Consider the following 47,954-nt stretch of genomic DNA (forward strand, 5'->3'; position numbering starts at 1 on the left):
ACACCGCCACCGTGATCCGCGCCCCCTCGCTGGTGGGCAAGATCCTGCAATCGGCCGGCCTGCTGCAAGACGGCAACCTGGCGCTGCGCGTCTATGTCGGCGACCCGGAGCGGGCGGCCAACCTGGTGTTCAGCCATGGCGAGCTGCCGCAACCGCACGGCGCCAGCCATCCGCTGGCGCGCTGGTTCGCCTTCCACCAGCATGCGCTGTACCGCCAGACCTACACCGTGCTGGGCCAGCCGTGGGAAGTGCGCGTGACCGCCCTGCCCCAGCCCTTCATCGACAGCCACCTCGGCTCCCTGTGCACGCTGCTGGGCGGGGTGCTGTTCAGCGCGCTGATGGCGGCGCTGGTGCAAAGCCTGGTGCTGCGCTCGCGCCGCGTGCAGATGCTGGTGGACGCCCGCACCGCCGAGCTGCGCCAGTCCAACGAGCGCCTGGCCGACGACGTGGCCATGCGCAAGCACACCGAGCGCGCCCTGCTCGACAGCGAACAGCGCTTCCGGCGCCTGCTGGCGCTGTCCTCGGACTGGTACTGGGAACAGGATGCCTTCTACCGATTCACCAGCATCACCGACGGCTTCTTTGAAAAAGGACACATCGACCCGGGCCGCTTCATCGGCCGCACCCGCTGGGACAGCACGCCGGAGATGCTGACCGCGCGCTGGGGCCGCGACCACATCGCCCGGCTGGAGGCGCGCCTGCCCTTCTCCAACCTGGAATACGCCATCACCGGCGACGACGGCATCGTGCGCTGGTTTAACACCAGCGGCGAGCCGGTGTACGATGCGCGCGGCGAGTTCAAGGGCTATCGCGGCACCGGCAGCGAAATCACCGAGCGCAAACTGTCCGAGCAGCGCATCCACCATATCGCCCACCACGACGTGCTGACCGGCTTGCCGAACCGCGTGCTGCTGCAGGACCGCCTGAGCCAGGCCATCGCCTACGCCAACCGCAGCGGCCATCCGATGTGGGTGCTGCTGATCGACCTGGACCGTTTCAAATTCGTCAACGACAGCCTGGGCCACAAGGCCGGCGACCTGCTGCTGAAAACCGTGGCCGAGCGATTGCAGGCGGCCGTGCGCGGCAGCGACACCGTGGCGCGCCTGTCGGGCGACGAGTTCGTTGCCATCCTGGGCGAGTCGAACGAGGCGACGCTGTCGCCGGACATCGTGCAGCGCGTGATGAACGCCGTGGCGCAGCCGGTGGTCCTGGAAGGCAAGGAGTTCTTTGTCACCTGCAGCATCGGCGTGGCCTCGTATGACGGCGGCGGCAACGCCCAGCACCTGATCGAGCATGCCGACATTGCCATGTACGCGGCCAAGAAACTGGGCCGCAACAGCTTCCAGTTCTACGAACCGGCCATGAACGACGAGGCGCAGGAACGCCTGCGCATCGAAAACGCGCTGCGCAGCGCGCTCGAGCGCGGCGAGTTCGCGCTGCACTACCAGGCGCAGGTGGACCTGGACAGCGGCCGCATCATCGGCGCCGAAGCGCTGCTGCGCTGGCAGCATCCGGAACTGGGACTGGTGTCGCCGGCGCGCTTCATCGGCCTGGCCGAAGAAACCGGCCTGATCGTGCCGATCGGCGCCTGGGTGCTGCGCACCGCGTGCGCGCAAGCCAGGGAATGGCTGGAGCACAGCCACGGCCACGCGCCGATGAAGATGGCGGTCAACCTGTCGGCGCGCCAGTTCAGCCAGCCGGACCTGGTGCAGATGATAGCGGGCGTGCTGGCCGACACCGGGCTGCCGCCGGCCTGCCTGGAACTGGAACTGACCGAAAGCCTGTTCATGAATGATGTGGCGCAGGCGGTGAGCCTGCTGCACCAGCTAAAGGCGCTGGGCGTGACGCTGTCGATCGACGATTTCGGCACCGGCTATTCCAGCCTGTCCTACCTGCGCGACTTCCCGATCGACGTGCTGAAGATAGACCGCTCCTTCGTCAACGACATCATCACCGATCCGGACGACGCGGCCATCGTGGTGTCGGTAATCGCGCTGGCCCACAACCTGCAGCTGCGCGTGGTGGCTGAAGGCGTGGAAAGCCGCGCGCAGCTGGACTTCCTGCAGCGGCATGGCTGCGACACCATGCAAGGCTACTACTTCAGCCGCCCCGTGGCGCCGGAGCTGTTCGAGCAGATGGCGCGCCAGGGCCGCCATCTCGATTCGGTCAGCGCAACCCTGGCCGCCTGAGCTTCAATCCTCATTGCTCGCGGCGCGCGAACTCAAATATTTGCTGCAGCGATTGCGCCTCCTGCAGCGCATCGCTCCAGGCTGCCAATTGCGCTTCACTGGCCTTGCCCAGCTTGCTCCGCGCGGTTTGCGGCAACGGCCCGAAGCGTCGCGTGAGCAGCCGTTCCAGCAGCGCCGCAGCACCTTCCCGGCGGCCGCGTTCCAGGCCTTGCTCGAGCCCCTTCCTCAGCCCCTTGTCGATGAACATTTGCTCCAATGGCATAACCCACTCCATAGGGTGCTTCATGTCGAGTTCCATGTTGTGCTCGTTTCCCAACCGGAGAACACCCCGCCAATAGCGCTCATGCTGTAACGGCGGCAAGTTCATCATCCAGTTAATCACTTTGAACAGCACAATTATCCGCCGTTTGCTCCAGCCATGTTCGTACAGTAGCTTGGTCAGCTGCCACCTGGCCGCGTAGAGGCGGTCAGGGTCGTGACCGGCCTGCTGCGTGCGCAGGTGAGCCAGCGTGACCAAGGCAAACGGATTATGGGAAGCCATCAAGGCATCGGCCTGCGCAGCGAAATCGAGCAGCTTGGCTGTGGCGAAGGAGATGCCCATCACCGTCCCCAGCAACTGGTTGTGGAACGCGTGCGACGCCAGCGAGGTGTCGCGTTGCGCCTGCACTTCAATGTGGATCAGGACCCACTGTACGCTGCCGTTGCGCAGACACACTTCGACCAGCTTGTCGGCCACCATGCCATCCGGCGCGCCGCCAAAGCCGATTCCGGCCAGCTCCTTGTCCAGGAAGCGCGGCCGCGCCGACCAGTCGACTTGGGCGCCAAGCTCAGAGAAAAAGAAGGCCATGAAGGCCCGGAAAGCATGCGTCAAGGCGGCTTTCCATGGCACATCATAGCGGGCTGGCGGTCCATGCTCTGCCCTGTCGTATTGACCAAATGCAAAGCCTGGCCGGATTGCAGGACCGCCAGCTTGCCTACTTGCGCTTGGCCGTCACCTGCTGGCGCGCCGCCTTGCGCAGCTTGGCCTGTTCGAAGCGGGCTTTCTGCTCCTCCGTCTCGGGTACCAGCGGCGGCACGGCGACCGGTTTGCGGTCCTTGTCCACCGCCACCATGGTGAAGTAGCAGCTGTTCGCGTGGCGCACCAGGCGCTGCTGGATATTCTCCGTCACCACCCGGATACCCACTTCCATCGATGTGGTGCCGGTGTAGTTGATCGAGGCCAGGAAGGTCACCAGTTCGCCCACGTGGATCGGCTGCAGGAACATCACCTGGTCCACCGACAAGGTCACCACATAGCTGGCCGAATAGCGGCTGGCGCAGGCATAGGCCACGCTGTCGAGGTATTTCAGAATGGTACCGCCATGCACGTTGCCGGAAAAGTTGGCCATGTCGGGCGTCATCAGAACAGTCATCGTCAGCTCGTGGGCCGACCAGTGCATTGCGCTATCCATTGCAAAAACCTTCAGAGTGGGGAGTATGGAATCTTAGATGCCTTGGGCTTCGATGTCGGCCAGCGATTCGCGGCCCTTGTCGGTGATGTCGTAGCCGCCTTCGCGCGCCACGATGTGGCCTTTCTTGCCGAGGAAGGTGGCAACATCGTTGTCCAGCTTGACGTCGCCGCCGGCCGCGACCGCGCGCAGGCCGAGCACGCAGCGCCGCAGGAACAGTGCCTGCTGGCCTTTATCGGTCAGGGTGATGTGGCCGTTGCGGGCGATGCTGAACATCTTCAGCCCGGAGAGGCGCTTGGTGTTGCGGCCGATGCATGCACTGATGCGCTCGCCCAGCTTGAGGCCGCGTGCGACCTCTTTCAGAGCGTCGTATTCATCGGCGGAGAGTTTTTCGTTTTTCATTGCCTAAATTCCAAAAGAGACTTGCGGCCCTCATGGTACGCGCCCTGTAGCGTCAGGGCAAGGCAATGCGGCCGCGAGCATGCACCCGGCGGGCCTTTTCAGCAGCGTATGCGGCAGCCGGCAATCTTATTTCAGCGCCTGGATGGTAAACCAGGCCAGCGCCGCGCCGGCGACGGCGGTGAACAGCAGCAGCGCCTGCACCCGCTTGGTGCTCAGGGCGTTCAGCGCAGCATGGCGGCGGCCAAGATAGATTTTATTGTGTAAGGAATTGCCCATGATGGCCTCCGAGATCAACAATCCAATGACGATGATTCATTATATGAATAGAATTCTGACGGCATTGTGACGGCCAGCACAAACACATAAATATGTAGCTAGTGAGCAACGGCGTTTCACGCCGATTAACATTGTCCGCACAGCTACGGCGCGCCGCCGGCACCGCCTCCCTGCTAGGCTTTTTCCGACATCGACCAGCAAGCGGAGGACAGCATGGCAACCCAACCCCAGCACGACACCAAGGATGCGGAACAGCGCGACGGCCACATGACGGAAGAAGCCGACATCGGCAGCGGCGGCAAGACCCCTGCCGAACGGGAGACCGACGAGGAGATGAAAAAGATCAAGCCCCATCCGCCTTCATCGGCGGCTGCGGCGGCTCCGGCTCCTCGATAGGCGGCGTTTCCGGCAAGGGCGTGTTGTCCGGCGGCGGATCCTTTTCCGGCTCGGGCGGCGGAATATCCGGCTCGGGCGTGCTGTGCGCCCTTATGAAGGCACTGACGATACGGTTCATGGCGTTCTCCTGTCTCTGCCCGGACGGAAGGTCCGCCTCAAGCTGAAGCGAAGCCCCCCTTCCGAAATGGCGAATTGTGGGGTGGCCCGGCGCGGCCTACACTGGCTCATCGCTTCAATCTTGACGAGCCCACCATGAAATCCGACACCGACGACATTACCTTGCTGCAGCAGTGGACCGGCAAGACGGAAACCCTGCACGACGTGGTGCGGCCCGAGGCGGTAGCCGCGCTGGCTGCCACACTAGACTATCCGAGCCCGCCGCAGCACGGCGCACCCTTGCCGCCTTTGTGGCACTGGATCAATTTCTGGACCACCGCGCCGCAGTCCGGCCTGGGCCCGGACGGCCATGCGCGCCGCGGCGGCTTCCTGCCGCCGGTGCCGCAACCGCGCCGCATGTGGGCCGGCGGCCGCCTCACTTTCCCCGCCGGCGTGCCGGTGGGCGCGGCCATCCGCCGCACGTCCACCATCCTGGATATCGCGCAGAAGAGCGGCGCCGGCGGCCTGCTCACCTTCGTCACGGTGCGCCACGAGATCCACCACGACGGCCAGCTGGCCATCACGGAAGAACACGACATCGTCTACCGCGACATGCCCGCTCCCGGCAGCGCCGGCCCGGCCCCCAAAATGCCGCCTGGCGAAGCGCAGTGGACGCGCACGATCTCGCCCGACCCGGTGCTGCTGTTCCGCTATTCCGCGCTTACCTTCAACGGCCACCGCATCCATTACGACCGCAGCTACGTCACGGAAGTGGAAGGCTATCCCGGCCTGATCGTACACGGCCCGCTGATCGCCACGCTGCTCATGGAACTGCTGCGCGCCGAACTGCCGCAGGCGAACGTGGCCGAATTCAGCTTCCGCGCCGTCTCGCCGCTGTTCGACACTGCGTCCTTTACCGTGAACGCCCGCCAGAACGCCGACGGCACGGTCACGCTGTGGGCCGCCAACAGCAAGGGCGAACTGGCCATGCAGGCCGAAGCCAAATTGAACTGAACAAACAGGGGACAACGCCATGCATACGCCAACCCAGGACCACCAGGACATCCGCGACGCGGTGCGCGCACTGTGCGCCGAGTTCCCGTCCTCCTACTTCCGCGACATCGACGAACAGCGCGGCTATCCGGAAGCCTTCGTGGACGCGCTGACCAAGGCCGGCTGGCTGGCCGCACTGATCCCGCAGGAGTACGGCGGCTCCGGGCTGGGGCTGACGGAAGCGTCCGTCATCATGGAGGAAATCAACCGCTCCGGCGGCAATTCGGGGGCCTGCCACGGCCAGATGTACAACATGGGCACCCTGCTGCGGCACGGCTCCCAGGCGCAGAAGCAGCTTTACCTGCCGAAGATCGCCAGCGGCGAACTGCGCCTGCAGTCGATGGCCGTGACCGAACCGAGCACCGGCACCGACACCACCAGGATCAAGACCACCGCCGTTAAAAAGGGCGACCGCTACGTGGTGAACGGCCAAAAGGTATGGATCTCGCGGGTGCAGCATTCGGACCTGATGATACTGCTGGCGCGCACCACGCCGCTGGCCGAGGTGACCAAGAAGTCCGAAGGCATGTCGATCTTCCTGGTCAACATCAAGGACGCCATGGCCCAGGGCATGTCGGTGGTGCCAATCCTGAACATGGTGAACCACGAGACCAACGAACTGTTTTTCGAAAACCTGGAGATCCCGGCCGAGAACCTGATCGGGGAGGAAGGCAAGGGCTTCAAGTACATCCTCGACGGCCTGAACGCCGAGCGCACCCTGATCGCAGCCGAATGCATCGGCGACGGCTACTGGTTCATCGACAAGGTGACCAAATACGTCAACGAGCGCGTGGTGTTCGGCCGCCCCATCGGCCAGAACCAGGGCGTGCAGTTCCCGATCGCCAAAGCCTATATAAACCTGGAAGCGGCCAACCTGATGCGCTACAAGGCCTGCGAACTGTTCGACGCGCACCAGCCCTGCGGCACGCAGGCGAACATGGCGAAGATGCTGGCGGCCGACGCCTCATGGGAAGCGGCCAACGCCTGCCTGCAGTTCCACGGCGGCTTCGGCTTCGCCCACGAGTACGACGTGGAGCGCAAATTCCGCGAAACGCGCTTGTACCAGGTGGCGCCCATCTCCACGAACCTGATCCTGTCCTTCGTGGCCGAGCACGTGCTCGGCATGCCCCGCTCGTTCTGAGGAGAGCACCATGCGTCCGCTCGATGGTATCACCGTCATCACGCTGGAACACGCGATCGCCGCGCCGTTCTGCACCCGCCAGCTGGCCGACCTGGGCGCGCGCGTCATCAAGGTGGAGCGTCCCGGCGTGGGCGACTTCGCGCGCGCCTACGACGCCCGCGCGCGCGGCCTGGCCTCGCATTTCGTCTGGACCAACCGCTCCAAGGAGAGCCTGACGCTGGACGTCAAGCACGGCGAAGCCCCCGTAATCCTCGGCAAACTGCTGGCCGGCGCGGACGTGCTGGTGCAAAACCTGGCGCCCGGCGCCGCCGCGCGCCTGGGCCTGTCCTATGAAGCGCTGAAGGAACAGTATCCGCGCCTGATCGTGTGCGACATCTCGGGCTACGGCGCGGACGGACCGTACCGCGACAAGAAGGCCTACGACCTGCTGATCCAGAGCGAATCCGGCTTCCTGTCAATCACCGGTTCGCCGGACGAACCGGCCAAGGCCGGCTGCTCGATCGCCGACATCGCAGCCGGCATGTACGCTTACACCAACATCCTGGCGGCGCTGATCCAGCGCGGCAAGACCGGGCAAGGCTGCAACATCGACGTGTCCATGCTGGAGAGCATGGCCGAGTGGATGAGCTATCCGCTGTACTACGCGATGGACGGCGCGGCGCCGCCGCCCCGCGCTGGCGCCGCGCACGCCACCATCTATCCCTACGGCCCTTTCCCCGCCGGCGACGGCAAGACCGTGATGCTGGGCTTGCAGAATGAACGCGAGTGGGAGCTGTTCTGCACCAGGGTGCTGCTGCAGCCGGAGCTGGCGAAGGACCCGCGCTATGCATCCAATGCGCTGCGCACGGCGGCGCGGCAGGAGCTGCGCGAGATGATCGTGCACGTGTTCTCCACGCTGACGGCGGAACAGGTGATCGAACGGCTGGACAGCGCGCAGATCGCCAACGCGCACATGAACAGCATGCACGACCTGTGGCAGCACGCCCAGCTCAAGGCGCGCCAGCGCTGGGTGGAGGTGGCCACGCCGGCCGGCCCCATGCCGGCGCTGCTGCCGCCCGGCGTGCCGAACGCGTACGAGGCGCGCATGGATGGCGTGCCGGCGCTGGGGCAACACACGGACGCGATCCTGGCGGGCCTGGGCTACGGAACCGAGGCCATCGCGTCGCTGCGCGCGGCCAGCGCTGTCTGACGCCCACCGCATCGCTACGCCCGGAGACACCATGAACGCCATCAACCACCCCAGCCTGGCCCTGGCCACTTTCGCCGCCACGCTGCAATTCGAGACCATCCCGCACGACGTGCTGCGCCGCGCCGAGGATTTGCTGCTGGACTGGGCCGGCTCCGCGCTGGCCGGCAAGGGCGCGCGCCCGGTGGAAACCATTGCCGGCTATGCCGAACAGATGGGCGGCCCCGGTCCCTGCGAAATCCTGATCTCGCGCAAGCACGCCACGCCCATGTTCGCCGCCATGGTGAACGCCGCCGCGTCCCATTACGCCGAGCAGGACGACGTCCACAACGGCTCGGTGTTTCACCCCGCCGCCGTGGTGTTCCCGGCCGCGCTGGCGGTGGCGCAAGCGCTGGGCCGCTCCGGACGCGAACTGCTCACGGCCGTGGTGGCGGGCTACGAGGTGGGCATCCGCGTCGGCGAATTCCTGGGCCGCCCGCATTACAAGATCTTCCACACCACCGGCACCGCCGGCACCATCGCCGCCGCTGCGGCGGCGGGCCGCCTGCTCAACCTCACGCCGGAGCAGATGCTGCACGCCTTCGGCTCGGCCGGCACGCAAGCCGCCGGCCTGTGGGAATTCCTGCGCGACGCGGCCGACTCCAAGCAGCTGCACACCGCCAAAGCCGCCAGCGACGGCCTGATGTCGGCCTACCTGGCCCAGGCCGGCTTCACCGGCGCGCGGCGCATCCTGGAAGGCGCGCAAGGCATGGGCGCCGGCATGACGCGCGACGCCGACCCGGCCAAGCTGATCGACCGCCTCGGTTTCCGCTGGACGCTGGCCGAAACCTCGTTCAAGTTCCATGCCAGCTGCCGCCACACCCATCCGGCCGCCGACGCGCTGCAGCAGGTGATGCGCGGCCATGGCCTGGCGCCGGACCAGATCGCCCGCGTTGACTGTCACGTGCACCAGGGCGCCATCGACGTGCTCGGCCCCGTGGTCGACCCGCAAACCGTGCACCAGGCCAAGTTCTCCATGGGCACCGTGCTGGGCCTGATCGCCGAATTCGGCAGCGCCGGCTTGACCGAATTCGACGCCAGCTTCAATACCCAGCGCGTTGCCGAATTCCGTGGCAAAGTACACATGATGCTCGACAAAGAGGTGGACCAGGCCTACCCGGCGCGCTGGATAGGCAAGGTCACCGTGAGCACCACGGATGGCCGCACGCTGCACGGCCGCGTCGACGAACCCAAAGGAGACCCCGGCAATACCCTGAGCCGCACCGAACTGGAAGACAAAGCCGCGCGTCTGGCCGCCTTCAGCGGGGCCGCCACGCCGGCCGACATGGCCGCCCTGGCCGACAAAATCTGGACTATAAGCCGCATCAATATTATGGGAGACCTCTTATGAGCACTGCCGTACATGCTGCCCCACCCGACGCCAGGCTGGCCCTGGCCCATTCCTTCCTGTTCGTGCCCGGCGACCGGCCGGACCGCTACGCCAAGGCCTGCGCCTCGGGGGCGGACGCGGTCATCATCGATCTCGAGGACGCAGTCGCGCCCAGCGCCAAGGGCGCGGCGCGCGACGCGCTGGAAAACTGGCTGTCCAGCCCTGAAGGCCGCGCCCCGCACGTGCCGGTGCTGGTGCGCGTGAACTGCGTGAACTCGGGCTGCTTCGGGGACGATCTGATCCTGTGCCACCGCCCCGGCATTGCCGGTATCGTGCTGCCCAAGGCCGAACGGGTGGCCGACGTGGCCAGCGCCTCGTCCAGCGCGCCGCTGTTCCCGCTGATCGAAACTGCGCAGGGCTTCGCCAATATGAACCAGATCGTCTCCGCGCCGCGCGTGCAGCGCCTGATGTTCGGGTCCATCGACTTCAAGCTGGACATGGGCATCCACGGCGAGCGCGACGAGCTGCTCTATTTCCGCTCGCAGATTGTGCTGGCGTCGCGCCTGGCCGGCCTGCGCCCGCCGGTAGACGGCATCACCGCCGCCATTGACGGCGCCGCCACCGAGGATGACGCGCGTTATGCGCACCGGCTGGGCTTTGGCGGCAAGCTGTGCATCCACCCGGACCAGCTGGAGGCGGTCAACCGCGCCTTCCTGCCCTCCGGCGAGGAAGTGGCCTGGGCGCAGCGCGTGCTGTCCGCCGCCGAGGGCGCGCGCGGCGCCGCCGTGGCCGTCGACGGCAAGATGATAGACAAGCCAGTGCTGCTGCTGGCGCAGCGCATCGCCTCCGAGGCGGCGCGAAAGAATCTGCATTAACCGTATCAAAACCCGCAAGGGGCCGGCAAGAGCCCCTCACCGCCTGGAGACACCATGAAACTGCAATCCCTGCTGTTCGCCGCCGTGACTGTATTTGCGGCCAGCGCTTACGCGCAAAACCCCATCGTCATCAAATTCAGCCACGTGGTGGCCGCCGACACGCCGAAAGGCAAAGGCGCACAAAAGTTCAAGGAGCTGGCCGAGGCTGCCACCAAGGGACGGGTGAAAGTCGAGCTGTATCCGAACAGCCAGCTGTACAAGGACAAGGAAGAACTGGAGGCATTGCAGCTGGGATCGGTGCAGATGCTGGCGCCGTCGCTGTCCAAGTTCGGGCCGCTGGGCGTGAAGGAGTTCGAGGTCTACGACCTGCCTTACATCCTGCCCAGCAAAGCGGCGCTGGCGCGCGTGAATGACGGCCCGGTCGGCAAATCGCTGCTGAAAAAGCTGGAGTCCAAGGGTATCGTCGGGCTGGCGTTCTGGGACAATGGCTTCAAGGAAATGACGGCCAACAAGCCGCTGCGCACGCCGGCCGACTTCAAGGGCACCAAGATGCGCATCCAGTCGTCCAAGGTGCTCGACGCGCAGATGCGGGCGCTGGGCGCCAACCCGCAGGTGCTGGCCTTCTCCGAGGTGTACCAGGCCATGCAGACCGGCGTGGTGGATGGCAGCGAGAACACGCCATCCAACATCTACACGCAGAAGGTGCACGAGGTGCAGAAGCACCTGACCGTCTCCGACCATGGCTACATCGGCTACGCCGTCATCGTGAACAAGAAGTTCTGGGATGCGCTGCCGGCCGACATCCGCAGCACGCTGGACAGCGCCATGAAGGAAGCGACCAAATACGCCAACGACATCGCGCAGAAGGAAAACGATGCCGCCATGGACGCCATCCGCAAGTCAGGCAAGACCGAAGTCTACACGCTCACGCCGCAGGAAAAGGCAGCCTGGCGCGCCGCCCTGCTGCCGGTGCAGAAAACCATGGAAGAGCGCATCGGCAAGGATTTGATCGCCACCTTCAACCGGGAAGCGGCAGCTGTCGAAGGCAAGTAAGGCGCGCGCGGGACGGCGGGCGGCCTACGCCGCCTCCATGCTGCAAATGAAATCCACCAGCTCGCGCGCGTACAGCGGCAGTGCGTCGAGCTTCTGGACCACCACGCTGCGCTCGCGCACCGCCCACGGTTCCGTCAACTCCACCAGCGCCAGCTTCATGCCCCGGCTCAAGCGCAGCGCCGAGGAATGCGGCAGGATGGCGATCCCCACGTTGTTCTCCACCATGCGGCACATGGCCTCGAAGCCGCGCACCTGGATGCGCAGTTGCAGCCGCTGCCCGGCTTCGCTGGCCGCGCGCGCCAGGAAGTGCTGCAAGGTGCTGCCTTCGTGCAGGCCGATGTGCTGGTAGTCCAGCGTTTCGGCAAAGCCGATCTGGGCGCGCGCCGCCAGCGGATGGTCCGGCGCCGTTGCCAGCACCAGGCGGTCGGTTGAAAAAGGGATGATCTCCAGCCCCGCCCCCTGCACCGGCCCGGCCGCGATGCCGATATCGGCCGTGCCCTCCTGTACGCCGCGTATGATGTCCTGGTTGAGACGCTCCTCCAGCGCCACATTCACCTGCGGATGCACGCCGAGGAAGCGGCCCAGCACCTCCGGCATGAATTCGGTGACGGCGGTGGTGTTGGCGAAGATGCGGATATGGCCCTTGATGCCATTGTTGTATTGCTGCATCTCGCTTTTCAGGCGTTCCACCAGCTGCATGAACTGCTGCGCGTGCGCCAGCAGCGTTTCGCCGGCCGGCGACAGCTGCACACCCTTGTTTTCGCGGTACAGCAGCCGCGTGCCGAAGCGCGCCTCCAGTTCCTTGACCCGGTTGCTGGCCGCCGCCAGCGACATGTGCATGCGCTCGGCACTGCGGGTGAGGCTTTTCAGTTCGGCGATGTGGATGAACAGGCGTAGGTCGGTCAAATCGAACAGCATGGCGCTCCTCTGGGCTAAGCGCCGATTCTACGCCGAATCGCCGCTTGCCGCTGTGCCGCAAGCCTAGGGTTGGGGCCGCCAGACGTAGGTGGCCAGGCTGGCCGGCGGCAGGCTGGCGGAGTAGCTTTGCGCGGCGGCGCGCACCGTGACGGTGCGCGCTTCGGCGCCGGAGTTGACGGCCACCAGCACCAGGGTGCCGTCGCGGTTTTCAAAGGCGGCGCTGTCGATGCCGTCCTGGCCGAGATTGCCGCCACCGCTGTCCAGGCGCCACGCGCCGGGACGCACGAAACGGCTGGCGTGGGCCAGCGCATAGTACTCGGGATTGCGGGTGACATTGCCGCCCTCGTCCACCGTGACCACGCCGCGGCAGCCACGGCAGCCGCCGATGCGCGGGCCGCCCTGCTCGTCGAGCGCCAGGTTGCCGAACAGGATGCCGTTGGCCGCGCCGCGCGTGGCCGCTTGCACCAGCGTGCGGCCGAAATGGGTCAGGTTGTCGCGCCAGGCGGGCGCCCAGGCGCCGCCGGAGCATTCGGTGAGGTAGCTGGACTTGCCGGGATGGGCGGCGGCCACCGCGCCCTGCGCATCGGCGCTGCCGGCATAGCAGTGCCAGGCCACGCCAGCCACGTACGGGCCTGCGACCTTGTCCTGCAATACCTTGAGCGGGGCTTGCGGCGTGTCCCGGTTGCCGTCCCATTCCAGTAGCAGCGGGCCTTCGTCCTCCAGCAGCGGACCGAGGTGCTTGCCGATCAATTGCGCGCGGGCGGCGTCGTCCAGGCGCATCGCGGGTGCATCGGCCGGCCCGCCGGCGGGGTCGCTCTGCAGCGTGATGGCGTGGATGGCGATACCCTCTTCCAGATACACGTCGACATAGCGTTTCAGGTAGCGCGCGTAGGCATCGAAGGCGTCGGGTTTCAAGGCGCCTTGCAGCAGGCTGCCGCTGGTTTTCATCCATCCCGGCGCGCTGTAGGGGCTGGCGATCAGTTCCAGCGCCGGATTGTGCGCCAGCGCGTCCTGCGCCAGCGGCACCAGATAGGCACGGTCGGGTTCGATCGAGAATTGGGCCAGGCCGTCGTCGCTCTGGCCGGCAGGCAGGTCGTTGTAGCTGTACTGGCTGCGGGCGAATTCGCCGGCGCCCAGCGGCAGGCGCGCCACGCTGAGCGCGATGCCGGGGGCGGGGCCGAACAGCTCGGTCAGCAGGGCCCGGCGCTGCGTGGCGTCAAGCCGTTCCGCCAGCAGCCAGGCCGAGGAAGCACTGAGCGCCGCGCCAAAACCGGCCATCTGCTGGCGGCGCGCGGCGGCGCCGGTGGCGATCTCGATGGCGCGCGGCGGGGCCGGCAACCGGCCGGCCGTTACCACCCCGGGCGACCAGGGCGTGAGCGCGCGCGGCAGCGCAGCCAGCGGCGCGTCCGGCTGGCGTTGCAGCAGGCGGGACTGGTCGCCGCTGGTGATCCAGCTGGCCACCATGCCGGCTGCGGGTAGATCAGGCTGGCGGCCCGCCGCGCCGGACGCCGCCGCCAGGCCCGGCAAGACGGCCGGCGGCGGCGCGTCCAGCGCCCCGCCGGGGACACGCTGCCCCCAATTGGCGCCTTGGCCACCCAGGCCGCGCAAGAGCGCCATGCCGCCCGAACAGCCGGACAGGCAGAACGCCAGCGCCAGCCCGAGCAGCGCGGCGCCGCCCTGCCGCAGCCCTACCGGATTACTTGAAGCGGAACAGGACATCGACCGACTGCGACATCTTCAGCGCACTCACCATCAGCAAATCCGCCGGGTCCTGCTCGTTGCGCTTGGTGTTGGCGCTGCTGCTGTTGCGCGGCCAGTCGGCCGGCGCCAGGCCGATCGAGCGCGTCAGGTTCTTGATCTCGTCCGACGACACGCCGGCCACCGGGCCCACGCGCTTGCCGAAGCCCTTGGCCATGGCGTCCGCCTTGGCGGTCGCTTCGCGCACCGCATGCCCCATCAGTTCGGCCTCCACCGTGGCGCGCTCCTTCAGGCTGAAAGTGGCGGCGAAGGAGTCCAGGTTCTGCTTTTTCAGCAGCGGCATCATGATGTCGCGCCATTTGCCCAGGTCGCGCACCACGATGTGGAGCGAGCACTTGATATCGTATTCCGGGTCCGATGCGGTGACGCTGGCCTTGCGGATCTGGCGCCGCATGTCGCGCACGTCCACGTCGGCGTCGGGCACGCCCTGCTCGGCCAGCAGCGCGCGGATTTCCAGCACGCGCTGCTGGACCACGGCCACCGCCGCCTCCGCGTTCGCGTCAAAGGCCGAGACGTCGAAATCGATTTCGCCCTGGTCGGGCGCCACGTACATGAAACCGGTGCCGCGCGCGTGAATGAAGGGGTATGAAGGCAGTTCGGCGGCGGCGGCGCCTTGCAGGGAAAGCAGCGTCAGCAAGGCGGCACACAGGGATTTTGTCAGCATGGGCGGGTTGAGGGTCGAAGTTGTGAAAATACCAAAACGCCAGTATTGATGAATTAACAAACTTTAGCAACCGCATTTTTCGCCGTCCAGGATCGCCAGGATTTGCTCGAAACCCACCGGCTTCACCAGGTGGCTCTGGAACCCGGCCTCGAACGCCAGTTGCCTGTCCTTCTGCTGGCCCCAGCCGGTGACGGCCACCAGCGTGGTGGCGCGCATGCCCGGCAGGCGCCGCAGCGCACGCGCCAGGTCGTAGCCGTTGAGCTGCGGCAGGCCGATGTCGAGGAAGGCGAAGTCCGGCGCGAACAGGTCGGCCACCTCCAGCGCCTGCATGCCGTCGTGGCAGACCCGCACCGTGTGCCCGGCGGCCCGCAACAGGCCGCCGATGCTGTCGATGAAGTCGGTATTGTCATCCACCAGCAAGATGCGGTACGCCGGGCGTTCGCCGCCGGCGCGCGGCGCCGCCGTGGCGCTGTCCGGCGGCGCCGCCAGCAGCGGCAGCGTGACGGTAAATTCGCTGCCCTGCCCGAGCCCGGCGCTGGCGGCCACGATGCTGCCGCCATGCAGCTCGGCCAGCTTGCGCGCCAGCGACAGGCCCACGCCCAGCCCGGCCGTGCTGCGCTCCAGCGAGGTGTCGGCCTGCACGAACATGTCGAAGATCTCGCCCAGCATGTGCGGCGCGATGCCGATGCCGTTGTCGCGCACGCGGATGCGCAGCACGCCGTCCTCCAGTGCCGCCCGCAGCGACAGCCGGCCGCCCCGGTCGGTGTACTTGGCGGCGTTGTTCAGCAAATTGGACAGGACCTGCGCCAGCCGCGTGGCGTCGCCATCGATGTAGACTGGCGGCGGCGGCAACTCCACCTCCAGCTGGTGGCCGAGGGAGGCCAGGTAGGGCCGCACCAGCTCCAGCGCGTCGTTCACCACCGCATGCAGCGGCAGCGGCGCGCGCTGTATCGCCAGCTTGCCGGTGTTGATGCGCGATACGTCCAGTAAATCGTCCACCAGCCGCACCATCTGTTTCAGCTGGCGTTCCATGATGACGCGCGCCCGGCTGCCCGCCGCCAGGTCGTCCGGGTTCACGCGCAGGATGTCCAGCCCGGTGCGGATGGGCGCCAGCGGATTGCGCAGCTCGTGCGCCAAGGTGGCCAGGAATTCGTCCTTGCGCCGGTCCGCCAGCAGCAGCGCGCGTTCGGCGCCCTGGCGCACCGCCATCTCGCGCTCCAGCGTCTGGTTTGCCTCCTGCAGCGCGTAGGCGCGCCGCCCCACTTCAGCCAGCATGTTGTTGAAGGCGGCCACCAGGGTGCCGATCTCGCCGCTGCCGGAGAGCGGCACGCGCAGGCTGAAATCGCGCTTTTGCATCACTTCCCGCGCCACCCCGGTTACCGCCGCCAGCGGCTGCGTGATGCCGCGCTGCAGCCGGCTCGCCACCAGCGCCGCCAGCAGCAGGCTGAGCACCATCACGCCGCCGAGGATGGCGGCGTAGCTGCGCACCCGCTCGATCAGCCGGTAGCGCGCGCTCAGGTAGACCGTGCCTATCATCTCGCCGTTTTCCACGATGGGGTGGTTTACCACCAGGCGGCCGCTTTCTATGGCATAGCCCAGCCGGCCCGGCTGGCCCGGGAATACCGGCGTGTCCTCCAGCGACTGGGCATAGGCCGCGAACAGCTTGCCGTTGGCGTCGTAGATGGCGCCGGCCTGGATTTGCGGCCGCACCCGCAGCAGCGACAGGTTCTGCCGCGCGGCCGTCTGGTCGTTGAAGCTGAGTGCGCTGGTGCTGACCGCCGCCACGATCTCGGCCTGGGTGGTCATGTCGTCCACCCAGTACTGCTGGAAGGAATCCAGGTCGTACAGCAGCATGGCCGCCGACGAGGCCATCAGCGCCACGAAGGTGGTGGCCAGGGCCATCAGGATCAGCTTGCCGCGCACCGTGCCTGGCTTCAGGCGCGCTAGCATCATGAACCGCCTTTTTTCACATGGTAGGCCACCGACAGCAGGCGCGAGCTGAGCTTGAGATGGCTCTTCTCCGCGGCCGGCATCGACACTTCGAAGCGCACCCGGTCTTCCACCAGGCGGAAATTGATGACGCTGCCCTGCTGCAGGCCGTCCTCGGCATCGGTCACGGTCAGCACGCCGGCCTGCTGGGCGGCGCGCAGCAGCGCCAGCGGGCGCTCCACATCGCTGTCGATGAACACCATGTGCAAGCCGGTCAGCGGCTCGCCTTCGCGCACCTGGCGCACCGTCACCGCGCGCGCGCCCACCATGCGGCCGGCAGTGATGCGCGCCAGCTCGGCGGCGATATCCTCCGCTCCCACCACCCCCACTGTCAGCGGGCCGGCGGCGTCCTGCCCATTGCCGAACTCGACGTAACCCAGGAATTTATACAGGAAGGCGGCCTTCACGTTGCGCTCGACGTTGCCCGGGGCCGCCAGCGGCGCGTCGGCGCCCCCGGCCAGGCAGCTCAGCGCCAGGCACAGGTGGCACGCCAGCACCAGCCAGCGCGCATACGCGAATTCGGCCCAGGGGCGGCGCGGCGCCAGCGCCAGGGGACCGGCGGCGCCGACGGAGATCAGAATCGCCATGTCACTTTCAGCAATGCGCTACGTTCGTAAACGCTGCGCGTCGGCGCGGCGGCCCATTCCGGGTGTCTGGCGTGCAGCAGGTTCTGGCCGATCAGCGCCACCTCCAGCTCCGGCCGCACACGCCACAGCCACTGCGCGTCCATTTCATAATAGGAGGGCACCACCGGGTGCGGCAACTTGCCATTGTAGCGCAGCGTCAGGTCCAGCTGCTGCGCGTCCGACACATCCCAGGATGAGCGCACCTGCCAGTTCAGGCGCGGATCGTTGGCGAGGAACAGGCTGTTCGACACGCTGTCGCGGCTGCCCGGCCGCAGGCCCAGCTTGACCTTTTGCGCGGTCAGCCCGGCGCTCACGCGCCAGGCCGGCATGGCTTGCCAGCGGCCCCACAGTTCCAGGCCGCGCGTGGTGGCCTTGCCCAGGTTGTAGAACTCGAAACCCAGCACCGGCTGCGGCTCGGCCGTACGCAGCTTGTCATAGTCGCCGTAAAACAGCGTGCCGGAATAGCTCCAGCGCGCCCCCGGCTGCGCCCGGTAACCCAGCTCGGCCACGTTGGCCACCTCGGACTCGAAGGTCTTGCCGCCGCCCACCAGGAAGCGTGGCTGGCCGGCGATCATCAGCGGCGTGGCGGGCGCATACCAGTCCCGGTCCACGCGCGACGGCGCGCGCACAGTGCGCGCCAGGCTGGCCCACAGCAGCTGGCGCGCATCCGGCGTCCACGCCATGCGCACGCTGGGCAGCACCTCGGCGCCGGTGTAATTGTTGTGTTCCACTTTGATGCCGGCAGTCAGCTTCAGCCGCGGCGTCACGGCGATTTCGTCCTGCGCGAACACATTCCCCCAGTGCATGGCCAGCTTGTCCGGGCGGAAAGCGAAGCCGATCGGCGTCACATCGTCCCAGCTGTGGCGGTAGCCCCCGCCCCAAACCAGGCTGTGCACACCGCCGAAACGCACGCCGTGCTGGGCCTCCAGTTCCACCGTGTCCAGCCGCTCGATGAAGTTACCTGGCTGGTTGCGCTCGGTGTGGTCCAGCACCAGCTGCAAGCGCAGGTCCGAATCGTCAGCCAGCTTGCGGGTGTAGCGATTCACCAGGTTGGCGCCGGAAATACGGATGTCGCGCGTGCCGGCCTGGCCAAGCGCGCCCTGGTAGGCGTTGCCCGCCATCATAAGACCGCCCTGTAGCAGATCCATGTCGGCGCGGAAGCCGGCCTGGCGGCGGCGCATGCCGGTGCGCGTATTGACGCCGGCCTCCGATACGGTGTCGTCCACATCCATATAGCGCGCGTAAAGGCGATAGTGGCTGCCGTTGTCCGTGCGTGCGCCGTAGCGCGCCGTGCCGTCATGCTCGCGCGCGCCGGCCGCCGCGCTCACCAGGCCGCCCTGGGTGTCCTTGGCCGAGCGCGTGATGATGTTGATCACACCGTTGACCGCGTTGACGCCCCAGATGGTGGCGCCGGCGCCGCTGATGACCTCGATGCGCTCGACATCCTCCATCACCACGTCCTGCGCGTCCCAGAACACGCCGGAAAACAGCGGCGTGTAGATGCTGCGCCCGTCGATCAGCACCAGCAGCTTATTGGCGAAGGCGCCGTTGAAGCCGCGCGCGGTGACCGCATAGTTACGCGCATCGACCCGCGCCACCTGCAGGTTAGGCGCCAGGCGCAGTGCCTCCGGCAGCGTGCGCACGCCACTGCGGCGCAGCTCGCTACCGGTGAGGATGAAAACCGAGGCAGCCGCATTGCTCAGGCGTTCATCCTGGCGCGATACGGAGTTGATGACGATATTGCTTAGCTGTTCTATTGACAGGTCGGCCAGGTCGTCTTCCGGCAGGGCTTCGGCGCTGGCCGTTGCCGCGGCGGCAAGTACGAGGGGCAGGAGGATGCTGCGGCGGGCACGGGTCGGCATGGCCTGTCTCTGTCGGTGGCTATTCTGAAAAGATTATAAACATTTCCTTGCAGACCGCAGGTTCCGTTCTGCAATTATGCGCTTGTTCAGGACACCGATTGGGCAGAACGCAACAGTGCGCCCCGTCGGCGCTGCCTTAGAATGGCCTTAGGGCAGCGCTGACCGTATTGACCAGGCGCAAGTTGCCAAATACACTGCCGCTCATTCGCATTTTATGGAGTCCCCTCATGGGCACTTGTTCGAGTGGCAGTTGTAGCCAGGCATGCCCTGGCCCCGCCCCGGCAAGATAACGCAGGCTTTCCCTGCCGTCATCTGCCACCGGCGGATGATGGTGTCTATCCCGCCCGGAAGCCTTCCGGTGCAGGACATTCCCCACGCACAAATTGATTGCATGCAGCCCTTGCGGCGCGCACGGCCCGTCCTGCGCGCTGCGGCGCCCGCATCGCCGTGGCCGGCGCGCGCCTGGGGCGCACGCGGCTGGAACCCGGCTGCCTCGCGCAGCCAGTACCGGGAATGCCGATGTACACCCTGTTCAACCCTCGCCGCGCCGCGCCGGCCCTGGCCTTGGCCGGCCCCAACCGCTGGGACTGGCTGCTGCTGCCGCTGGTGCTGGCCGTGCTGGCCGCCGCCGGTTTCGGCGCCATGCGCATGGCGCGCCCCTTCGCCCTCGGGCATGCCGGCGCCATGTCGCTGGACGGCGCCCGTCTGCCCTACTACCTGCTGCGCACCATGCTGCGCATGTTCATCGCGCTCGGCTGCTCGCTGCTGTTCGCCTTCGTGTACGCCCCGGTGGCGGCCAAGTACCGCGCCGCCGGCAGGGTGCTGCTGCCGCTGCTCGACGTGCTGCAGTCGGTGCCCATCCTGGGCTTCCAGGCGATCGCCGTCGCGCCCTTCATCGCCCTGTTTCCCGGCAACCTGCTGGGCGTGGAATGCGCGGCCATTTTCGCCATCTTCACCTCGCAGGCCTGGAACATGGCCTTCAGCCTGTACCAGTCCATCCGCAGCGTGCCGCCCGAACTGGACGAAGCCGCGCGCGTGTTCGGCCTGTCCGGCTGGCAGCGCTTCTGGCGCCTGGAACTGCCGCACGCCACCCCCGCCCTGCTGTGGAACATGATGATGTCCGTGTCCGGCGGCTGGTTCTTCCTGGTGGCGGCGGAAGCCATCTCGGTGGCGGGCCGGGATATCAAGCTGCCTGGCGTCGGGGCCTATATCGCGCAAGCCATCGAAACCGGCAACGGCCGCGCCATCGCGCTGGCCATCGCCGCCATGCTGGCCGGGATCGTGCTGGCCGACCAGTTGGTCTTCCGGCCCCTGCTGGCCTGGGCGGACAAGTTCCGCTTCGAGGGCACGCAGGGCGACACCGCGCAACATTCCTGGCTGCTGGACTGGGTCCGACGCAGCCGCTGGCTGCGCCGGCTGGCGGACCATGGCAGGCGCCGCATGCAAGGCGCGCCGGGCTGGTTTGCCGGCAGGCCGGCCACCGGCGCGCACGGCGTGCCCCCACCCGGCCCCTGGAGCGGCAGCGCGGCCGCACCGGCGGGCGATGGCGGCGTCGCAGCCCCGCGGCAGGCCCGCCCCGGCCGTCCGGGCCGGCTGTCCCGCTACCGCCGCCATGCGCTGCGCATCCTCGACGCGGCCATGCTGCTGGCGGCCTGGCGGCTGGCCCTGTCCGTCAGCGCCGGGGCGGGATGGCCGGAGGTGGCGCACGTCGGCTGGCTCGGCCTGATCACGCTGTTGCGGGTGATGGTGCTGATCGCGCTGGCGTCGCTGCTGTGGGTGCCGGCGGCGGTGTGGATAGGCCTGCGGCCGCGCTGGGCGCAACGCATGCAGGTGGCGGCCCAGTTCCTGGCCGCCTTCCCGGTCAACCTGCTGTTCCCGGTGGCGGTCTGCGTGATGCTGGCCTACAGGCTGAATCCCAATATCTGGCTCAGCCCTTTGATGGTATTCGGCACGCAATGGTACATCCTGTTCAACGTGGTGGCGGCCGCCTCCACCATGCCGGACGAGCTGCGGCTGGCGGCCGGCAACCTGGGCTTGAAGGGCTGGCTGAAATGGAAGCGCTTCTATCTGCCGGCCGTATTTCCCGCCTACCTGACAGGCGCCATCACCGCCTGCGGCGGCTGCTGGAACGCCAGCATCGTGGCGGAGTACGTCAGCTGGGGCCGCACCACGCTGGCGGCCGATGGCCTGGGCAGCTACATCAAGCAGATGACCGACGCGGGCGACTTCCATCGCACCGCGCTGGGCATCGGCGTGATGTGCGCGTATGTGATGTTGTTGAACCGATTCTTCTGGAACCGCCTGTACCGGCTGGCCGAAGAGCGTGCACTGGGTTGATCGAACGAGGAACTGGCATGGCTGAAAATATCCTGATGGAGCTGACCGGCGTCGGCAAGACTTTCAAGCAAGCGGACGGCGCGCCGCGCGTCATCCTGGACAGCGTCAACTTTGCGCTGCGCGACGGCGAAATCGTGACGCTGCTGGGCAAGTCCGGCTGCGGCAAGTCCACGCTGCTGCGCATCATGGCGGGGCTGGCGGCGGCCGACCAGGGCAGCGCGGTCTATCGCGGGACGCGCATTAGCGGTCCGGCCAGCGGCGTGGCGATGGTGTTCCAGTCCTTCGCCCTGTTCCCCTGGCTGACGGTGCAACAGAACGTGGAACTGGGCCTGGAGGCGCAGGGCGTGCCGCCTGCCGAGCGCGCACACCGCGCCGGCGCGATGCTCGAACGAATCGGCCTGGCCGGCTGCGGCGGCACGCTGCCGCGCGAACTGTCGGGAGGCATGCGCCAGCGCGTGGGCATCGCGCGCGCGCTGGTCACCAATCCGGATCTGCTGCTGATGGACGAGGCCTTTTCCGCGCTGGACGTGCTCACCGCCGAGACCCTGCGCAACGACATCCTGGAGCTGTGGGACAGCGGCCGCATCCCCACGCGCGGCATGCTGGTGGTGTCGCACAACATCGCCGAAGCGGTGATGATGGCGGACCGCATCGTCATCCTGTCCAGCGATCCGGGCCGGATAAGCCACGACATCGCGGTCCGGCTGCCGCGCCCGCGCAACCCCGATTCGCAGGAAGTGCGCGCCCTGGCCGATCAGGTCTACCGCCTGATGACGCTGCGCTGAGGCAGCATTGGGCGCCGGGCCGGCCGGGCCGGCGCAATTCGCATTGCAGTTTTTATTGCAATTGAGTTGCGTTAACGGCCGCGCCGCAATATTATTGCAATCCTGTTGCATTTGCAGCATAGATGCAAACCGGCTACCAATAACCTATTCGCGACTCCACCCATGCCCATCTCAAGAAGCCCACTGGCCACCTCCATCTCGCTCGGCCTGGCCTGCTGCCTGCCGGCCCACGCGGAGGAAGCCGACGGCCCGCCAGCCGGCACAGCCGGCGCGGCCGCCATGCAAAGCATCGTCATCAGCGCAGGCAGCACGCCGCCCGCCGCCGGCCTGCCTGCCTATGCCATCGGCAAGACCCAGGAAGAGCTGCGCCAGCAGCAAAACATCTTCAATCCTGAGGACGCGCTGCGCAACCTGCCCAGCCTGACCATCCGCAAGCGCTACAGCGGCGACCGCAACGCGCTGGTTGGCGGGCGCAGCTTCTCCACGTCGCAGGCGCCGCGCGCGCTGGTGCTGATGGACGGCTACCTGCTGTCGAACTTCCTCGGCCGTTTCGACGCCCCGCGCTGGAACATGGTCGCGCCGGAAGAGATGGCACGCATCGATGTGCTCCAGGGGCCCTTCTCCGCCGTCTATCCCGGCAATTCGATCGGCACCACCATCGCCATCACAACCAGCAAGCCCACCGCCTTCAGCGGCTCGGCGCGCGTCGCCACCCAGGTGCAGGAATACGACAATTACGGCCTGAAGGACCGCTACCACAACTACCAGGCCTCGGCCCTGATCGGCGACCGCCTGGCCTCCGGCCTCTGGTACAAGCTGATGGTGAACCACCAGGATTCCACCAGCCAGCCGATGCAGTACTACGCCGTCAACGCCAACGCCGCCGGCGCTTTCCCGGCAGCCGGCAGCGGCCCCGCCACGCCGGTGAGCGGCGTGGTGTACGACACCGCACCCGCCGGTCTGCGGCGCGCCGTGTTCGGCGCCAACGCCGGGGCCATCGACCACACGCGCCAGGACACGGTGAAGACCAGCCTGGGCTACGACTTCGGCGCCAGCCTGAGCGCGGAAGCTTTCCTCGCCTGGTGGCGCAACGATTCGGAAAACAGCAATGCCAGCCTGCTGCGGGATGCAGCCGGCAATACTGTCTGGTCCGGACGCGTGAGCGACGGCGCCAACGTCTTCAACATCCCGGCCGGCGCCTTCGCCCCCTTCCTGCGCGAGGAACGCCACCTGCAGGGCGGCTTCACGCTGAAAACCGGACGCAAGACCGGCTGGAACGGCTCGGCAGTGCTGAGCCGCTACAAAATCCTCGACGACACCCAGCGCAACGCGGGCGTGGCCGATCCGTTCGCGCCTGCCGGCGGCGCCGGAACGGCCGTGCAGCGCGGCGGCACGGGTTTCCGCTCGCTGGAGCTGCAGGCGCGCTATACGCCGGTGCCGGGAGACTGGACCGGAGGCGGTCACGCGCTGACCTTCGGCCTGCACGCCAGCGACTATGCGCTGCGCCAGGCTTCGCGCAGCCTGCCTGACTGGCGCAGCGTGGCCGGTGCCGAGACCCAGTTCGTGGGGGGCGCCACGCAGTTGCTGGGGGCCTACGCGCAGGACGCGTGGCGCTTCCTCCCCGGCTGGGCCGCGACCTTCGGCCTGCGCGCGGAAAAATGGGAAGCCTCGGACGGCGTTCAGCGCTTCACGCCGGGCCCGGCAGAAAACTACGCGCCGCGCCGCGAGCACGCCTGGTCGCCCAAGCTGTCGCTGGCCTGGAGCGCGGCGAACGGCCTGGACCTGCGCTTGTCGGCCGGACGGGGCACACGCTTCGCGACGGTGGCCGAACTATTCCAGGGCACGCAGTCCGGACCTGCCATCGTCGTCAGCGACCCCACGCTGAAGCCGGAACGCTCAACAGCGCTGGAACTGCGCGCCGAACAACGCTTCGCGGACGGCAGCCTGCGCGCCAGCGCCTTCCAGGACGACGTGCGCCACACCATCTGGACCCAGCTGGACCTGACTGTGTTCCCCAACGTGGCCAGCACGCAGAACGTGGGCCGGGTGCGCACGCGGGGACTGGAACTGGCCGGCACGGCCGACCGGCTGGGCATCCGTGGACTGAGCCTGGACGCCAACATCGGCTTCAGCAAGTCGGTCATCCTGGAGAACGCAGCCTATCAGCCGTCGCTGGGCAAACGCTGGGTGCGCGTGCCGCACGTGCGCTCCGCCACCACGCTGCTGTACGCGCCGCTGCAGTCGTGGAGCCTGGCGGCCACCTGGCGCTACTCCGGCCGCCAGTTCAACGAGATCAACAACACGGACATCAACCCGGACGTGTACGGCGGCCTGTCGCGCCAGAAGCAGCTGGATGTGCGGCTGCTGCTGCGTCCCGCGCCCGGCGCCGAGCTGTCCGTGGGCGTGGACAACCTGAACGACTACCGCGCCTACCAGTCGCATCCCTTCCCCGGCCGCACGCTCTTCGCCGAAGCGCGCTACGCCTTTTAGCAAGCATATCAACAAGGACTTTCCGATGATACGCATCGAACAACTGACCAAGCGCTATGCAGGCCGTACGGTCGTGGACCATCTCAACCTCCATGTCGCCGCCGGCGAGATTTACGCCCTGCTGGGGCCGAACGGCGCCGGCAAGTCGACCACCATAGGCTGCCTGCTCGGCTTCGTACGGCCCGACGGCGGCAGCATCGCGCTGGCCGGCTCGCCGCTGCCTGCGGCCGAAGCCGCGGTGCGCCACGCCGCCTACATTGCCGAGAACGTGGCGCTGTACGACAAGCTGACCGGCGCCGAGAACGTGGAATTCTTCATGCGGCTGCTGGGACAGGTGCCGTCGCGCGCCCGCGTCGAGCAGTTGCTGGAACGTGCCGGCCTGCCGGCGCACGCGTGGCACCGCCAGGCGCACGGCTACTCGAAGGGCATGCGGCAAAAGGTCGGTATCGTGATGGCGCTGGCCAAGGGCGCGCAGGTGCTGGTACTGGACGAGCCGACCTCCGGCCTGGACCCGGAAGCCAGCGTGTCCTTCGGCGCTTTGATACGGTCGCTCGCGGCCGACGGCGCAGCCGTGCTGATGGCGACGCACGACCTGTTCCGCGCGCAGGAACTGGCCAACCGCTGCGGCATGCTGGTGGGCGGACATCTGATTAGTGAATGGAACCTGGGAGAATTGAATGCTGGCGAACTCGAACGCAACTACCTCGACACCCTGGCCAGCCGGGCCTGAAGCACCCGGCGCCGCCGGCCCGCTGCGCTGGTGGCGCGCGTTCGGCGGAGCCTGGCAGGCAGACTGGCGTGAACGGCGCCGCGACTGGCGCGTGTGGCTGGTGGCCGGGCTGGGCATGGTGCTCGCGCTGTGCGCCGGCACGCTGGCGGCGCTGGACCTGCAAGACACGCTGGAAGCGCGCCACGTGGCCGGCACGGCCGAACAGCAGCGCTGGTCGCAGCAGGGCAGGAAGTACCCGCACTCGGCAGCGCACTACGGCGTGTACGTGTTCAAGCCCCTGCCTGCGCTGTCCGCGCTGGACCCCGGCGTGGAGCGTTTCGTGGGCTCCAGCGTGTGGCTCGAAGCGCACAAGCAGAATGAGCTGGTGTACCGCCCTGCGGGCGACGAGCCTGATGCCGGCCGCCAGTTCCGCCTGACTCCGGCCCTGCTGCTGCAGGTGCTGGCGCCGGTGGCCATGATCTTTCTGGGCTACGGCATGTTCGCGGCCGAGCGCGAGCGCGGCACCCTGGCTGCACTGCGCGTGAACGCGGCGCCGCTGGGAGCGATCGGCGCGGCGCGCGCCGCCGTGCTGGTATGCCTGGCGGCGCAGATCGCGCTGCCGGCATGCGGCGCCGTGGCGCTGCTCAAATGGCAAAGCGGCGCGCAAGACCCGTTTACCGACGGCGCCCTGCGCGGCGCGCTGTTCGGCGCCGGCTACCTGTTGTACCTCGCCACCTGGGCAGCCATCATCACGGCGGTTTCCGCATGGGCGGCCAGCACGCGCGCCAGCCTGGCCGCGCTGATCGCACTATGGGCAGCCACGGCGCTGGTGCTGCCGCGCGCGGCGGTGGAACTGGCGCAATCGGCGGCGCCGCTGCCCAGCATGCAGCAGTTCCGCCAGTCGCTCGATGCCGACCTTGGCATGCCGGACGATGCCGAGGAAGCCGAACGGCACAAGCAGCAGTTGCTCAAGGAATACAAGGTGGGCGACGTGCGCGATCTGCCGGTGAACTGGGCAGGCATCAGCCTGGCGCGCGGCGAGGCGCACGGCGACAAGGTCTTCGACCAGCACTACGGCCGGCTGTTCGACGCGCTACGGCGCCAGAGCGACGCGGCCGCGCTGGCGGGCTGGATTTCCCCGGCCGTCGCCGCCGCCGGGCTGTCCAGCTACCTGGCCGGCAGCGACACCGCCAGCCACCTCGAGTTCGTCGCAAGCGCCGAGCAGCAGCGCCGCCGCATGCAGACAGTGCTCAACGACGCCATCACCCGCCATCCCGAACGCGACGGCAAGCGGCACGATGGCGACGAGCAGCTCTGGAACAGCATACCGCCCTTCCACTTCCTGTACGCACCGGTTCGATGGGGTCACCTGATGATGAAATACCTGCTACCGCTGCTGGCGTCGCTGGGCGCCAGCCTGCTGCTGGCCTTCCTTGGCATACGCCGCCTGCGCCAGGGGAGCTTGCGATGAAGCAGATCCTCGCCTTGATACGCTACGACCTGCTGATGCAGCTGCGCGAGCGCGGCACCTTGCTGCTGCTGGCAGCCGCCCTGCTGCTGGCAGGCTACGGCCTGTTCGAAGGCAGCCGCTTCGAACGCCAGGGCCAGGCCGCGCGGGCCGATGCGGCGCGGCAGGAGCACGAGGCGCGCTTGCGCGCCGGGCAGATGGCCGAGCGCTACTTCGCCAACCCGGAGGCCGGCGAGTTCGCAGTCCTGCAGTGGTATCGAACGCCGGTGGACATCCGCGGCTATGCCTTCCGCGAACACGTGGGCTTCGCGGCCAAGCCCGCCGTACCGGGCGCCGCGCTGGGCATCGCGCAGGCGGACATATTGCCCGCATACGTCAGGGTGCGCGCAGAATCGATGGAGTCGGTGCGGACCGCCGCCGAAATCGAGCATCCGGGCCGGCTGGCTGCCGGACGCTACGACCTGTTGTTCTTCCTGGTCTACCTGTGGCCGCTGATCCTGCTGTCGCTTTGCATGTCCGTATTGACGCAGGACCGCGAAAGCAGGCGCCTGCGCAGCCTGCAGTTGCAGGGCCTTTCGCCGCTGCGCTTGCTGCTGGTGCAAACCGGCGCGCGGGCGCTGGCCGCAACCCTGGTGCTGCTGCTGTTTTGCGTGGCGGCGGCACTGTTGTCGGCTGCGGTGCCGGCCACCGTGGCGGGTTGCTCCGCGCTGGCGGCATGGTCGGCAGTGGTACTGGCCTATTCGGCGTTCTGGGCAGCGGTGGCGACGGCGATTTGCGCCGTCTGCGCCACCCGCATGAGCGCGGCGTTCGCCGTGTCCGGCGCGTGGCTGGTATTCGCGATTGTGATCCCCGGGGCGCTGAGCGCATGGGTGCAGCTGGCCGCGCCCGTGCCGAACCGCGAATACTATGTGCAGGCGATGCGGGACGCCGGCGACCGCGTGGCGGCTGACAAACTCAATAGCCTGGCGCGCTTCTATGACAGCCATCCGGAATGGAAGCCATCAAAGACGCCGCTGGACAAGGTGTCATCCAGCGTGTCCCGCATCCAGCGGGCGCAGGAGCTGGAAAGCGCGATGCGCGGCGTGGAGCAGAAGTTCGACAGCGCGCGCAGAAACCGCGACGCGCTGTTCGGTGTCGCCGCCTTTTTCAGCCCGGTGACGCTGGCCTACCAGGCGCTGGCCCACATCGCCGGCAACGACAGCGCCCGCCAGCAGCGCTTCATCGCGGAAGTACAGCAGCACCACGGCCAGCTGCGCGACTATTTCCAGGCCGAGATCCAGCGCGCCGCGCTGGGCGACGAGCGCAATCCCTGCCCAAGGACCTGCCTGGGCGGCTACGGCTTCCGCGACTTTGCCCAGGTGCCGCGCTTCAGCGCATCGGCGCAGCTGGCGGCGGCGCCAGCTCTGCCGGCGCGCGCCGCCCTGCTGCTGCTGTGGACCGGCCTGCTGGCCGCAGCCGCCGTACTGCTGCTGCGCTACGTGTCGCGCAGCCAGGCAACGCCGTGAGACCGGCGCCGGCCTAGCGGGCAGGCGCCGCTGTCGACGCTGGCGCCCGCAGCGAATGAATGTAGGCGCTCAGCTCCCAGATCTCCTGCGGAGAGAACGCTTCCTTCCATGGCGGCATCTGCAGCGCGCCGCGCGTCTTGCCGTTGCTGATGGTGTCGAACAAGTATTGCGGCGGCAGGTCGTCGCGCCCTTGCAGCGGCGCCCCCTTGCCGCCGGAACCGGCGTTGCCGTGGCAGTAGACACAGTTCTGGTTGAAGCGTTTCTGCCCCGCAGAAATCGCGGCGGGGCTGTCGAAATTGGCCGGCGGCGCGGCCCAGGCCAGGCCGGACAGCAGGAACAGCATGGGTATGGCGGTGTTGTGCATGGCGATCTCCTCTGTTCTAGTCGAGCGCGAAAACAACCATCGCGGCGCCGCCGGTCAGGTCCTTGATCCTGGGGAAGGCGCTGGCCATGAAGCCCGGCGCCAATGAACCCCAGCCGCTCGGCACGGCGATGTACTGCTTGCCGTTGACGGCGTAGCTGATGATGCCGGCGCGGATGCCGGAGCCGGTCTGGAACTTCCACAGCTCCTTGCCGTCGTCCGCGTCATAAGCGTGCACATAGCCGAACGGGTCGCCGTTGAACACCAGGCCGCCGCCGGTGGTGAGCACCCCGCCCAGGCCTGGAATGGCATAGTTCACGCTCCATTTCAGCTTGCCGGTGAGCGGATCGCGCGCGTCCAGCCGGCCTTCGGCGGGACGGTCCGGCGGCGGTACCGCTTCCAGCTTGTCCACGCCCAGGTACAGGCTGGCGATGCCCATGCCCTTGGTCTCCTGCTTGGCCGGCACCACCTTCTGGCACACTTCCATGGCGTTGGTGTACCACAGGCCGGTCTTCGGGCTGTAGGCGCCCGGGTTCCAGCTGCGCGTGCCCAGCAGGTAGGGACACAACAAGGTCTCCTGGCCGGCCGGCATGGCCTTGCGGCCGATCAGCTCACCGGTTTTCGGATCGATGGTCTTCACGAAGTTGTAGGTCTGGCTCAGCGGCCACACGTTTTCCAGCTTGCCGTCCGCCTTGTCCATCACGAACACGAAGCCGCTCTTGTTCAAGTGGACGATGACGTCCTTGCCGTCCTTCTTCACGATCAGCGCCTCGTAGGCCGCGTCGTAGTCGAAGGTGTCGTGCGGGATCTCCTGGCGGTGCCATTTCAGCTTGCCCGTTTTCGGCTCCAGCGCCAGCAGGCTGGCCGTGTACAGATTGTCGCCCTTGCGCGCGTCGCCGTAGAAATCGGGCGCGGCGTTGCTGGTGCCGATGAACACCGTGTCCGAGGCCGCGTCGTAGGTGCCGGGCAGCCAGGCGCCGCCGCCGCCAACCTGGCCGGTGCCGTCCGGCCAGCTCTTCGGATCGTCCTTGATGGTGTCGAAGGTCCACATCTTCTCGCCGGTCAGCGCGTTCACGGCGAATACCTTGCCGCGCTGCGGCTGGTCGCCGCCGGTGCTGCCGCCGATCAGCACGTCGCCGGCCAGGACCGGCGAGGACGAGAACAGGCAGCCGAAGCAGCTTTTCAAGTCGGTCAGCTGGGTGGACCAGGCTTCCTTGCCGGTCTTCTCGTTGATGGCGACGAAGCGCCCGTCCAGCGTGCCCAGGTAGATATGGCCATGGCCCATGGTCAGGCTGCGGCTCAGCGTGGCGTAGAAGCTCTGGCTGGCGATGGCGGCCAGCTTGGGCTGGTAATGCCAGACAGTCTGGCCGGTGGCAGCGTCCAGCGCAAACACGTTGTTGTTGGGCGCCACGTAGTACATCACGCCGTCCTTCACCAGCGGGGTCGAGATCAGGCCGGCGGTGATGTCGCCCGGCTGGTGTATCCAGGCCGCCTTCAGGCCCTTGACGTTGTCCTTGTTGATCTGCTCCAGCGGCGAGTAGCGCCAGGCGTTCGAAGTGCGGTGGTACTGGGTCCAGTTATTCGGGTCGGCCTCGCCGCCCGCCGGTCCCGGCATGGGCGGGGCGACCGCGTACGCGGGCGGCGTGGCGGCCAGCATGGCGGAAACGGCGGCCGCGCCGGCGGCGGCCAGGCATGCGGCGGCGATGGCGCCGGCACGGCGCTGTGGATGCTTGTTCATGGTGTTCTCCTCTGTATGTGCGGACGGCTTACCACATGAAACGGACGCCGGCGGTGGCGTAGTCCGTGTCGGTGCGGTGCTGGAAGACGGGGTTGTAGCTGAAACGCGAGTTGGCCAGTTCGCCGTACACGGTCAGGTAGCGGTTGACGGCGTAGTAGGCGCCGGCGATATGCGACTGCGCCAGGTGGCCCAGGGTGGCAGCCGTGCCGTCGATGCGCGTGCGGCCATAGCTGTAGCGCAGCGACAGCGCTGCCGTTGGGCGGTACACCAGCTGGCCGAACACGCCCCGGCTCTTGCGCGCGCGGCCGTCCGCGTCCAGCGCGTCCAGGTCCTGCATCAGCACCGAGCCGAGGCCCTTGCCGCTGAAGCCGGACAGGTGCACATTGAAGGCCCCCATGTCGGCCGTGGCGCCCGCCGACAGGCCGCGCGTGCTCACCTTGTCGTCCAGGCAGGGCAACCCAGCCGCCGTCAGGCAATGGCCGGCGCGCTGCCAGGTGAAGTCGCCGTAGACCTTGAGTTTCATCCCGCCGCCCTCGTGGCGGTAGTACACGCCGCCCTCGACGCGCGGCGAGTTGGTGCGGTCGGCGCCGGAACCGGCGAACACGTTGCGCACCTGGCTGGGATCGTAGACGCCCACCGAAAACGTCAGCGGCGCAGCCTGCGGGGAGTTGTAGCGCAGCCCGGCGTTGAAGTTGGTGTACATATAGCCGGCGTTGAAGGTGGCGGCCAGCGCATTGGTGGTGTTGACATTGTCGTAGCCGGTCAGCCCGCCAGCCAGCACGGAGGCGTCGGCCAGCACCGGTTCGCCCTGGTAAATGCTGTAGGACTTGCCGAACACCAGTTCCCCCCATGGCGCGGACAGCTTGGCCCAGATCTCGCGCGGATCGAGCGCCTTGGACCCGGTATTGCCGACGTTGCCGGCGTTGCGGAAATTGCCCTCGCCCGACTGGGCGTTGATGTACAGGCCCACGCGGCTGCTCAGCGTCATGCCGTCCACGGCGGGCGCGGTGACGTTGAAGGCGATCAGGCTGGGCGTGGTGCCGGAACTCATGCGAAAGCCCGTGGTGTCCGGGCTGTCGCCGTTCTGCTTGTGGGCCTGCAGAATGACCCAGCCGTCGGTGCTGTACTTCCAGCCGTCGGCCGTGTCGAAACCCACGCCGGCGGTCGCGCCAGCGCTGCATGCGCAGCAGATCGCCGCCGCCGCGGCACGGCGCTTGATATTATGGTTCATGCTTGTCTCCAGTTATAGTTATTCGTGCTTGGGGTACTTCCCTGCCGTGCTTCAGATTTCCTTGCGTTTCATGGCCCCGGCGATGTATTCGGCTTGCCGGATCGCCAGCGCCACGATGGTCAAGGTTGGGTTGGCGGCGGAGCTGGATGTAAACTGGCTGCCGTCCGAAATGAAGAGGTTCCTGATGTCGTGGGTCTGCCCCCACTTGTTCACCACGCCGTCGCGCGCCAGCGCGCTCATGCGGTTGGTGCCCATGTTGTGGCTGGCCGGGTAGGCCGGCATGTCGATCACGCGGGTGGCGCCCACCGCTTCGGACAGGCGCCGGAACTGGCGCAGCCCGTGCGCAGCGATGGCCTCGTCGTTGCTGTGGTAGGTCTTGGTGACGATGGGCACCGGCAGGCCGTACTGGTCCTTCTCGGTGGGATGCAGCGTGATGCTGTTCTGCTCGCGCGCCATGTCCTCGCCGCACACCCACACGCAGCTCATGTGGTCGTACATTTCCAGCGCCGAGGTCACTTCCCGGCCCCAGCCGCCGGGGTGCATGAAGGCGGCCGTGTAGGGCAGCCCCAGCGCCAGCCCTTCCAGGTAGTAGCCGCCGTTGAAGCCGCGCCGCGTGTCCAGGTCCACCTCGTCGGCCACCACGGCGCCGATGTCGAAGCCGCGGTACATATAGACCGGCTTGCGGTGGATGGCCAGCGCCGCCGCCGTGGCGTGGTTCATATAGTTCTTGCCCACCTGGCCGGAGGAATTGGCCAGGCCGTCGCGGTACAGGCTGGACGCGGAGTTGAGCAACAGGCGCGGCGATTCGATGGAGTTGCCCGCCACGCACACCACGCGCGCCTTCTGCAGCTGGGTCCTGCCCTTGGCGTCCACGTACAGCACGCCGGTCACCTTGCCGGACTTGTCGTGCTCGATGCGCAGCACCATGGCCTGCTGGCGCAGTTCGGCGCGGTTGGTTTCCAGGGCGCGCGGAATCTCTGTGTACAGCGTGGACCACTTGGCGCCGATTTTGCAGCCCTGCATGCAGAAACCGATCTGCATGCAGGCCGGACGGCCGTCATTGGCCTTGCTGTTGGAGGCCACCGGCCGCACGATCTTCTTGTAGCCGATCTTGCGCGCGCCCGCCGCCATCACCTTGTAGTGGTTATTCTCCGGCATGGGAGGCATGCCGCTGGCGGCCGCCCCGGCCACGCCCATCTTCTTCTCCGCCTTGTCGTAGTAGGGCGCGATGTCTTTGTAAGTGATGGGCCAGTCCAGCACATTGGCGCCCTCCACCTGGCCGTAGACGGTGCGGGTCTGGAAATCGTGCGGCTGGAAGCGCAGCGCGACGCCGGAGAAGTGCACGGTGGAGCCGCCCACGCCCTTCACGATCCAGGCCGGCAGGTTGGGATAAGTCTTGGTGTGGTGCCAGCCGCCGGCCGAGATGCGCTTGTCGAGCCACGAAATCTTGTTGAACATCGCCCATTCGTCGTTCTCGAAATCGGCCTGCGTGTAGTGCTTACCCGCTTCCAGTATCACCACCTTCACGCCGCGCTGGGCCAGTTCGTTGGCCAGCGTGCCGCCGCCCGCGCCCGAGCCGATGACGACGACCACGTCGCGGTCGCCGGTGCTGTATTTGATCGCCATGCTTGTCTCCTCGTTCTTGTTGTCAGATCCAGTCGATATCGTCGAAACCCCGGTTCACGTAGCCGCCCTTCTCCCAGGACGAGCCCTCGTAGCCGAACAGCGGGAACACCGCCTTGTTGTCGTACAGCCCGGTGACCAGTCCACCGTGGATCTTCACGAAAAAGGAGCTGGTCTCGATATCCTTCAGCAGCGCCACGCGGTCCGCTTCCTCGGCCACGGCCGCGTAATCCTTGCCATGCGCCAGGCGCGCTCGCTGGTTCAGCTGCGCCACGCCGTCGGACAGCAGCGCCTTCAGCGCCGGGTCCTTGGCCGCTTGCGCGTCGTACGGCACGATGGCGTGCTGGTAGTACTTGTCGGCCAGCTTGTCGTGCGGGAAAATGTCGCGCGCCATGCGCAACAGCGTGGCGCCGGTCTCGCTGCCCAGCACCTCGAACTGCTGCGCCATCGCGGCGCCCGGGCTGGCCAGCAGCGCGCCGGCCGGGATCACGCTCACGCCGATGCCCGCCAGGCCTGTGCCTTTGAGGAAGCCGCGCCGGGTCAGCGTCGCCGCCTTTTCCACCACGCGCATGCCGCTTTTTTGCTTGTCCATGTCATCTCCTTTGTTGTTGTGTGCAGCCTTGCTTCAGTAAATTTCCGCCGCGTCCCCGGCCTCGGCCTGCGCCTGCGGCAGGTGGAACAGCGCATAGCTCAGCGCCTGCCGTAGCGGACCTGCCACGGCGCCGAGCCAGTCGCCGCCACCCGCCTCCTGCTCGCAGGAGGTGTTGCAGGCCGCCAGCGCCGCCGCTTCGCAGTCAGGCCGGCCAAGCGCCTGCGCGAGCAGCCGCCAATCCGGCTGCGCCAGGTGCAGCCCGGCCACCAGCAGCACGCTGCCGCGCCGCCGCACCTGCGCCAGGCCGACGATCTTCCTGTCTCCCACCACCACTTCCCAGGGCGAATAGCCGCCGTAACAGGCCCAGCCCACCTGAGCCGGGGCGGCCCGGCGCTGCTGTTCGCGCGCCTGCTCCGGCGTGAGCGCATGGGCCGGCACGCCCAGGCTGCGCAGCACGCCCGCATACAGCTCGCCCAGCCAGCGGTAGCTGTGCACCAGCTGGCCGCACGCCAGCGGATGGCCCTGCGGCAGCAGCACCGAGGCGCTCAGCATCCACGGCCCGGCCAGCACCGCGCCGCCGCCCGCCTGCCGCACCACCGCCTCCATGCCGCAAGCCGCCGCGCGCGGCGCCACCTGGTCCAGCGCGGCGCGCTGCGCGCAGCCCAGCACCACGCCGGGCGCGCCATAGCGCCACAGCTGCATGGCCGCACCATCCGCCGGCTGCGCGAGCAGGCGCGCGTTCCACTCCTGCTCCTCGCGGCAGCTGGCCAGCGCGGGCTGGCGCGGCGCGTTCCATAGCGGGGCAAACATCTACAGCCCCTCGGCCGCTTCCAGGCGCGCTTTGAGCTCGCCCAGGAATAGCGCGGCCGGATGGCCGTCCACGGCGCGGTGGTCGAACACCAGCGAAAGGGTGGTCGCAGGTGCGATCATCAGCTTGCCGCCCTGGACCACCGGACGGTCGGCCACACGCGCCAGGCCGAGGATGCCCACCTGCGGCGGATTGAGGATGGGGGTGAACCAGTCCACCCCGGCCGCGCCCAGGCTGCTCACCGTAAACGTGCCGCCCTGGTAAGCCTTGACCGGCAGCGTGCCGGCGCGCGCCCCGGCCGCCAGCGCCGCCGCTTCCGCCGCGATCTGCTCAATGCTCTTGGTGTCGGCGTCGCGTATCACCGGCACGGCCAGGCCTTCTTCCAGCGCCACCGCCACGTTGATGTGGATGCCCGGCATGCGCTCGATGGCGCCTTCGCGCATCAGCGCGTTCATGGCCGGGTGGCTGCGCAGCGTGAGCGCCAGCGCGCGCAGCACGATGGGCATCACGCTCAGGCGCACGCCGGAACCGGCGCGTTCCTGCAGGCGGGCCCGCAACAGCTGGCAGCGGCGCATGTCCACGTCCATGCCGAGCGCCACCCGCGGCGCCTGCCAGCCAGCCGTCATGTTGCGGGCGATGCTGCCGCGTATGCCCTTGAGCGGCACCAGGTCGGGCGCGGCCGCCTGGTCCGCCGCCGCCACGGCTGTGCTGTGGGCGTGCATCACGCAGCCCGCAGCGTGGCCAGCGGCTTGCCCTGGGCAACCGTGGCGTCGGCCTCGATCAGTACCTGGTCCAGCACGCCGTCCTGCGGCGCCGGCACGTCGATGCTGGTCTTGACCATGACGACGACTGCTACCGTCTGGCCGGCCGTCACGCGGTCGCCGGGCTTCACCAGCCACTGCTCCAGCAGGGCCTCGGTGCCGGGTTCGACGTCTTCCCAGGCGTCCTGGGGTAAGTGAATTTCGCTCATGCTGCTTTCCTTTCAATGGTGTTTGCGGATACGAGTTGGCGCGCGGCGGCGACGATGCCGTCCACTTGCGGAATGACGAACTGCTCCAGCGGGCGCGCGTACGGAATCGGCACGTCCGGCACGGCGAGGCGCTTCACGGGAGCGCGCAGGGTGACGCTGTCGAGGTTCTCGGCGACGATGGCGGCGATCTCGCCGCTCAGGCCGAAGCTCAGGTAGTCTTCATCGGCGATCAACAGGCGTCCGGTCTTGCGCACCGAGTCGAGGATGGCCTGGCGGTCCAGCGGGACGATGGTGCGCAGGTCGATCACCTCGGCGCTGATGCCTTCCCTGGCCAGTTCGGCCGCCGCCAGCACGGCCTTCTGCACCATCTGGCTCAAGGTCACGATGGTGACGTCGGCGCCCTCGCGCACCACGCGCGCCTGGCCGAAGGGGATGGCGTAGGCTTCCTCGGGCACCTCGTTGGTGCTGCCTTCAAAGTAGGACATCCACGGCAGGCCCATGATCCCCTTGTGGAACATGAACACCACCGGGTTGTTGTCGCGAATCGACTGGATCATCAGGCCCTTGGCGTCGTACGCGTTGGAAGGCACCACCACCTTCATGCCCGGCAGGTGGGCGAAGGTGGCGTACAGGCACTGCGAATGCTGGGCGGCGTCGTTGTAGCCGCCGCCGATGCCGGTCATGAGCACCATGGGCAGGCTGATGTTCCCGCCCGCCATGTAGGTGTTCTTGGCCATGTGGTTGTAGATCATGTCCATGCAGACGCCGAAGAAGTCGACGAACATCAGCTCCGCAATCGGGCGCATGCCCTCGGCGGCTGCACCGATGGCCGCGCCGATAAAGGCGGTTTCCGAAATCGGCGTGTCCATGATGCGGTCCTTGCCGAACTTGGCCAGCAGGCCGGTGGTGGCGCCGAAGATGCCGCCGTATTTGCCGACATCCTCGCCCAGCACGAATACCTCGGGGTCGTGCTGCATTTCCTGGCCGATGGCCTCGGCGATCGCCTGCGCCATCGTCATGCGGCGCGCGGCATTGGTACTGGTGGTGACAGTGGTGCTCATAGTGAAGGTCTCCTTGTGTGTGGGGTCAGCAGAACACGTGCTGCAGCGCTTCTTCGGGCGCCGGGTCCGGACTGTTGCGGGCAAAGGCATAGGCGCCGGCCACGCGGGCCTTGGCGACGGCCACCAGTTCGGCCTCGGTGGCGTCGTCCAGCAGGCCATGCGCGCGCAGGAAGGCCGCCAGTTGCGGGATGGGGTCGTTCTTGCGCGCCTGCTCCGCTTCGCCCTTGGCACGGTAGACTTCCGGGTCGCCCTGGAAGTGGCCGTGGTAGCGGTCCGTCTTTACCTCGATCAGGGTCGGGCCCTCGCCGCGCCGGGCGCGCGCCACGGCTGCGCCGGCCGCCTCGAACACGTCCAGCGCGCTGTTGCGCTCGACCAGGATGCCGTGCATGCCGTAGGCGGCGGCACGGTCCGAGTTGTTGGCGATGGCGGTGGAATCGGACTTCTCCACCGAGATGGCGTACTTGTTGTCTTCGCAGATGAAGATGACCGGCAGTTTCCACAGCGCGGCCAGGTTCATCGACTCGTGGAAGGCACCCTGGTTGGTGGCGCCCTCGCCGAAGAAGGCCACCGCCACCGCGTCGCTGCCACGCTTCTTGGCCGCCAGCGCCGCACCGCAGGCGGGCGGCATGCTGGCGCCGACGATGCCGCTGCAGCTGAACTTCACGGCCGGGTCGAACAGGTGCATGTGGCCACCCTTGCCGCGTCCCAGGCCGGTGGCCTTGCCGAACATCTCGGCCGTCATCTCCGGCAGGCGCACGCCCTTGGCGATGGCGAAGTGGTGCGAACGGTGCGCGCCGACCACCGTATCGTCGGCGCGCAGGTGGGCGCAAACGCCCACGGCAACCGGCTCCTGGCCCGCCGCCAGGTGCATTTCGCCTGGTACCGGGCCGGAGCCGATGTCGAAGGCCAGGCCTTTCTGGATATTCGGCGGCAGCTTGCCTTCCAGGTAAACCTTGACCATGGTGTCTTCGAATTCGCGGATCGCGATCATGGTCTGGTACATCCAGATCAGCTGCTCTGACGTGTGTTCCATTTACTCCTCCTGTAATTGTCTCTGTCGGAAGCGCGCGCCGGGCTGCGCGCTCTTGGCAGGTATTTCGCAACAACCATGCCAGCCAAAAAACCACGCTTGCGGGCCATCCGGCCCGCCATTGCAGGGGTTTTGCGCGACAGGTGGCACAGCAGCTGTCTCACTGGCGGTGACAGCTGTTGCGGGCGGACGCTCAGGGTGCGGGCATGGCCGCGACAAGGCGCCCGGCGAGCCAGAACAGCGATACCGCCGTGCAGCCGAAGGCGATGCCGGTTTGCGCGCGCGCCGCCCAGCCGGCGCGCCATGCCTGCAGCGCACGCAGCACCAGCCAGCCAGCGGCGGCAATCAGCAACTGGCCCGCTTCCACGCCGAGGTTGAAGAACAGCAGCGTGGCCAGCGGCGGTACGCTACTGTCGGCCAGCAGTTCCCGCAGTCCGAAGGACAGGCCGAAGCCATGCACCAGTCCCACCGCCGCCACCGCCAGCGGCCCCGCGTTGCGGCCCGGACGCAGCGCCGACACGGCGGCTCCCAGCAGCGACAAGGCGATCGCCACCTCCACCCACGGCGGAAACCAGGCGCCGGCCGGCATCCAGCCAAACAGGCCGGCGCCCAGCGACAGCGAGTGGCCAACGCTGAAGGCCGTGATGCGCAGCGCGGTGGGCTTGAGCCGCAATGGACCGAGCACCAGGCACAGTACGAACAGCAAATGGTCCCAGCCTTGCAGGATGTGCTCGCAGCCGGCCAGCAGGAACATGCGCGCGGCGCCGGCCAGCGAAGGATTCAGCTGCACCGGCACTGCCAGCGTACCGGCGGCGGAGTAGGTGCGCACCGCGCCGTCCTGGTGGAAGAACAGCACGTTGGCGATCTCGGCCAGGCCGCCCGTCTCGGGCTCGTGCAGGCTGGAGAAGGACAGCGGCGGGTAGCCCGCAGCGCCGCGCGGGAGCGGATAAAGCAGCTCGGCGTCAACCAGCACATGGCGCGTTTCGGTGGGCGCACCAGGCTGCATGCCCTGCCCGCCCGGCTGCGGCGGCAACCCCGGCATGGCCGGTCGGGCGGCGCGGCGCGCCTGTTCCAGTGTAGTAAACGGCGGCACCTGGCCGCGCAGTTGGATGCGCACCGCCAGCACGCGCGCCGCCACCGGGCGCCCGCCGGCGCCAAGCCGGTGGCTGTCCGCCAGCAGCCGGCCCACTTGCTCCAGCTTCGCGGGCGCTGCGGCGGCATCGAGGTAATGGAAAAGGCGCCCGCTCTCCATGCTGTCGTAGCGCACGCCTCCGGACGCCGGCAGCAAGGGCAGCGACAGCCGCACGTACGCCGCGAGGCCGTCCGCGCGCGGCTCGAAGTGGACCACGCGTACCAGCCGGTCCGCCGATGGATGGGCCGCCGCAGCGCCCATCCAGTACAGCAACAGCGCCAGGCATGCGCGCAGCGCGGCCGAACAGGCGCTGCGGCACATGGCTATTTCGCCGGCGCGCGCGGGTCCCACAGCAGGCGCTTGGCGCCCTTCTCGTAGGCGCGCCCCTTGGGATAGCTCACCAGTTCCAGCTGCATGCCCCACGGCGCCAGGAAATAGACCCAGGTCAGGCCGGCGGCAGGACCTTCCTTGAAGGTGCTGGGGTCGCCCAGCACCTTCACGCCGTTGGCCTTCAGGTAGGCCACCGCCTTGTCCATGTCGTCCACATAGAAGGCCAGGTGGTGGCCACCGACATCGCTGTTCTTCGGCGGGCGCGCAGCCTGCTTGGGGGCGGCATATTCGAAGATTTCCAGGTTGGTGCCATAGCCGCAGCGCACCATGCGGAAACGCTTGATCTCCGCGCGCGGGTCCACGTTCAGGTGCACCTGCATCCAGTCATCGTCGAACTTGAAGGCGCCCAGGTCGAACGAGGCTTCGCAGCCTATCACCTTGACGAAGAAGTCCACCGCCTCGGCCATGTTCGGCACGGTCATGCCCAGGTGGTCCGAGCCGCGCATGCCGGGCAGGCTGCCGGCCTGCGCCCCCAGCGGCAGCAAGAACGCCAGCAGGGCCGAGCCCACGATTTTGTTGTATTTCATGCCAATCTCCTTGAATTTTTATGGTGTTGCGGCCCCGCCGGACGGCGGCGCGCAAGCTGCCTGTGCAAGAAGCGCACCAGCACGCGCGGGCCGTGTTGCGCGTCTGGCGCGCCGCTGGCGCGGCGCGACAGCTGCTCCAGGGAGACGGAAAATGAGACAGGTGTCTCAGCGCCGGGGCGCCGCGCGCCTGCAAAAGGCGTGCTTGCGGGGTGGCACTGCGCTTGCTAGCATGGTCTATATCAAATCAATATCCTGGGACTAACCAGGTAACGGAGACCTGCCATGAGTACCATTGCCACCGTCGATGAAGACCTGGCACTACTGCGCTCGCGCGGCATTGCCCGCGCCGACGCCGACCCGCTGATCGTGCGCTCCTGGCGCCGCTCGCTGGGCCAGTACAAGCTCGATCCCGGCCGCAGACAGGCGCCGCGCGTGCTGGCCGGCGGCCAGCTGCGCGACCACCAGGACCCAATGGAGCCGATGATGCAGATCGCGCGCGGCGGTGTGGAATACCTGTTCAACCAGGTGCGCAGCGCCGGCTACGTGGTGCTGCTGACGGATTGCGAGGGCGTGACGGTGGATTTCAAGGCCGACGCCCTGCAAAAGCGTGAACTGCGGCGCGCCGGCCTGTACCTGGGCGCCTGCTGGTCGGAACAGGAGGAAGGCACTTGCGCGGTGGGCGCCTGCATTGCCGACCAGAGTGCGCTGACCGTGCACCAGGCCGAGCACTTCCGCTCGACCAACACCACCCTCACCTGCAGCGCTTCACCCATCCTCGACACCGACGGCAGCCTGCTGGCAGTACTGGACGCGTCCGCACTGTCCTCCCCGGGGGACAAGCGCAGCCAGGCGCTGATGCTGCAGCTGGTGTCGGTTTCGGCCAAGATGATAGAGAACGCGCACTTCCTCAAGAAGTTCGAGGACCACTGGATCATCCGCCTGAGCCGGCGCCGCGAGTTTGCGGAAGTGGTGACAGACGGGCTGATTGCGCTGGACCACCTGGGCCGCATCATCGCCGTCAACCGCAATGTGCAGCAGGCCTTGCATGGCGCGGAACAGGCCTTGCTGGGCCGGACCGTGGACCAGGTGTTCGATACGCGGCTAGAAACGCTGCTGGCGTCTTCCGGCGCCCAGCACCGGGAGACGCTGGCGCTGCGCGCGCTGCACAGCGGGCGCCAGTACTACGCGCTGATGCGCGCGCCGAGCGGACGCACGCTGTGCGTGCAGCCTTCGCGCAGCGCGCGCTCGAGCCACCCGACGGCGGCAAGCCTGCTGACGCTGGAGGAACTGGCCGGCGAGGACGCGCAGATGAAACGCAACGTGGCCATCATCCGGCGCGTGATCGACAAAGGCATCGCCATCATGCTGCAGGGCGAGACCGGCACCGGCAAGGAGGTGTTCGCCAACGCCATCCACCACGCCAGCGAGCGCGCCGAGCAACCCTTCGTGGCGCTCAATTGCGCTGCGATACCGGAATCGCTGATCGAGAGCGAATTGTTCGGCTACGCCGACGGCGCGTTCACCGGCGCGCGCGCCAAAGGCATGCGCGGCAAGCTGCTGCAGGCGCACCGGGGCACGCTGTTCCTGGACGAGATAGGCGACATGCCCCTGCAGATGCAGACCCGTTTGCTGCGCGTGCTGGCGGAAAAGGAGATCGTGCCGCTGGGCGCGGAGAAAGCGGTGCCGGTGGACGTGCAGATCGTGTGCGCCACGCACCGCAACCTGCTCGACCAGGTCATGGCGGGCCAGTTCAGGGAAGACCTGTACTACCGCCTGAACGGCATGAAGATCCACCTGGCCGCGCTGCGCGAGCGCGCCGACATCTCGACCTTGATGCACAGCGTGCTGGCCCGGGTGGCGGCGGAAACAGGCCGGGGACAGGTGACGATGTCGGCGGAGGCCTTGCGGGCCTTGCTGGGGTACCGCTGGCCCGGAAACCTGCGGCAGCTGATCAATGCGCTGCGCGCAGCGGTGGCGCTGTGCGAGCACGATCATATCGAGCTGCCCGACCTGCCAATGGACGTGAGGGAATCGAAGCAGCCGCCGTCCCACCGGGCACTGCCGGCGCCGGATCAGCAGGCCGCGTGCGGCGAGCCCGATGACGAACGCGGCCTGCTGCTGCGAGAACTGCGCAAGCAGCGCTGGAACGTGACGCGCGCGGCGCAGGAACTGGGCATCTCGCGCGCCACCATTTACCGCAAAATGACGCGCTGGCGCATCGTGGCGCCCAACGCGGAGGGCGGCGACTAGGGTGTGCTACCGCCCCAGCAGCTTGCCCATTCTGTGCACGGCTTCTTCGATGCGGCAGTAGGCGGTGGCGTAAGAGAAGCGCACATGCCGGTGCGGCCCCGCCACGCCGAAGTCGTCGCCGGGGACAAAGGCCACGCCGGCTTGCCGCAGTACCGCCATGACGAAGGCGGAACTGTCGCCGCTTGCCGGATGGGCAACCCCGCTGCAATCGGCGTATACGTAGAACGCACCATCGGGCATGACGGGCACGCCGAAGCCGAGCTCGCGCAGGGCCGGCACAAAGAAGTCGCGGCGGCGCTGGAACTCCAGCCGGCGCTGCTCGTAGACGGCAATGGAATCGGGATGGAAGCAGGCCAGCGCGGCGTGCTGGGCCACCGTGGAGGGGCAGATGAACAAGTTCTGCGCCAGCTTTTCGATCACGCTTACCAGCTGCTCGGGCACAACCAGCCAGCCGAGACGCCAGCCTGTCATGTTGAAGTATTTGGAGAAGCTGTTGACGGTGATGACCTGGTCGTCCAGGCTGAGCGCGCTGTGCGGCGCGTGGCCATAGGAGAGGCCCTGGTAGATTTCATCGACGATGGCGAAGCCGTCGCGCGCGCGCACTTCGGCCAGCAGGGCTCGCATCTGTTCCACCGTCAGCGAGGTGCCGGTAGGGTTGGACGGCGAGGCGACGATGACGCCGCGGGTCCGCTCCGTCCAGTGCTGCGCGGCCAGTTCTGCCGTCAGCTGGTAGCGCTGCTCGGCGCTGGATGGTATCAGCACGGCCTTGCCGCCGAAAGCCGAAACGAAGTGGCGGTTGCAGGGATAGCTGGGGTCGGGCATAAGCACGTCGTCGCCATCGCACACCAGCGCGGCGCAGGCCAGCAGCAGGCCTGCCGAGGCGCCGGCGGTGACGATGACGCGGCGCGGATCGACGTCCACGCCGAAGGCGGTGCGGTAGTGGGCGGCGATGGTTTCGCGCAGCGCGGGCAGGCCGAGGGCGTCCGTGTATTGCGTGGCGCCGCTGCGGATCGCGCGCACGGCCGCTTCCGTCACCAGTTCGGGCGCGGTAAAGTCCGGCTCGCCGACGCTCATGCTAATGACGTCCACGCCGGCTTTTGCTGCTGCGCTGGCCGCTTTCATGATTTCCATGACGCGGAACGGTTCTATGGCCTGGACGCGGGCGGCGGCGCGCAGGGCGCGGGGGATATCGGGCTGGCGCAGGTCTGGATGGGCGTGTGTCATCTTGCACTTTCGAAGCGGGGCTTTAGATTATAGCGAAGTCCCCCGTTTCGCCGCCACGGACATGCAAGCGCCGCCCCTTGCGCACTGGCGGCATGGCTCAGAACAGGTGATGCACGCCCAGCCGCAATGCCGACTGGCGCGGGGTGGATGACACGCCCAGCGCATTGATGGCCGCCACCGCACCGTTTCCGGACGCGCGCTGCAGCAGCACCTGGGCGTACACCGACGTGCGCCGCGACAGCGTATAGACCTGGTTCGCTGTCAACTGGTCCCAGCGCCGGCCTTCCAGCGTGGTGCGCGCCAGTCCCAAGTTGAGTGACGTGAAGCCGCCGGTGCGCAGGTTTACACCCAGCTCGCTGCTTTTCATGCTCGTGCCGGCGGAACCGGCCGTAATGGCCGTGTCCACGTGCAGCGCGTGCAGCAGTGCCGGTCCCGCGCCATAACTTGCGCTCAGGCCGATACTGCGCACCCGGTCCGTGGCCAACGCCGCATACACCGGCGCGTTGGCCTGCCCGGAAATCAGTGTCCGACCCAGCAGGCTGCGTACGCCGGCGCTCTGCCCGAGCGCCAGGCTACGGTTGCGCGTGTCGCTAAGCGCAGCGGCGGCCCTGAACTGGCCGGCGGCGTAGCTGGCGCCCAGGCTGAAGGCGCGGCTGCGCGCCGCGTCCCCCGGCTGCTCGCCCGGCGCCAGCATGGCGCCCAGCGTCAGTCCGGCCATGGGCGCGCTGACTACCTTGAGCGCGTTATCGTAGGCGCCCGCGTTGGTCAGGTCGTCGATATTCCCGGGATGGAAAGCGTAGAAACTGCCCGTCAGCACGCCATTGCTTTGGCGCGCCACCATCTCGAACATGAAGTTGTTCTGGCGGCCCAAGGTGACGGTGCCGAGACGGCTGCCCAGCCCCACATACGCTGCGCGGTTGAACAGCTTGAGGGCGTTGAGCTGCGCACCGGTGTCGGTGGCATAGCCGGTTTCCAGCTGGTAGACGGCCTGGCAGCCGTCGCCCAGGTCTTCCGTGCCGCGCACACCGATGCGGTCCGGCTGCATATTGCCACTGTCCGTGCGGGTAACGCCGGCGCCGCCGATATTGCTGACCCGGGTCAGGCCCGCGTCGATGCTGCCGTAGATCGTGGTGCCGGCCTGGGCCAGCAGCGGCGCGGCCGCCAGGGCCGCGGTCAATCCGGTTTTCATCACGCCTCTCCTATTCTTTGGCCATGGTGCGGGTCACCTTGATCCGCGGCCCGATGTCGAAGGTCATCAGGTCTTCTCCTATCGTCAGCGGTCCGGCGTAGGTGGTGCGGGTGCGCCGCTCCAGCTCCGGTTCCGTGACGCCGAACAGCACGATGTGCGAGTACACCGCCAGGCGCGGCACGGCTTGCGCGAACACCTTGCCGGCGTCCTCCGGCCCGGTGTGGATGCCGATCACATTGCGCACAACGGGCGAGCTGCGCATGAGCTCCTCGGACCCGGCCGCCACTTCGTGCACCAGCAGGTCGGCGCCCCTGGCCTGCCGCACCAGCGCCGGCGAGTAGCGGGTGTCGCCGGACAGCACCACGCTGCGGCCCTTGTAATCGATGCGGTAGCCAAAGGCCGGATGCACCGGGCCGTGGTCCACCTCGAAGGCGGTGATGCGCACCCCTTCTTTTTCGTATGCGACGCCGGCGCCGATATCGGCCGCATCGACCTGCGAGCCGGGATTCTGTTCCAGGCGGATCTTGATGTCGTAGTCGAAGGCCTTGGCCATGTGTTCCATCATGCCGCGCGTGCCCGCCGGGCCCCACACGTGCAGCGGCGTCTTGCGTCCGCGCAGCCAGCCGGTCAGGTACAGGTCCGGAATTCCTATGGTGTGGTCGGAATGCAGGTGGGTGATGAACAGCTTGTCCACGGCGGCGAACGGGATGCCCAGCGTGTGCAGGCGCTGCATGGGGCCGCGGCCCGCGTCGAACAGGAACTTCTGCCCGCCCGCCTCTACCAGGACGGACGGGCCGAAGCGGCGCGTCTCGGGCAGCGGACTGCCGGTGCCCAGCAGATGCACGCGGAACGGGGCTGCATCGGCCGCTTCGGCAGCAGGGGCGTCATCGGCGGCACCGCCTGCAACGGCGCCCGGCGCTGCGGCCCACGCGCCAGCATGGGCCGCCAGCAAGCAGGCGGCCAGCATGGCACGGGCCTTCACTGCGCCACCTTCCAGGCATCGTAACCGTACACCCAGTCCGCGTTACCGCCTTCGCGCAGCCAGTTGTTGCCGCGCGATCCGAGCTGGATTTTCGAGGTGCGCTCGATGCGCAGCGCTTCGAAGCGGCGCAGCGCAGCGGCGATGCCGGCAGCTTCCCGCACATCGCGCAGCGTGCAAGCCAGCACCACGCCGTCTTCGATGGCCATGCCTGCGCCCTGCGCCATGAAAGGCATCATCGGATGCGCGGCGTCGCCCAGCACGACCATGCTGCCTTGGGACCAGGCGGGCAGCGGGTCGCGTTCGTACAGGGCGGTCTTGAGCACTTCGTCGCAGGCGTCCAGCATGGCGCGTGCATGCGGGTGGAAGGCGGCGTAGCTGTCGCGCAGCTCCTGCACGCTGCCTTGCGTGGTCCAGGATTCGAGCTGCCAGCTTTCCTGCGCGGTGGTGGCGAAGATGAAGATGTCCTTGCCGGCATTGAGCGGGAAGGTGACGATCTGGCTTTCGGGCGTTGGGCCCCACCATTTTGTGAACGCTTGCAGGTTGGGGATGCCGGCCAGGCGCTCGGCGGGAACCACGGCGCGGTAGGCCACCACGCCGGTGAAGCGCGGCTGCTCCTGACCGAACATGGCGCTGCGCACTGCGGAGTGGATGCCGTCCGCGCCGACCAGCAGGTCGAATTCGTGGCGGCTGCCGTCGGCGAAGGAAACGGCAGCGCCCTGCCCTGCTGCGCTGATGTCCTTGACGTGCTTGCCGAACAGGACGCGCTCGACCGGGAAGGCGGCGGCCAGCGATGCGAGCAGGTCGGCGCGGTGGATGGTCAGTTGCGGCGCGCCGTATTTCTGTTCGGCGGTGTCGCCCATTGCCAGGCGCGAGGTCTCTTCGCCGCTGTCCCAGGTGCGGCTGATGCGGTGCGTGGGGCGCGCCGCGGTGCGGCGCACGCCTTCGGGAATGCCCAGGCCGAGGCCGTCCAGCGCGCGCACGGCGTTGGGGGTGAGGTTGATGTCGGCGCCGACGCGCAGGAATTGCCTGGTTTGCTCGAAGACCACGACGTCGTGGCCCATGTCGCGCAGGGCGATGGCGGCGGCCAGGCCGCCGATGCCGGCGCCGGCGATGCCGATGTTGAGTTTGCTCATGGTTTGTCTCCGTTGGGGTTGCAAGGTGGATTGACTATAGCAATGCTCTTTTTTCTTGTGCGTTTTTTGTTCAATATGTTCAAATATGAACATATGGAGGATTTATGGCGGATGATGAAGCGAAAGGCGGGGCGGTGGCCCGGGCGTTCGGCTTGCTGGCGTATGTGGCGGCGGGCGGTGCGACCGGCAATTTGAGCGCGTTGGCGAGGGACGTGGGTATCAATCGGATTACGGCGGCGCGGCTGCTGGCGACGCTGGAGGATGAGGGGATGCTGGAGGCGCTGCCGCAGGGCGGACATCGGATCGGGCTGCGGTTTCTGGGGCTGGCGGCGGATGCGCTGGGACAGGATGATTTGATCGGACACGGGCGCAGGCTGGTGGCTTTGTTGAGCAGGCAGGTGTGCTGGTCGGGGTATATGGTGGAGCTGGATGGGCCGTTTGCGGTGTATCTGGTAAAGGAGGTGCCGCAGACGCCGCTGGTGAGTAATATCCGGCCGGGGAGCAGGATTCCGGCTTATTTGATTGCGCCGGGACGGGTGCTGATGGCGCGGCGGCCGAGGGAGTTGTGGCGCGGGTTGTATGAGGCGGCGCAGGGGGATCCGCGCGGGGCGCGCGTGACGTTTGAGGAGGCGGAGGGCATGCTGCTGGAGGCGGCCTCGCGGGATTGCTGTTGGAGTTTGGGGGCGTTTGAACAGGGGATTGATGCTTGCGCGGCGCCGGTGTTTGATGCGTCGGGCATGGCGGTGGCGGCGGTTAGTGTGGCGGGACCGAGCGATCGGCTGCGGCAGCGGCCGGGGGAGCGCGATACTATTGAGGCTGCGGTATGGGGGACTGCTGGGCGGCTGTCGGGGTTGCTGGGGACTTAGGGGTTTTACGGCGCACTGCTGAACGGAGGATTCGCAGAGCCTCCGCGCCCCTTAGGGCGCTGCGTCTTCGAATCCCACCCTCTCCGTCCATCTCTCCGTCTGGCATGTAGCTTGGCTTTTACGGCGCACTGCTGAACGGAGGATTCGGAGAGCCTCCGCGCCCCTTAGGGCGCTGCGTCTTCGAATCCCACCCTCTCCGTCCGGCACAAAGCAAAAAGCCTCCCGCAGGGGAGGCTTTTTACTTTGTTCTGG

Annotated in this window: 41 protein-coding genes and 1 pseudogene (1 of these 42 cut by a window edge); 16 read left to right on the plus strand and 26 right to left on the minus strand. The window is 67.6% G+C overall.

The window, feature by feature from the left end; translation table 11 throughout:
* Window positions 1-2,189 carry the 3' portion of a bifunctional diguanylate cyclase/phosphodiesterase gene (locus AC6H42_RS20050; RefSeq protein WP_497548789.1) on the plus strand. Its footprint begins 679 nt before the window's first position, so only the last 2,189 of its 2,868 coding nucleotides appear in the window; the start codon falls outside the window, past its left edge; the stop codon is at window positions 2,187-2,189.
* 10 nt (window positions 2,190-2,199) lie between these two features.
* Here AC6H42_RS20050 and AC6H42_RS20055 read toward each other — a convergent pair whose 3' ends face one another.
* The 4 genes from AC6H42_RS20055 to AC6H42_RS20070 form a co-directional block, all read right to left on the minus strand.
* Window positions 2,200-3,060 (minus strand): DUF4351 domain-containing protein, encoded by an 861-nt coding sequence (locus AC6H42_RS20055; RefSeq protein ID WP_497548790.1) that lies wholly within the window; start codon window positions 3,058-3,060, stop codon window positions 2,200-2,202.
* A gap of 103 nt (window positions 3,061-3,163) precedes the next feature.
* Window positions 3,164-3,628, minus strand: coding sequence for an acyl-CoA thioesterase (locus AC6H42_RS20060; RefSeq protein ID WP_057155641.1), 465 nt, complete (start codon window positions 3,626-3,628; stop codon window positions 3,164-3,166).
* Window positions 3,629-3,673: 45 nt separating this feature from the next.
* Window positions 3,674-4,039, minus strand: a complete 366-nt coding sequence (locus AC6H42_RS20065; RefSeq protein ID WP_057155642.1) for a hypothetical protein — start codon at window positions 4,037-4,039, stop codon at window positions 3,674-3,676.
* 126 nt (window positions 4,040-4,165) lie between these two features.
* Entirely contained in the window at window positions 4,166-4,315 is a 150-nt protein-coding gene (locus AC6H42_RS20070) for a hypothetical protein (protein ID WP_200953968.1), read from the minus strand.
* Between the two features lie 213 nt (window positions 4,316-4,528).
* Here AC6H42_RS20070 and AC6H42_RS20075 point away from each other — a divergent pair, with 213 nt between their 5' ends.
* The 7 genes from AC6H42_RS20075 to AC6H42_RS20105 all read left to right on the plus strand — a co-directional run bounded on the left by AC6H42_RS20075 (window position 4,529) and on the right by AC6H42_RS20105 (window position 11,484).
* A complete protein-coding gene (locus tag AC6H42_RS20075; protein ID WP_157200943.1) occupies window positions 4,529-4,711 on the plus strand; it encodes a hypothetical protein in 183 nt (60 codons plus the stop codon).
* 252 nt (window positions 4,712-4,963) lie between these two features.
* Window positions 4,964-5,821 carry an HTD2 family dehydratase gene (locus tag AC6H42_RS20080; RefSeq protein ID WP_057155643.1) on the plus strand — a complete coding sequence of 286 codons (858 nt, stop codon included), beginning with the start codon at window positions 4,964-4,966 and terminating at the stop codon, window positions 5,819-5,821.
* Window positions 5,822-5,840: 19 nt separating this feature from the next.
* Entirely contained in the window at window positions 5,841-7,001 is a 1,161-nt protein-coding gene (locus AC6H42_RS20085) for an acyl-CoA dehydrogenase family protein (RefSeq protein ID WP_057155644.1), read from the plus strand.
* A gap of 10 nt (window positions 7,002-7,011) precedes the next feature.
* Window positions 7,012-8,190 carry a CaiB/BaiF CoA transferase family protein gene (locus AC6H42_RS20090; RefSeq protein ID WP_057156075.1) on the plus strand — a complete coding sequence of 393 codons (1,179 nt, stop codon included), beginning with the start codon at window positions 7,012-7,014 and terminating at the stop codon, window positions 8,188-8,190.
* A 31-nt stretch (window positions 8,191-8,221) separates the two neighbouring features.
* Complete coding sequence (locus AC6H42_RS20095; protein WP_057155645.1) at window positions 8,222-9,577, plus strand: MmgE/PrpD family protein; 1,356 nt, start codon at window positions 8,222-8,224, stop codon at window positions 9,575-9,577.
* Window positions 9,574-10,431 (plus strand): HpcH/HpaI aldolase/citrate lyase family protein, encoded by an 858-nt coding sequence (locus tag AC6H42_RS20100; RefSeq protein WP_497548791.1) that lies wholly within the window; start codon window positions 9,574-9,576, stop codon window positions 10,429-10,431. The genes AC6H42_RS20095 and AC6H42_RS20100 overlap by 4 nt, the downstream gene beginning before the upstream one ends.
* A 54-nt stretch (window positions 10,432-10,485) precedes the next feature.
* Window positions 10,486-11,484: a TRAP transporter substrate-binding protein gene (locus tag AC6H42_RS20105; RefSeq protein ID WP_057155647.1), complete on the plus strand. Its 999-nt coding sequence runs from the start codon at window positions 10,486-10,488 to the stop codon at window positions 11,482-11,484.
* 24 nt (window positions 11,485-11,508) lie between these two features.
* Here the strand turns inward: AC6H42_RS20105 and AC6H42_RS20110 are convergent, their stop codons facing one another.
* The 6 genes from AC6H42_RS20110 to AC6H42_RS20135 form a co-directional block, all read right to left on the minus strand.
* Entirely contained in the window at window positions 11,509-12,402 is an 894-nt protein-coding gene (locus AC6H42_RS20110) for a LysR family transcriptional regulator (RefSeq protein ID WP_057155648.1), read from the minus strand.
* Between the two features lie 63 nt (window positions 12,403-12,465).
* Window positions 12,466-14,121 carry a glycoside hydrolase family 30 protein gene (locus tag AC6H42_RS20115; protein WP_497548792.1) on the minus strand — a complete coding sequence of 552 codons (1,656 nt, stop codon included), beginning with the start codon at window positions 14,119-14,121 and terminating at the stop codon, window positions 12,466-12,468.
* Window positions 14,099-14,824 carry an SIMPL domain-containing protein gene (locus tag AC6H42_RS20120; protein ID WP_057155650.1) on the minus strand — a complete coding sequence of 242 codons (726 nt, stop codon included), beginning with the start codon at window positions 14,822-14,824 and terminating at the stop codon, window positions 14,099-14,101. Before AC6H42_RS20120 ends, AC6H42_RS20115 begins: the two co-directional genes overlap by 23 nt.
* A 63-nt stretch (window positions 14,825-14,887) precedes the next feature.
* Window positions 14,888-16,777, minus strand: a complete 1,890-nt coding sequence (locus AC6H42_RS20125) for a sensor histidine kinase, YfiR-like protein-associated (RefSeq protein ID WP_497548793.1) — start codon at window positions 16,775-16,777, stop codon at window positions 14,888-14,890.
* The gene (locus AC6H42_RS20130; protein WP_497548794.1) at window positions 16,774-17,400 is read right to left on the minus strand and encodes a TOL_0243 family YfiR-like periplasmic protein; all 627 of its coding nucleotides are present in this window, start codon (window positions 17,398-17,400) and stop codon (window positions 16,774-16,776) included. The genes AC6H42_RS20125 and AC6H42_RS20130 overlap by 4 nt, the downstream gene beginning before the upstream one ends.
* Window positions 17,388-19,301 carry a TOL_0244 family TonB-dependent receptor gene (locus AC6H42_RS20135; RefSeq protein ID WP_057155653.1) on the minus strand — a complete coding sequence of 638 codons (1,914 nt, stop codon included), beginning with the start codon at window positions 19,299-19,301 and terminating at the stop codon, window positions 17,388-17,390. The genes AC6H42_RS20130 and AC6H42_RS20135 overlap by 13 nt, the downstream gene beginning before the upstream one ends.
* 519 nt (window positions 19,302-19,820) lie before the next feature.
* Here AC6H42_RS20135 and AC6H42_RS20140 point away from each other — a divergent pair.
* The 6 genes and pseudogenes from AC6H42_RS20140 (at window position 19,821) to AC6H42_RS20165 (ending at window position 28,595) form a co-directional block, all read left to right on the plus strand.
* Window positions 19,821-21,638: an ABC transporter permease gene (locus AC6H42_RS20140; protein WP_497548806.1), complete on the plus strand. Its 1,818-nt coding sequence runs from the start codon at window positions 19,821-19,823 to the stop codon at window positions 21,636-21,638.
* Between the two features lie 17 nt (window positions 21,639-21,655).
* Window positions 21,656-22,420: pseudogene (locus AC6H42_RS20145) on the plus strand (ABC transporter ATP-binding protein); the annotation flags it as partial.
* Between the two features lie 165 nt (window positions 22,421-22,585).
* On the plus strand, window positions 22,586-24,913 hold the full coding sequence (locus tag AC6H42_RS20150) for a TonB-dependent receptor (RefSeq protein WP_497548795.1): 2,328 nt from the start codon (window positions 22,586-22,588) through the stop codon (window positions 24,911-24,913).
* A gap of 25 nt (window positions 24,914-24,938) precedes the next feature.
* The gene (locus tag AC6H42_RS20155; protein WP_057155655.1) at window positions 24,939-25,643 is read left to right on the plus strand and encodes an ABC transporter ATP-binding protein; all 705 of its coding nucleotides are present in this window, start codon (window positions 24,939-24,941) and stop codon (window positions 25,641-25,643) included.
* Window positions 25,591-27,093, plus strand: coding sequence for a DUF3526 domain-containing protein (locus AC6H42_RS20160; protein WP_497548796.1), 1,503 nt, complete (start codon window positions 25,591-25,593; stop codon window positions 27,091-27,093). Before AC6H42_RS20155 ends, AC6H42_RS20160 begins: the two co-directional genes overlap by 53 nt.
* On the plus strand, window positions 27,090-28,595 hold the full coding sequence (locus AC6H42_RS20165) for a DUF3526 domain-containing protein (RefSeq protein ID WP_497548797.1): 1,506 nt from the start codon (window positions 27,090-27,092) through the stop codon (window positions 28,593-28,595). Before AC6H42_RS20160 ends, AC6H42_RS20165 begins: the two co-directional genes overlap by 4 nt.
* Window positions 28,596-28,608: 13 nt before the next feature.
* Here the strand turns inward: AC6H42_RS20165 and AC6H42_RS20170 are convergent, their stop codons facing one another.
* From AC6H42_RS20170 to AC6H42_RS20225, 12 genes are all read right to left on the minus strand, one after another.
* Window positions 28,609-28,959 (minus strand): c-type cytochrome, encoded by a 351-nt coding sequence (locus tag AC6H42_RS20170; RefSeq protein WP_057155658.1) that lies wholly within the window; start codon window positions 28,957-28,959, stop codon window positions 28,609-28,611.
* 16 nt (window positions 28,960-28,975) lie between these two features.
* Window positions 28,976-30,694 carry a pyrroloquinoline quinone-dependent dehydrogenase gene (locus AC6H42_RS20175; RefSeq protein ID WP_057155659.1) on the minus strand — a complete coding sequence of 573 codons (1,719 nt, stop codon included), beginning with the start codon at window positions 30,692-30,694 and terminating at the stop codon, window positions 28,976-28,978.
* 28 nt (window positions 30,695-30,722) lie between these two features.
* Window positions 30,723-31,925 (minus strand): porin family protein, encoded by a 1,203-nt coding sequence (locus AC6H42_RS20180; protein WP_057155660.1) that lies wholly within the window; start codon window positions 31,923-31,925, stop codon window positions 30,723-30,725.
* Between the two features lie 51 nt (window positions 31,926-31,976).
* Window positions 31,977-33,551 (minus strand): GMC family oxidoreductase, encoded by a 1,575-nt coding sequence (locus tag AC6H42_RS20185; RefSeq protein ID WP_497548798.1) that lies wholly within the window; start codon window positions 33,549-33,551, stop codon window positions 31,977-31,979.
* A gap of 22 nt (window positions 33,552-33,573) precedes the next feature.
* Entirely contained in the window at window positions 33,574-34,140 is a 567-nt protein-coding gene (locus AC6H42_RS20190; protein WP_200953969.1) for a gluconate 2-dehydrogenase subunit 3 family protein, read from the minus strand.
* Between the two features lie 33 nt (window positions 34,141-34,173).
* The gene (locus AC6H42_RS20195; protein ID WP_057155662.1) at window positions 34,174-34,950 is read right to left on the minus strand and encodes a lipoate--protein ligase family protein; all 777 of its coding nucleotides are present in this window, start codon (window positions 34,948-34,950) and stop codon (window positions 34,174-34,176) included.
* Window positions 34,951-35,670 carry a 2-oxo acid dehydrogenase subunit E2 gene (locus AC6H42_RS20200; protein WP_057155663.1) on the minus strand — a complete coding sequence of 240 codons (720 nt, stop codon included), beginning with the start codon at window positions 35,668-35,670 and terminating at the stop codon, window positions 34,951-34,953. It abuts the gene before it with no gap.
* Window positions 35,670-35,918: a lipoyl domain-containing protein gene (locus AC6H42_RS20205; protein WP_057155664.1), complete on the minus strand. Its 249-nt coding sequence runs from the start codon at window positions 35,916-35,918 to the stop codon at window positions 35,670-35,672. Before AC6H42_RS20205 ends, AC6H42_RS20200 begins: the two co-directional genes overlap by 1 nt.
* A complete protein-coding gene (locus AC6H42_RS20210; RefSeq protein ID WP_057155665.1) occupies window positions 35,915-36,979 on the minus strand; it encodes an alpha-ketoacid dehydrogenase subunit beta in 1,065 nt (354 codons plus the stop codon). Before AC6H42_RS20210 ends, AC6H42_RS20205 begins: the two co-directional genes overlap by 4 nt.
* 25 nt (window positions 36,980-37,004) lie before the next feature.
* Window positions 37,005-38,012, minus strand: a complete 1,008-nt coding sequence (locus AC6H42_RS20215; protein ID WP_497548799.1) for a thiamine pyrophosphate-dependent dehydrogenase E1 component subunit alpha — start codon at window positions 38,010-38,012, stop codon at window positions 37,005-37,007.
* 190 nt (window positions 38,013-38,202) lie between these two features.
* Window positions 38,203-39,462, minus strand: a complete 1,260-nt coding sequence (locus AC6H42_RS20220; protein WP_497548800.1) for a HupE/UreJ family protein — start codon at window positions 39,460-39,462, stop codon at window positions 38,203-38,205.
* Between the two features lie 2 nt (window positions 39,463-39,464).
* A complete protein-coding gene (locus AC6H42_RS20225) occupies window positions 39,465-40,058 on the minus strand; it encodes a VOC family protein (protein WP_082551838.1) in 594 nt (197 codons plus the stop codon).
* Between the two features lie 282 nt (window positions 40,059-40,340).
* Between AC6H42_RS20225 and AC6H42_RS20230 the strand changes: the two genes are divergently transcribed.
* Window positions 40,341-42,308 (plus strand): sigma-54-dependent Fis family transcriptional regulator, encoded by a 1,968-nt coding sequence (locus AC6H42_RS20230; RefSeq protein ID WP_082551839.1) that lies wholly within the window; start codon window positions 40,341-40,343, stop codon window positions 42,306-42,308.
* A 6-nt stretch (window positions 42,309-42,314) separates the two neighbouring features.
* Here AC6H42_RS20230 and AC6H42_RS20235 read toward each other — a convergent pair whose 3' ends face one another.
* The 4 genes from AC6H42_RS20235 to AC6H42_RS20250 all read right to left on the minus strand — a co-directional run bounded on the left by AC6H42_RS20235 (window position 42,315) and on the right by AC6H42_RS20250 (window position 46,836).
* Window positions 42,315-43,532, minus strand: a complete 1,218-nt coding sequence (locus tag AC6H42_RS20235) for a pyridoxal phosphate-dependent aminotransferase (RefSeq protein WP_497548801.1) — start codon at window positions 43,530-43,532, stop codon at window positions 42,315-42,317.
* A gap of 97 nt (window positions 43,533-43,629) precedes the next feature.
* Entirely contained in the window at window positions 43,630-44,721 is a 1,092-nt protein-coding gene (locus AC6H42_RS20240; protein ID WP_057155669.1) for a porin, read from the minus strand.
* A gap of 10 nt (window positions 44,722-44,731) precedes the next feature.
* On the minus strand, window positions 44,732-45,703 hold the full coding sequence (locus tag AC6H42_RS20245) for an MBL fold metallo-hydrolase (protein ID WP_497548802.1): 972 nt from the start codon (window positions 45,701-45,703) through the stop codon (window positions 44,732-44,734).
* A complete protein-coding gene (locus tag AC6H42_RS20250; RefSeq protein WP_057155671.1) occupies window positions 45,700-46,836 on the minus strand; it encodes an FAD-dependent monooxygenase in 1,137 nt (378 codons plus the stop codon). Before AC6H42_RS20250 ends, AC6H42_RS20245 begins: the two co-directional genes overlap by 4 nt.
* A gap of 104 nt (window positions 46,837-46,940) precedes the next feature.
* Here AC6H42_RS20250 and AC6H42_RS20255 point away from each other — a divergent pair, with 104 nt between their 5' ends.
* Window positions 46,941-47,702 carry an IclR family transcriptional regulator gene (locus AC6H42_RS20255; protein ID WP_497548803.1) on the plus strand — a complete coding sequence of 254 codons (762 nt, stop codon included), beginning with the start codon at window positions 46,941-46,943 and terminating at the stop codon, window positions 47,700-47,702.
* Window positions 47,703-47,954 lie beyond the last annotated feature (252 nt).

The sequence above is a fragment of the Massilia sp. NBRC 108631 genome, assembly GCF_059704565.1.

Bases quoted from the DNA above. Each gene is read 5' to 3' on its own strand.
- AC6H42_RS20100 (WP_497548791.1), top strand. From the start codon at position 9,574: ATGAGCACTGCCGTACATGCTGCCCCACCCGACGCCAGGCTGGCCCTG.
- AC6H42_RS20090 (WP_057156075.1), top strand. From the start codon at position 7,012: ATGCGTCCGCTCGATGGTATCACCGTCATCACGCTGGAACACGCGATC.
- AC6H42_RS20070 (WP_200953968.1), bottom strand. From the start codon at position 4,315: ATGGGCAATTCCTTACACAATAAAATCTATCTTGGCCGCCGCCATGCT.
- AC6H42_RS20130 (WP_497548794.1), bottom strand. From the start codon at position 17,400: ATGGCGATTCTGATCTCCGTCGGCGCCGCCGGTCCCCTGGCGCTGGCG.
- AC6H42_RS20200 (WP_057155663.1), bottom strand. From the start codon at position 35,670: ATGCACGCCCACAGCACAGCCGTGGCGGCGGCGGACCAGGCGGCCGCG.
- AC6H42_RS20080 (WP_057155643.1), top strand. From the start codon at position 4,964: ATGAAATCCGACACCGACGACATTACCTTGCTGCAGCAGTGGACCGGC.
- AC6H42_RS20125 (WP_497548793.1), bottom strand. From the start codon at position 16,777: ATGATGCTAGCGCGCCTGAAGCCAGGCACGGTGCGCGGCAAGCTGATC.
- AC6H42_RS20225 (WP_082551838.1), bottom strand. From the start codon at position 40,058: ATGAAATACAACAAAATCGTGGGCTCGGCCCTGCTGGCGTTCTTGCTG.
- AC6H42_RS20065 (WP_057155642.1), bottom strand. From the start codon at position 4,039: ATGAAAAACGAAAAACTCTCCGCCGATGAATACGACGCTCTGAAAGAG.
- AC6H42_RS20210 (WP_057155665.1), bottom strand. From the start codon at position 36,979: ATGAGCACCACTGTCACCACCAGTACCAATGCCGCGCGCCGCATGACG.
- AC6H42_RS20205 (WP_057155664.1), bottom strand. From the start codon at position 35,918: ATGAGCGAAATTCACTTACCCCAGGACGCCTGGGAAGACGTCGAACCC.
- AC6H42_RS20240 (WP_057155669.1), bottom strand. From the start codon at position 44,721: ATGAAAACCGGATTGACCGCGGCCCTGGCGGCCGCGCCGCTGCTGGCC.
- AC6H42_RS20075 (WP_157200943.1), top strand. From the start codon at position 4,529: ATGGCAACCCAACCCCAGCACGACACCAAGGATGCGGAACAGCGCGAC.
- AC6H42_RS20140 (WP_497548806.1), top strand. From the start codon at position 19,821: ATGTACACCCTGTTCAACCCTCGCCGCGCCGCGCCGGCCCTGGCCTTG.
- AC6H42_RS20235 (WP_497548801.1), bottom strand. From the start codon at position 43,532: ATGACACACGCCCATCCAGACCTGCGCCAGCCCGATATCCCCCGCGCC.
- AC6H42_RS20195 (WP_057155662.1), bottom strand. From the start codon at position 34,950: ATGTTTGCCCCGCTATGGAACGCGCCGCGCCAGCCCGCGCTGGCCAGC.
- AC6H42_RS20085 (WP_057155644.1), top strand. From the start codon at position 5,841: ATGCATACGCCAACCCAGGACCACCAGGACATCCGCGACGCGGTGCGC.
- AC6H42_RS20115 (WP_497548792.1), bottom strand. From the start codon at position 14,121: ATGTCCTGTTCCGCTTCAAGTAATCCGGTAGGGCTGCGGCAGGGCGGC.
- AC6H42_RS20060 (WP_057155641.1), bottom strand. From the start codon at position 3,628: ATGCACTGGTCGGCCCACGAGCTGACGATGACTGTTCTGATGACGCCC.
- AC6H42_RS20135 (WP_057155653.1), bottom strand. From the start codon at position 19,301: ATGCCGACCCGTGCCCGCCGCAGCATCCTCCTGCCCCTCGTACTTGCC.
- AC6H42_RS20230 (WP_082551839.1), top strand. From the start codon at position 40,341: ATGAGTACCATTGCCACCGTCGATGAAGACCTGGCACTACTGCGCTCG.
- AC6H42_RS20095 (WP_057155645.1), top strand. From the start codon at position 8,222: ATGAACGCCATCAACCACCCCAGCCTGGCCCTGGCCACTTTCGCCGCC.
- AC6H42_RS20120 (WP_057155650.1), bottom strand. From the start codon at position 14,824: ATGCTGACAAAATCCCTGTGTGCCGCCTTGCTGACGCTGCTTTCCCTG.
- AC6H42_RS20165 (WP_497548797.1), top strand. From the start codon at position 27,090: ATGAAGCAGATCCTCGCCTTGATACGCTACGACCTGCTGATGCAGCTG.
- AC6H42_RS20105 (WP_057155647.1), top strand. From the start codon at position 10,486: ATGAAACTGCAATCCCTGCTGTTCGCCGCCGTGACTGTATTTGCGGCC.
- AC6H42_RS20220 (WP_497548800.1), bottom strand. From the start codon at position 39,462: ATGTGCCGCAGCGCCTGTTCGGCCGCGCTGCGCGCATGCCTGGCGCTG.
- AC6H42_RS20110 (WP_057155648.1), bottom strand. From the start codon at position 12,402: ATGCTGTTCGATTTGACCGACCTACGCCTGTTCATCCACATCGCCGAA.
- AC6H42_RS20175 (WP_057155659.1), bottom strand. From the start codon at position 30,694: ATGAACAAGCATCCACAGCGCCGTGCCGGCGCCATCGCCGCCGCATGC.
- AC6H42_RS20190 (WP_200953969.1), bottom strand. From the start codon at position 34,140: ATGGACAAGCAAAAAAGCGGCATGCGCGTGGTGGAAAAGGCGGCGACG.
- AC6H42_RS20185 (WP_497548798.1), bottom strand. From the start codon at position 33,551: ATGGCGATCAAATACAGCACCGGCGACCGCGACGTGGTCGTCGTCATC.
- AC6H42_RS20170 (WP_057155658.1), bottom strand. From the start codon at position 28,959: ATGCACAACACCGCCATACCCATGCTGTTCCTGCTGTCCGGCCTGGCC.
- AC6H42_RS20255 (WP_497548803.1), top strand. From the start codon at position 46,941: ATGGCGGATGATGAAGCGAAAGGCGGGGCGGTGGCCCGGGCGTTCGGC.
- AC6H42_RS20250 (WP_057155671.1), bottom strand. From the start codon at position 46,836: ATGAGCAAACTCAACATCGGCATCGCCGGCGCCGGCATCGGCGGCCTG.
- AC6H42_RS20155 (WP_057155655.1), top strand. From the start codon at position 24,939: ATGATACGCATCGAACAACTGACCAAGCGCTATGCAGGCCGTACGGTC.
- AC6H42_RS20180 (WP_057155660.1), bottom strand. From the start codon at position 31,925: ATGAACCATAATATCAAGCGCCGTGCCGCGGCGGCGGCGATCTGCTGC.
- AC6H42_RS20160 (WP_497548796.1), top strand. From the start codon at position 25,591: ATGCTGGCGAACTCGAACGCAACTACCTCGACACCCTGGCCAGCCGGG.
- AC6H42_RS20150 (WP_497548795.1), top strand. From the start codon at position 22,586: ATGCCCATCTCAAGAAGCCCACTGGCCACCTCCATCTCGCTCGGCCTG.
- AC6H42_RS20215 (WP_497548799.1), bottom strand. From the start codon at position 38,012: ATGGAACACACGTCAGAGCAGCTGATCTGGATGTACCAGACCATGATC.